Origin of the sequence: Nocardia wallacei, assembly GCF_014466955.1 — a bacterium.
GTDB lineage: Bacteria > Actinomycetota > Actinomycetes > Mycobacteriales > Mycobacteriaceae > Nocardia > Nocardia wallacei.
The window spans coordinates 342,146-397,595 of sequence record NZ_AP023396.1; the positions used below are offsets into that span (position 1 = coordinate 342,146).

Sequence of the window (55,450 nt, forward strand, 5' to 3'; positions counted from 1 at the left end):
CGGCGGTTTCCGGGATGTTCAATGTTGGTGAAAGGTATGTAACTTCGGTTCCGACCTGGCGTTATTCTGGTTCGGCGGGACTGAACGGCGTTGGCGCGCAGGGGGTTCGGTGGTCATGATCGACCGATGGATGTGGAACTGCGGGGTCGGCTGGAGTGGGTTCGGGGGCGGCTGGAATGGTTGCGGGAGCGGGACGCGTTGCTGCCCAGGGCTTTCGACAGCGAGGTGGTGACGGGAGGGAATCTGCACTCCTATCTCACCTGGCCGGTACGGGCGGAGAAGTTGTGCGGACTCGAGGGTGTGATGGGGGCGGCGCTGGACCCGGTGTTCCGAGCGTTCCTGGTGCGGATCGGGGTCGGTGCGGGACCGTATTGCGGGATCAGCTGGGAGCGGATGATGCGGTCCGCCCGAACCGCCTGTGTGCGTGAGTTTCCGAGTGGTGAGCAGGGTACCGGGCTGCCGACCGCGGGTTTCCTGGTGATCAGCGACGTGGGCTACGGCGACTTCATCGGCGTGGTGGCGGCGGGGGCGGCGCGGGGGCGGGTGGTCTATCTGGGTTATCGTCGCGATGAATGGTCCTTGGGTCCAACGTTTCTCGACTACTACCAGAGCTGGCTCAATCACGCGGCCGCCCGGCTCAACGCCGAACTGCGGGCGTACGCACCGGCGGGGCCGGTCGGCTGCGCGTGATCACCGGGCGCGCAGGCCGTCGAACACCACGGCGAAGGCGCGCGAGCGCTGCTGCTCGTCGGCGCCCGTGGTGTGCGCGGCGAGGAAGGCGCCCTTGAGGATTCGCATCAGATCGTCGGTGCCGATATCGGCGCGGACCGCCCCGGACTGCTGCGCGCGGCGCAGCAGGACGTCTATCTCGGTGACCAATTCCTTTGTGGGCACACTGGTTCCGGCGGCCTCGTGCCCGCCCAGCGCCTCGGCCAGGTCGCGTTTCACGCCGCCCTCGGTGACCATCCGGTCGAGCAGTTCGAAGAAGGCCGCGCCCGGGTCGGCGGCGGTGGTCAGGCCACGGGCGTAGTCGATCATCCGCTCGACATTGTCGGTGATCGCGGCGTGGAACAGCGCCTCCTTGGTGGGGAAGTGCCGGTACACCGTGCCCGGGCCGACACCCGCGCGGCGCGCGATCTCGTCCAGCGGGACCGAGATGCCCTCGGCCGCGAAGGCCGCCTGCGCGGCGGCCAGCACCCGCTCGCGATTGCGGCGCGCATCGGCCCGCGGCGCCCGCTTGGCCCCGCTCGCCGCGGCCGATTTCTCCTGCACGGCGCGATTCTACCGGCTGCCCATTGACAAGCGGGGCGACCGTTCCGGATTATAAGCGGGGCATACGTTCCGCTTATCAGAGAGGTTGTCATGACAGAGATTTCGGTGCGGAGTCCCCGGGCGCTGGTCGAGGGGCTGTTCCAGCAACTCCCGGCCAGAGACGCCGACGCCTTCGTGGCGCTGCTCGCCCCCGACGCGGTCTTCGAGATCCCGTTCACCATCCCCGGCCTGCCGGACCGGCTGGAAGGCCGGGAGGCGATCCGCGAGCATCTGGCCCAGCGCTGGTCGGGGCTGTCCGGCATCGAGGTGCACGCGGTTCGTCCCGAGGTGTACGAGACCACCGATCCGGAGCTGCTACTGGTGGAGAACGAGGTGGACATGACCGTGCCCGGCGCCGGACGGGCCCGGGTGCGCACGTCGGTCAACGTGGTCCGGGTCCGGGACGGCGAAGTCGTGCTGTTCCGCGACTACATGGACACCGCGCGGCTCACGCGACTCACGCAGTGAATCGGAGCACGCCGTCGCCGGTCGGCCTCACCGGATGCCCGGGGTGCGCGGATCCGGGCCGAGGCACACCACCAGCAGGCAGCCCGGCGGGGCATCGGCGAACGGCGCGGCCAGCGGAGTATTCAAGCAGGACAGCACATTACAGTCGGGATAGGCGTGCGGCCCGAGTCCGAAGACCGCCAGTGTGATGTTCGGATCGAAGTAGTCGCGCGGGTCCAGGCGCGGCGGCGGCTCCACGTAGGGCCCCGGGTCCGGCGTCGGCGGTTGTTCGAACGCGGCGAACAACCGGCGAAAGAACTCATGGGACAGTTCGGTCGAATTCTGTAGCGCGCCGGTCGGTCCCAGGTTGCTGTGGTTGCCGAATACGCCCGTCCACACCACGGTCAGGTCCAGGCTGGGGATGACGAAGACATTCTGCAGGGCCAGCCCGGACATCTCGTAGGTGTCGGCGGGCAGGAAGCCGGGCATCTCCACGCACCCCGCGCCCACCCAGAACAGATAGCCGTAGCAGGGGTTCGCCGCCGACGGCTGCCGGGCACGGTGCAGATAGTCGGCGGACACGACTCGCGTATCGCCCCAACGCCCGTCGTTGCTCGCCAGCAGCCCCAGCTTGGCCAGGTCGTCGGGCGGGATCATCAGGTGGGCGTAGCCGTAGGTGTGCCCGGAACGATCGCGGGCCCAGTAGTAGTCACCGCGCTGGATGCCCAGCGGATCGAAGAGCTCGCGCTGGGCGAACTGCTGCAGCGGCTCGCCCACCGCCGATTCGACGACATAGCCGAGCAGATCGACATTGCGCTGGCTGTAGGCGAATTCGGTGCCCGGCGGATGATCCAGCGGTACACCCAGCGCCTGCACCGCGCTGTTCGGATCGACCGGCACGACACCGGTGACGCCCTCGTTGATCAGGCCGATGTGCAGGCCGGAGGTCTCGGTGAGCAGATTCTCGACGGTGATCGATCGATGCGCGGCATCGCCGAGGCCGGGCGGGAGGTAGCGGTCGATCGGCGCCGAGATATCGAGTTGGCCTCGGTCCCAGGCGATTCCGGCGATCAGGGAGACGACGCTCTTGGTGACGCTCCACACGTTCCAGGCGACGGTGTCGGTCCGATCGTTGCCCGGGCCTTCGCCGATCAGGCAGTTGTGCCGGAAGACCTTGACATTGAGCCGATTTCGCTGAGCCGCGAAGTCCAGCGCGGCGCGCAGCCGGGCGGTGTCGAGCCCGGCTCGCTCCGGCTCGGCGCGTTCGAAGTCGCGCCCGGCGGTCACCGCGCAGCGCACGTCGTCGACCGGCGCCGCCCCGACCGACGGCGCGGATGTGCCACCGGCCGTCAGTGCGAGCACCGCCACACCCGTCACCCACCCGAGGATGCGCCCCATGCTCACAGGCTATAGCGGCAACCTCCGTCACACGGTGAAATCTCGGTGTCGCCACGCGAACGCCGCGGTGTAGGCGACCCAGCCCCGGATCCTTTTCTTGACTTATTCCAGAAAAGGTGGAAACTGAAGTCATGCACACCGGTGAATTCGATCCGCGCGAACGATTGCGCGCGGTCGGCCTGCGGGTCACCGCCCCGCGGGTCGCGGTGCTGGACGCGGTTGCGGCGCAACCGCATTCGGACGCCGATCGAATCGCCGCCACGGTTCGCGAACGAATCGGGTCGGTGTCCACCCAGGCCGTCTACGACGTGTTGCGCGCCTGCGTGAACTCGGGCCTGCTGCGGCGCATCGAGCCGGCGGGGTCGGCGGCGCTGTACGAGGCCCGCATCGGCGACAACCACCATCACCTGGTGTGCAGGCAGTGCGGCACGGTCGTGGACGTGGACTGTGCCGTGGGCAGTGCCCCCTGCCTCGACCCCTCCGACGCGCACGGCTTCAGCGTCGACGAGGCCGAGGTCGTGTACTGGGGCCGGTGCCCGGACTGCCGGGCCGATTCCGTACCCACCCGATGAACACGCCACCCATCCAGTTACTCCGGGCCGCCGTCCCGGCGTCTGTTGCTCGTCAGCCAAGGAGGCGTCGAATGACCGAACCGACCACCACCAACACCGGCACCCCGGTACCCAGCGACGACGAGTCGCTGACCGCGGGCGCGCAAGGCCCGATCCTGCTGCACGATCACTACCTGATCGAGAAGCTCGCCCAGTTCAACCGCGAGCGGGTGCCGGAGCGGATCGTGCACGCCAAGGGCGCGGGCGCCTACGGTGAACTGGTCGTGACCAACGACGTCAGCCGGTTCACCAAGGCCAAGCTGTTCCAGCCCGGCGCGCGGACCGAGTCGCTGGCGCGGTTCTCCACGGTGGCCGGCGAGCAGGGCAGCCCCGACACCTGGCGCGACCCGCGCGGTTTCGCGGTGAAGTTCTACACCGAGGACGGCAACTACGACCTCGTCGGCAACAACACGCCGGTCTTCTTCATCAAGGATCCGATCAAGTTCCCCGACTTCATCCGCTCGCAGAAGCGGTTGCCGGGCAACGGTCTTCGCGACCATCACATGCAGTGGGACTTCTGGACGCTGCGGCCGGAGAGCGCCCACCAGGTCACCTGGCTGATGGGCGACCGCGGTATCCCGAAGACCTACCGCCACATGAACGGGTACGGCTCGCACACCTACCAGTGGATCAACGCCGCGGGGGAGCGCTTCTGGGTCAAGTACCACTTCCGCACCGACCAGGGTCAGCAGTTCCTGACCCAGGCCGAGGCCGACCGGCTCGCGGGCACCGATCCCGACTACCACCGTCAGGATCTGTGGGAGGCGATCGAGCGCGGCGAGTACCCGAGCTGGACGGTGTACGTGCAGGTCATGCCGGTCGACGAGGCGGAAGGTTACCGCTTCAACCCGTTCGATCTGACCAAGGTGTGGTCGAAGAAGGACTACCCGCTGATCGAGGTCGGTCGCTGGACGCTGAACCGCAACCCGCGCAACTACTTCGTGGAGATCGAGCAGGCGGCGTTCGAGCCGTCGGCGATCGTGCCGGGCATCGGCTACTCGCCGGACAAGATGCTGCTGGGCCGGGTGTTCGCCTACGCCGACGCGCACCGGTATCGCATCGGCACCAACTACGCGCAGCTGCCGCCCAACCGGGCTCGCGCCGCCGAGGTGAACTCCTACTCCAAGGAGGGCGCGATGCGGTACGACTTCAACGCGCCCGAGGTGCCGGTGTACGCGCCGAACTCCTACGGCGGCCCGCACGCCGACGCGTCCCGCGCACCGGAGGAGGCCGCCTGGGCCTTCGAACCGGAGCAGGTGCGCGCCGGTTACATCCAGCACGCGCAGGACGGTGACTTCACCCAGCCGGGCACCCTGGTCCGCGAGGTGTTCGACGACGCCCAGCGCGACCGCCTGGTGAGCAATGTCGTCGGCCACGTGCTGGGCGGCGTACAGGAGCCGGTTCTGAGCCGCGTCTTCGAGTACTGGAAGAACGTCGACACCGAGATCGGCAAGCGCATCGAGAAGGGCGTGCGCGCGGGGCTCGACGGCAGGAGCTGATCGGGCCGCGCGCTATATCGACCGCAGCAGTGAGTCCGTGACCTGCTCGGCGGCCGCCCGGTCCAGGGGCGCGTGGCCGAGCAGGAAGCGGTACCAGAACAGGCCGTAGAACTGGTCTACGAGCAGGTCCGGGTCGGTGCGGCCGGGTAGCTGTCCGCGTTCGATGCCACGAAACAGAATGTCCCGCACCGCTTTTCGCCGGGCCGCGGTGAAGTCTCGCACCAGTTCCGCCAGGTGCGGGTCGAGCGCCGCCTCCCGGACCAGGGTGCGCAGCGTGGCGGCGACCGGCGGATCCTGCGCTCCGGCGAAGGTGGACGCGACGATCGCCAGCAGGTCGTCGCGCACCGAGCCGGTGTCGGGCTGCGGCACGGTCCGGTCGGCGGTCGCGAGCAGGGCGTCCAGCAGCACCGCGCCCTTCGACGGCCACCACCGATAGATGGTCTGCTTGCCGACCCCGGCCGCGCGGGCGATGGCGTCGATGGTGATCGGCGAGCCGTCCGACTCGGCGAGCAACCGCACCGCCGCCGCGAGAATCGCCCGGTGCACCGCCTCGTTGCGGCGGCGGCCCGTGTGCGGACGAGGCGTTTCCGGCTGCTGCCGCGGCGAATCGGCCCGGCCCGCGCCACCGCCCGCGGCGTTCGACCGCGCTTCCATCACCCCACCTCCTCGGGCTTCGACCGGCGTGGGAACAGGGTACGCGCTACTCTCGTTGTCGAGACTGTAAGTCTCGTCAACGGTATGGCGAGACCCTCGTGGAAAGAAGCACACCCATGACCGCACCGAACCCCTCCGCCGCCTCGCACGTCGTCGTCATGGGCGGTAGCTCCGGGATCGGCGAGGCCACCGCGGCGCTGTTCGCCGCGAGTGGCGCCCGGGTCGTCGTGACCGGCCGCGGCCAGGACAAACTGGACGCGGCCGTGGCCCGAATCGGCGGTGACACCACCGGATTCCGGGTGGACGCCACCGATCAGGCCGAGATCGACGCGTTCTTCGCGCAGTCGGGAACGATCGATCACCTGGTGATCGCGGTGAGCGGCGCGGCGGGCAGCGGCCCGTTCGCCGACCTGCGCCTCGACGAGCTGGCCGCGGCGTTCGACGGCAAGTTCTGGGCGCAGGTCCGCATTCTCAAAGCGGCACTGCCGCACCTGAATTCGTCCGGATCGGTCACGCTGGTGACAGCGGGTTCGTCCCGCGCCGCCTTCCCGGGCACCTCCGGTCTGGCCGCGGTCAACGGCGCGCTGGATGCCATGGTGCCGCCGCTGGCGGTGGAGCTGGCGCCGCTGCGGGTGAACGCGGTGTCGCCCGGCGTCATCGATACGCCGTGGTGGGATCGGGTCCCGGCGGATCAGCGGCGCGACCTGTTCGACGGCATCTCCGCCGCCACACCGGTCGGCCGCGTCGGGCACCCCGAGGACATCGCCCGAGCCATCCACGCGCTGGCCACCAACGGGTTCATCACCGGTGTGGTGCTGGATGCCAACGGCGGCGCGAATCTGGCCACCGGGCGCTGAGGTTCCGGCGAAATCCGCAGGGCGCGTTCGTGATAAGGCGAACGCGCCCGACTCGCATCAAGCTATCGTGCCTGTCGTCGGCGCAGCTCGGCCCCGTCCAGGATGAGGTTCAGCTCGCCGTCGAACGTGGCATCGCGGTAACTCGCCGCGTTCACGCCGCGGTGCGCGACATAGCGCTTGTGTGTGCGCGGAAACGGTTGGGACGCTGCCTCGTACGCCGCCATGATGCGCTCGGACCACTGCTGTTCGTCGAGGCCGCTGCGCGCGATCGTGGCCAGCGCCGCCGCCTCGGTCGAGGTGGCGCCGATGATGTAGGTGAAAACCGTGTTGGTGACGAGGTCGGTGGTGCCCTCGTCGAAGCCCGCCGATTCCAGCAGCGTCAGCGCCTGCTCGGTCAGGCGCATCAGATGGGGTCCGAGGAATGCCAGGCCCGTGCTGCTCAACACCACGCCGACCCAGGGGTGGCGCAGCATGACCGCGCGCACCTCCCGGCCGAAATCCAGTACCGCCGTGCGCCATTGGGCCGGGTCGGCGGCCTCGAGCGAGTGCACCTCGCCGAAGACCTCGTCGACCACCAGCTCCAGCAGCTCCTCCTTGTTCGACACGTGGGTGTACAGCGAGGTCGCGCCCGCGTTCAGCCGTGCGCCGAGCTTGCGCATGCTCAGTGCCTCGTGACCCTCGGCATCCAGTAGGGCGATCGCCTCCGCGACGATCTGGTCCCGGCTGAGCGCCGGTGTCTCCCGCCGCGCGCGCTGCGGGCGGGTCCACACCGACGGGATCCCCTCCGGCGCCGCGCCGTGCCGTGTCTCGGTGGCCATCTCCGCTCCTTCGCAGTCGTCGCACCCAGCATAACGCGTGGTTCGAACAGTGTTCGGAGTAGCGAACGACGTACCCGTTGCGAACACTGTGCGGCGCGCCGTACAGTGTTCGGCAGAACGCACGCCGTGCGGAATCTCGAAAGGGTTGACGATGGAAACGCTCGAAACGACCGCCCGGGAGTCGGTCGCCAGAAACCCCCGCCGCTGGCTGATCCTGGTGGTGCTCTGCCTGAGTTCGCTGGTCCTGGTGATCGACAACATGGTGCTGACCGTGGCGATCCCCGACATCGCGACCGATCTGCACGCCAGCGCCCAGCAGATCCAGTGGATCATCGACGCTTACCTGCTGGTGTTCGCCGGGTTGTTGCTCACCTCCGGCAGCCTGTCCGACCGATTCGGCCGGCGCCTGGTGATGGTGCTCGGCCTGGTGCTGTTCGGCGGCGCGTCAGTGCTGGCGGCCTACGCGAACACCCCCGAGTTGCTGATCGCCGGACGGGTCGTGATGGGTGTCGGCGGCGTGCTCATCATGCCGAGCACACTGTCGATCCTGATCACCGTCTTCGACGATCAGGAGCGGCCCAAGGCGATCGCCGCGTGGAGTTCGGTCGCCACGCTGGGCATGGTCGGCGGCCCGGTGGTCGGTGGCGCCCTGCTCGACCACTTCTGGTGGGGTGCGGTGTTCGTGATGAACGTGCCGATCGCGGTCGTCGCGATCATCGCCGCGCTGGCGTTGATGCCGGAGTCCAAGGGCCCGTGGCGCAAACCGGACGTCCCGGGCATGGCCCTGTCGATCGTCGGAATGGCCGCGCTGGTGTGGGCGATCATCGCCGTGCCGCAGGACGGCTGGACCGACACCGGCGTGCTGACCGCCTTCGGTGTCGCCGCGGTCGCCCTGGCCGGGTTCGTGATTCGCGAGGTCACCACCGATTCGCCGATGGTGCCGCTGGATCTGTTCCGCAATCGGACCTTCACCGGGTCGAGCTTCTCGCTGGTGCTGGTGACCTTCGCCAACGGCGGCCTGGTGCTGGTGCTCACCCAGTTCCTGCAGTTCGTGCTCGGCTACACGCCGATGCGCACGGCGCTCGCGTTCACCCCGATGGCGGTCGCGATCCTGGCCTGCAACGGCCTCGGCGCGACGCTGGTCGGCAGGTTCGGCGCCAAGGTGGTCACCGTCATCGGCCTGCTGGTGGTCGGGGCCGGTTTCGGCGGGCTGGCGCTGCTCGACACCGACAGCGGTTTCTGGCCGGTGGCACTGGCCACGGCGCTGCTCGGCGCGGGCGCCGGACTGGCGATGCCCGCGGCCATCGGCGCGCTGATGAGCGTGGTCCCGGCCGAGCACGCCGGTGTCGGTTCCGCGTTGAACGACACCATTCAGCAGGCCGGCGCGTCGATGGGGGTGGCGGTGCTGGGCGCGATCCTCGCGGGCACCTACACCGACGAGATGCCGACGTGGGCGCCGGAGGGCATTCGCGAGTCCATCGCCGGCGCGCTCGGCACCGGTGACGAGGGCTTGATCGGCCTGGCCCGGCACGCCTTCAGCACGGCCATGTCGGCCACCTTCACAGCGGGCGCGCTCAGTGCGCTGGCGGCCGCGGTAGTGGCGGTGTTCCTCATGCGGAACGTGAAAAACGTTGCGGGCGAAGGAGAAATGCTCGACAGCGAGCAATCGGTCGACACGCACTGAAGGACGGACGAACTCCGCCCCGACCGGGATCGGCGGGGCGGAGTTCGTCGTGCACGGCGGCCACCCTGCCTACAGCAGTCCCCACCAGTAGAACAGGCAGGCCAGTACGAAGACGACTGCGGTTTCCATCGTCGCTCCCAACCTTTCGCGTACCACCCATCATTCCTCGAGTTCGCGCGCCGCGCCGCAGACCAAGATCACAACGGCGCAACGGACGACCGGGTCAGCTGAGGATGTCGACCAGCGAGCCGTACGCCATGAGCGCCAGGCCGACCAGCACGACCGACAGATCCCGGCCCGTCGAGGCGGCGGCCGGGGGTTCGCGGTCCGCGAGCGCTCCCGCCAGCGCCGAGTCCAGATCGGCCGGGGTGAGCCGGGGCGCCGTCGAGTTCTCCTCCGGTGTCTCCGCCATTCCGCCCAGTCGCGTACGCAGGTCCTCGACGAAGCCGACGAGCGCCGCCCGCGTCGCCGCCTCGCGCCGCACCGCCCTGTTCCATGCGATGACCGAGCCGACGGCCGTGACGAGGGTGCCGACGAGCACGAGCAGGTCGTCGTTGAATTCCACGCCGAAACCGTACAGCGGTCGCCACGGTCCCGGAAGGCGACCGGATACCCAGTGCCGGAAAGGCTTTCGCACCCCTGCCCACGCGATCCTGCCGCCCCCTCCCTGAAGTCGGCAGGAGCGCGTGGGTGTGGCTCGGACGTGACCCGCCACCCCTCGTAGACGGGCCGCGTCCGGTGCTCCACCCCCTCGGCGGGGGTGCACCGGATGTGATCCGGTGGTGACACAGACGATGCCGCGCCGGGCTTGGCGGGGTCTTAACGAGTGCTTGCGGTGCTACTCGACGATGAAGACGATCAATTGCCGCGGATCGGAGGCGTCCTGGTCGGTCGCCGCGGCCGAGGGGCCGCCGAAGAAGGTGACGGGACGGCGGGGATCCAGTTTGTCGAGCACTTCCGGCAGCGACGATACGATCTGGTCGGCCCGCACCACGCACACATGACAACCGGGTACCCGGCTGGGTGTGCGCCGGAGCTGGCCGGGCCCGCCGTCGAGCACGAGGGTGCCGGAATCGGCGACCGCGCCGGTGCAGGTGGTGACGACCGCGTCCACCGGATCGGCGGTGGCCGCGTGTGGCCGATCGGGTAGCACCTGGTGGCCCTCGGTCTCGGACCAGTATTCGAGCCATTCGGCGGGCAGGCCGTCGGGCGCCGTCACCGCGGTGGCGCCGTGCACGCGCAGCACCAGGTTCACGCGGTCGGCGATCTCGGGCTCGGTGATCCGGTCGACCTCGGCGCCGAGGGTTTTCAACCGCGCGACGAAAGATTCCACGAGGGCGGCGCGATCGGCGGTCGACACCTCCGCGGGTTGTCGCGGGTACCGGTGCGAGACCGGCACGGTGCGTTCGTCGTCGGGTAGCGCCAGCAGGCCGTCGCGCACGCGGCGCAGGAACTCTTCTTGCGACGTCACCGTGTCCTCCCGGGTCGAGCAAGGCCGGCACGACCTTCTCGATGCCCACCACCGCGAACCAGGTTACCCCCGCGTAGGAAACCGGCTAATACCGCGCAACGTCGTGTCGCCGACAGGTGCCAATGTCAGTTTCCGGCCGCGCGCACACCGGCGAGGAACTCGGCGTTGGTGTCGGTCTGACGCAGGCCGGTGAGCAACAGTTCCACGGCCTGCTGCGGTTCGCGCCCGGCCAGCGTGTGGCGCAGCGCGTGCACGGCGGCCAGTTCGTCCGGGGCCAGCAGCAGCTCGTCCTTGCGGGTGCTGGACTGCGCGATGTCGACCGCGGGGTGCAGGCGGCGCTCCGCGGTGCGCCGGTCGAGCTTGAGTTCGGCGTTGCCGGTGCCCTTGTACTCCTCGAAGATCACCGTGTCGGCCACCGAACCGGTCTCCACCAGCGCGGTGGCGACGATGGTGAGCGAGCCGCCGTGCTCGATGTTGCGCGCCGCGCCGAGGAACTTCTTCGGCGGCGCGAGCGCGGCCGCGTCCACACCGCCGGACAGCACCCGGCCGGAGGCGGGCGAGGCCAGGTTGTAGGCGCGGGCCAGCCGGGTCAGCGAATCCAGCAGCACCACCACGTCCCGGCCCATCTCGACCAGGCGCTTGGCGTGCTCGATCGCGAGTTCGGCCACCGCGACGTGCTCGCGCGGCGGTTGGTCGAAGGTGGCGGCGGCGATGTCGGCGGGCACCGCGCGGGCGAGATCGGTGACCTCCTCCGGGCGTTCGCCGACGAGCACCAGCAGTAGCTGACACTCGGGGTGGTTCTTCGCGATGCCGTGCGCGATCGATTGCAGCACAGAGGTTTTGCCCGCCTTGGGTGGCGCGACGACCAGGGCGCGTTGACCTTTGCCGAGCGGCATGGCCAGATCGGTGACGCGCGTGGTCATTTCGTGCGGTTCGGTCTCCAGCCGCAACCGGTCCTGTGGATGGATGGGGACCAATTCCGAGAAGTGCGGCCGGGACTTCGCCTGGGCGGGCGGCAGGCCGTTCACGGTATCGATGCGGATCAGCGGCGGGAATTTGGCGCCTTCGCGCTTGGCGCCGATCGCACCGGTGACGGTGTCGCCGCGGCGCAATCCGTAGTCGCGGATCAGGCGCGGCGGCACGTGGGCGTCGTTCGGACCGGCCAGGTAGCCGTCGACGCGCAGGGTCGCGTGGTTGTCGGTGATGTCGAGGATGCCGCTCACCGGCGTCTCGGTGGTCACCGTGCCGGCATCGCCTGTCGAGTGAATCGTGTTGTGTTTCATGGTTTTCTCCTGAATCGGATATGTGGTCGTGATCGCGGCGAGTGCCGTGGAGCGGCGTGCGAGCCGCGGGTGGAGAATCCCGGTCGGGTCCGGTCGAGGTGGCGTTGTACGCCCGGTATCGGATCGGAGCGGGTGAGGAAATCTTGTGGGAGGGACTGCTGCGTCTACCTACATCCACAGGATTACGACAGTGCCTACGTTAACGGCACGAGGTGGAACGCGCAATAGCGCCCGTTCATTCCCGGCCCGCCGCACCGCGTGCTCTCGGCCGCCGGAGAACGGTGCCCACCAGCGCGGCGGCGGTCGCCACCCAGGTGATCAGCGCGACCCAGGCCTCGGCGTGGCCGAAGGTGACCATCCAGTGCTCGCCGAGCACGCGCCCCAGCTCGGCCGTGCCGACGCCGTACATGCCGATCGGGAAGACGATGCTCCACAGGCCCGGTTCGTACGCGAGGGCGAGGTGCCGCACCAGATGCCGCCACACCCCGGCGGCCAGCAGCAGCGGGATCAGCCAGCTCCCGAAGGCCCACAGTCCGATCGCCGCACCCGCCAGGAACGGCCGCGCCGCCGCGACGAGCTGGTTCGAGCCGTGCTCGAGCACCTGCGCCCCGGCCAGCACGCTGATCGCGGTCGCGCCCATGAAAACCCAATACGCCGGAACGAGTTTCGCGGCCGTGAGCGATCCGCCGAACAGCGTGCCGAGCACCAGCGCGGCCACCGCCAGATACAGCACGACGCCCACCGACCAGCACAGCAGTGCGGGAACCGCGAGGCGCTGCCCCCACGGCCGCGGCAGCACGGTCGCGGCCACGGCCAGCGACTGGGTGCCGACCACCCAGAGGAACCAGGTGCCGTCGGCGCCGGTGACCGCATCCTGCGGCGCGTGGTGCACCATCAACGCCGCCGGTATCGCGTAACACAGCAGCAGCCAGGCCGCGGCCGCGATCGCGAGCAGCACCAGCGCCGGTCCGGTCCGATCGTGCGCGGCGAGCCCCGCGGCCAGTACCGCGGCGCCCGCGACGAAGGTCAGATAGGTGAACCCGACGGCCGGGTCGCGGGCATCGGCGAGGACCGCCTCCCGAAACAGGGCCAGCCGCAACAGTGTCGCGACGGTCAGCGCGGCGAAGGCCACCAGCCCGATGATCAACAGCGCGGTGCCGCACCAGGCCCACCCGGCGCCGGTCACGGCCCGCGACACGATCCCCGTCGCCATGACCGCCGCGAACCAGCCGGGCTTCAGGTTCCGCACGCTCGCCACGCGCGTGCTCAGGCCCTCGTTCACGCCACCACCTCGCTGCCGGGCGCCACCGGGCGCGCTGGAGGTTCGCCGACGACGCCGTGCCGAACCGGGCGATGCCGGGCGAACGCGCTCACGACGGCAAGTTTCGCACCGATGCGCGCGGTACTCGGGTAAGCGCCTGTCGCCGAGTGTGTCCGGCGGGTGGGGGACGGGCGTGGGCCCGGCCCCCGCTTCAGCGAATTACGCTCCCGCGGTGATGAATTCGGCGCACTTCTCGCCGATCATGTACGACGGGGCGTTGGTGTTACCGCCGGTGATGCTCGGCATGATCGAGGCGTCGGCGACCCGCAGGCCCTCGATGCCGCGCACCCGCAGCTGCGGATCGACCACCGCCCGCTCGTCGACGCCCATGCGACAGGTGCCGACCGGGTGGTAGACGGAATGGATGCGGTTGGGCAGTTCGCGCCGCAGGGCCGTCTCGTCGGCGAACTCGGGACCCGGCGCGTGCTCCTCGGTGACATCACCCGCGATGGTCTTGGACGACATGATCTCCCGGATCATGCCGATGGCCTCGATCAGGAACTCGGTGTCGGCCGGGTCGGACAGGTAGCCCGGGTCGATCAGCGGCTGCTGCAGCGGATCGGTCGAGGCCAGCCGCAGTTCGCCCCGGCTCTTCGGATAGATCAGGGTCGGGAAGATTGTGATCGCCGAGCGGCGGTCCACCATGTGCAGCTTGTCCTCGTCCTGGTTGGGCACCGGATAGCTCCACGGCAGGGTGTGGATCTGCATGTCCGGAATGTCCTTGGCGAACGAGGTTTTCACGAACCCCACGCATTCGAACACCGTCCGCCCGAACCACGAACTACCCGGACGCAGCGCCTCGCGCAGCATGCCGGCCGCGAAGTGCGACGGAATACCGCGGTGCAGCGCCTTCTTGGAGATGTAGGTCATCGGGACGAACAGGTGGTCGTGCAGGTTCTGCCCCACCGGCAGGTCGGCGTGCACGTCGATGCCGAGGTCGCGCAGGTGCCCGGCCGGGCCGATGCCCGACAGCAGCAGGGTGTGTGCCGAACCCATCACGCCGCCGGAGACCACGACCTCCTTCGCGGCGCGGATGATGCGGCGGCGGCCACGCTTCTCGATCACCTCGACACCGGTGGCGCGGCCCTTCTCGATCACCACGCGCGCTACGTGCGCGCCGGTGACCACGCGCAGGTTCTTGTTCGGGCGCTCGGTGATGAAGCCGCGCGAGGAGCTGTAGCGAATACCGTTGCGCACGCTCTGCTGGAAGATGCTGATGCCCTCCTGCGATTCGCCGTTGTAGTCGGCGATCTGCGGGACACCCAGCGTCTCGGTCGCCGCGGAGATGAAGCCCTGCGCGATCGGGGTGAGTTCCTTCTGCCGGGTGACCTGGATCGGGCCGCCGGAGCCGCGCAGCTCGCTCGCGCCTTCCTCCCAGTTCTCCAGGCGCTTGTAGGCGGGTAGCACGTCGGCGTAGCTCCAGCCCTCGCAACCCTCGGCCGCCCAGGAGTCGAAGTTGGCCTTGTTGCCGCGCACGAACAGCATGCCGTTGACGGAGCTGGACCCGCCCAGCACCTTGCCGCGGGTCATCGGGATCTCGCGCTCGTTGGCGTGCTTCTGCGGCACCGAGTACTGGCTCCAGGTGACCTGGTGCTTGAGCTGCGGCACGGTGTGCACCGTGGTGATCATGCCCGGCACGCGGACCAGCCGGGTGTTGTCCTTGCGCCCGGCCTCCAGCAGGATCACGCTGGCGCCGTGCTCGGCCAGCCGGCCCGCGACGATGGCACCGGCGCTACCGGCGCCCACGACGACGTAATCGGCTTCGCTGGTATCCCCGGTGCGCGGAGAGTCGGTCATAGTGCTTACCTCATCCTCGAAGTAGTCGGCAGGTCGCGGCCGCGCTCGGTGCCGGAGAGCGTGCCCGAGATCACTGTAGAACAAGTTCTAATAATGGTGAAGCGCCGGATCCGGATGCGGTTCTCGGCGCACGGCCTCCGATCCGGGTGAGTCGGGTGGTGTGATAGATCATCCGGGCCGCTCGCGGGCGGGTGTGGAGACCGCCGCCCGGCCGGTTCGGACGCTGTAGAACTCGTTTCATTTCCCGGGGCCGGTGATCGACTTCGACCTATCATCGCCCTTGTGACTATTCGTGACATTGCCGTACGCACCCTTTCCGACGAATCCACCACTCTCGGCGAACTGGCCGGCGACAAGGCACTGCTGGTCGTGAACGTCGCGTCCAAATGTGGTCTGACACCGCAGTACACCGGTCTGGTGGAGCTGCAGAAGACTTACGGCCCACGCGGTTTCAGTGTCGTCGGGGTGCCGTGCAACCAGTTCATGGGCCAGGAGCCCGGCACCGCCGCGGAGATCGAGGAGTTCTGCTCGACCACCTACGGCGTGGACTTTCCGCTGCTGGAGAAGACCGAGGTGAACGGCGACGGGCGGCATCCGCTCTATCAGGAGCTGGTGCGGACCGCCGATGCCGAGGGTGAGGCCGGTGATATCCAGTGGAACTTCGAGAAGTTCCTCGTCGATCGGGACGGCAAGGTGGTGGCCCGATTCCGGCCGCGGACCGAGCCGCAGGACCCGGCGGTGGTCGCCGCGGTCGAGTCGGTGCTGTAGCGGCTCGGTCGCGAATTCCTCAGTCGCGCAGCACTCGCACCGCGGCCTGCTCGAGCCGGTCGGCGATCTCCGCGTACGAGGCGTAGCCCATTCCGGCGCGCACCAGGGCCCCGGCGTAGAGCAGTTCCAGCGACTCGACGAGGTCCGGGTCGGCGCCCTCGCCGAGGGCGGTGACCAGGCGTCGGCGGATCTCGCTGCCGATGCGCACGCGCAGGTGCGCGACATCGGGGTCGGTGCCCAACAGCGCGCTGGTCACCGCGCCGGCGAGGGCCGGCTCGTCGGCGACCAGCATGGCGATCTGGCGCAGCACGGCGACCGTCCGGGTGGTGCTGTCGGCGGAGTCGTCGTCGGCGGGCGGCGGGGTCGCGGCCAGGCGACGCCAGAAGACCTCGGCGACGAGGTGCTCCTTGGAGGAGAAATAGGTATAGGCGGTGGCCGTGCCGACTCCGGCGGCGGCGGCGACCATGCGTACCGTCAGGCCCGCGAAACCCTCGCGGGACAACACCTCCAGGGCGGCCCGGGTCAGCCGGTCGACGGTGTCGGCCTGCTTCTCGGTGAGGCGGCGGCGAGTCGCCTCCAGGCTCACGGGCATAGAATCAGACACGTGTCTGGATGCTACACTGGACACCCCTTGCGGGCAACAGAAAGGTCCGTCTCCCATGACCCGTGCCGAATCGGCGGTTTCCGGCGCCACCGGTGAATTATTCGAACTCGCCGAGAAAACTACCGGGTTCATGCCGAGCGAAGAGGGCCGGGCGCTCTACGAGGCGGTCCTGCGCTACGCCGGTGACGGCCTCGTGCTGGAGATCGGCACCTACTGCGGCAAGTCGTCGATATACCTCGGCGCGGCCGCCCGCGAGACCGGCGCGACCGTGTACACGATCGACCATCACCAGGGCTCGGAGGAACATCAGCCCGGCTGGGAGTATCACGACAGCTCGCTGGTGGACCCGCAAACCGGCCGGTTCGACACGGTCACGGCATTCCGGCGTGCCATCGTGCGGGCCGGGCTGACCGACACCGTCGTCGGCATCGTCGGACCGTCGGCCACGGTGGCGCGCATGTGGCGCAGCCCGATTCGGCTGCTGTTCATCGACGGCGGACACACCGAAGAGGCCGCCCAGCGCGACTACGACAACTGGGCGCACTGGGTCGCCGCGGGTGGCGCACTCGCCATCCACGACGTCTTCCCCGACCCCCGCGACGGCGGCCAGGCACCGTACAACATCTATCGGAAAGCGTTGGACAGCGGGAAGTTCCGCGAGGTCTCGGTCACGGGCTCGCTACGCGTCCTCGAGCGCTCCGCGGGCTGCGGCGGGCAGGGGTGATCCTCCCGGCTCCCCGGAAGTCCTGCGCCGCAGCCGCTTACGGGCGGGAGGCGACGCAGTCGCAGGCGCAGGCGGTGGTGAGATCGATCGTGGCGGTGGGTTCGCGGAAGATGCCGTTGGCCGGCGTGGTGCGGGAGAGGGCGTCGGCGGCGAGGATCATGGCGGCGCCGGTCCACGTGGTGCGCTCCTCCGGCCAGCGCTTGCCGTCGGCGAATACCAGTCCGGTCCAATAGGAGCCGTCGGCCTCGCGCAGGTGCTGCATGGCGGCCAGCAGGCGGCGGGCGCGGGTGTGATCGCCGAGGGTGTCCAGCGCCAGCGCCAGCTCGCAGGTCTCCGCTCCGGTCACCCAGGGCCGGTCCGCGACGCACCGGATGCCCAGCTCGCCCACGACGAAATCGTCCCAGCGCGAAGCGATCCGCTCGGCGGCGGGCGCGCCGTCGAAGGCGCCGCACAGCACCGGGTAGTACCAGTCCATCGAGTAGCGGTCCTTCTCGGTGAACGACTCGGGATGGTGGCGGATGGCGTGGCCCAGGCGCAGGGCCGCGATCTCCCAGTCCGGTTGCGGGTCGCCGAGCGACTCGGCCAGCGCCAGGGCGCAGCGGATGCTGTGGAACATACTCGCGCAGCCTGTCAGCAGGGCCTCTTCGGCGACCCCGGAAACGCCGCGCAGCCAATAGATCTCGCCGTTGCGGCCCTGCTGCAGGGTGACCACGTAGTCGATGGCGGCGCGCACGCCCGGCCACAGCGCCGCGGCGAACTCGCGATCCCCGGTGCAGCGGAAGTAGTGCCACACCCCGGTCGCCAGATAGGCGCAGAAGTTGGTGTCGGCGTCCGCGTTCTCGATCGCGCCCGCGCGGAACTGCGACGGCCACGAGCCGTCCGGGCGCTGCGTGCGCGCCGACCATTCGTAGGCCGCGCGCGCCTCGGTCAGCAGTCCGGCCGCGGTGAGCGCCATCGCGCTCTCGACGTGGTCCCACGGGTCGGTGTGACCGCCGGTGAACCAGGGTAGCGCGCCGTCGGATTCCTGTGCGGCGGCGATGGATTCGGCGGTCTGCTGGCACTGCGCGGCGGTGAGGACGCCGGGCACGGCCGGTACCTCAGGCACTGCGCACCGCCGGTTTGGTGAAGTACAGCGCGACGCTCTTGCCGATGATCGGATCCAGGGCGCTCTCGGCCAGGCGGGTGAGCCGGGGGCGTTTCATCATGTCCCACACCAGCAGCCGGTGGTATGCCCCGACCACCCGGCTGTCCGTCTTCGACACGCCCACCAGGCATTTCAGCCACCAGTAGGGCGAGTGCAGGGCATGGGCGTGCGCGCTGTGGATGAATCGCACACCCTGTCCCGCGATCTTGCCGCGCAATTCGTCCGCGCGGTAGATGCGTACGTGGCCGCCCTCGTTGGCGTGGTACTCGTCCGACAGCAGCCAGCAGATGCGTTCCGGTAGCCAACGCGGCACCGTGACCGCCAGTGCACCACCGGGTTTGAGCACCCGCACCAGCTCGGCGATGGCACGGTCGTCCTCGGGCACGTGCTCGAGGATCTCCGAGGCGATGACGATGTCGAATTCCTCGTTGTCGTAGGGCAGGGCGAGCGCGTCGCCCTGCACCGCTTCGGCTTTCGCGTAGGGGGGCACCTCCCGCGCCTCGGCCATCGCGCCGAACATGACCTTCACGTCGGCCAGGTCGCTCGCGCTCTGATCGAAGGCGACGACATCCGCGCCGCGCCGGTATGCCTCGAACGAGTGCCTGCCCTGCCCGCACCCGACATCGATGACGCGGGTGCCCGGCCCGATCCCGAGGCGGTCGAAGTCGACGGTCAGCATGTGCCCTCCTCGGGTGCGTGGATCCGACGGGCGATGGCTCGCTCGTAGACGGAAACGGTCTGTGCGGCAACAGCTTCCCAGCTGTACACGGCAACCGCACGCCGGCGCCCCGCGGCGCCGAGTTCGGTCAGCCGGCGGCGGGAGTCCAGCAGGCGGCCGACGGTGTGGGTCAGCTCGTCGACATTGCCCGGCTCGACCAGTTCGGCGCAGTCGCCCACGACCTCCGGCAGCGCCCCCGCGCGGCTGGCGACCAGCGGGGTGCCGCTGGCCATCGCCTCCACCGCGGGTAGCGAGAAGCCCTCGTACATGGACGGGATACAGGCGATCTCCGCGGATGCCAGCAGCTCGGCGAGTTCTGTGTCGGACAGGCCCGCGGTGGCCGTGACGATATCGGACAGACCGAGTTCGGCGATCAGCTTCTCGGTCGGCCCGTTCGGCTCCAGCTTGGCGACCAGGCGCAGCTCGATGTCGTGCGAGAGCCGCAGCCGCGCAACGGCTTGCAGCAGATGACCGATGCCCTTGAGCGGCTTGTCCGCGCTGGCGACCGCGACGATGCGCCCGGGCGCCCGGCCGGCGCGCGGCCGGAACAGATCGGTGTCCACCCCCAGGGGCACCACGTTCAACTGGTCCACCGCCACCCCGAAGTCGTCGACGATGTCGGCGGCCGAGGACGAGGACACCGTGATGAGGTCCGGAATCTGCTGGGCCACCCGCTGCTGCATGGCGAGGAATCCGTACCAGCGCCGCACGAAGAGCTTGCGGCGCCAGGGCGCGGCCGCCAGATCGAGCGCCCGGTCCCGGGTGATCGGATGATGCACCGTCGCCACCAGCGGCAGCCGTGTCGCGATGTCGAGCAGGCCGGTGCCGAGGCACTGATTGTCGTGCACCACATCGAAATCCGCGGCGCGCGAGCGCAGCAGCCGGGCGGCGCGCAGGCTGAACGTGCGCGGCTCCGGGAACCCGGCGGTCCACATGGTGCCCAGCTCCAGCAGGTCGATCCGGTCGCGGAGTTCACCGGGCCGCGGGGTGCGGAACGGGTCCGGCTCCCGGTACAGGTCGAGGCCGGGCACTTCGGTCAGGCTCACCCGCGGATCGAGGTGCTCCGGGTACGGCTGCCCGGAGAACACCTCGACCCGGTGCCCGAGCTCGGCCAGGCCGCGGCTGAGGTGCCGGACATAGACCCCCTGCCCGCCACAGTGGGTCTTGCTGCGGTAGGACAGCAGGGCAATGCGCACTTGTCGGCTCACTCTCCGTGGTCGAGACAGGGTGGGGTAGAGGGTGATTCAGGCGGTGAGGCCCAGCGGAGCCAGCTTGGCGGCCAAGCGGTCCAGGTAGGCGAGCACCTCGGCATCGGATTTGTCGGGGAGCCCGTACAGCACGTCGGTGACGCCTGCCGCCTCCCATTCGGCCAAGCGTTCGGCGTCCGGCTTGAAATCCAGGGCGACGACGCGCGGCTGCCCGTCGCGCCCGGCCTCCTGCCACACCTTGGACAGCAGCTTCAGCCGATCCAGCAGCAGATCGTTCTCGTAGGGCGTGGTGATCCAGCCGTCCGCCGACTTGGCGATCCAGCGGAAGCCCTGCTCGGTGCCCGCGGTGCCGATGAGCACCGGTACGTGCGGCTGCACCGGCTTCGGCCACGCCCAGCTCGGCCCGAACTTCACGAACTCACCGTCGTAGGCGGCCTCCTCCTGGGTCCACAGAGCGTTCATGGCCTCGAGATATTCGCGCAGTACCGTGCGCCGCTTCTTCGGCGGCACCCCGTGATCGGTGAGTTCGTCGGTGTTCCAGCCGAATCCGGCGCCCAGGCTCACTCGGCCGCCGGACAGGTGGTCTAGCGTGGCGATGGTCTTGGCGAGGGTGATCACATCGTGTTCCACGGGCAGCGCGACCGCGGTGGACAGCTCGATGCGTTCGGTGACCGCGGCCGCGGTGCCGAGCGCCACCCACGGGTCGAGGGTGCGGGTGTAGCGGTCGTCGGGCAGGCTGGCATCGCCGGTCACCGGATGTGCCGCTTCGCGTTTCACCGGAATATGGGTGTGCTCGGGCACGAAGAAGGAGTCGAACCCGCGCTCCTCGGCGGCTTTCGCGGCCGCGGCGGGGGTGATGCCGCGGTCGCTGGTGAACAAGACGATGCCGAAACGCATGGCCCGTGGTCCTTTCAGTTCGCCGCAGCGGTGGAGTGCGGGGTTTCGCCGGTGGCGGCGGCCTGTCCGGCGCGGCGGCCGTAGAAGCTGCCGTCGCCGAGGGACGCGCCGCTGGCATAGCCGCCGGCGCAGATGCCGGAGGTGCAGCGGCCCGCGGCGTACAGCCCGGCGATCGGTTCGCCGGAGACGTGCAGCACGCGCGAGTCGAGGTCGGTGCGCAGGCCGCCCAGGGTGAATCCGGCGGTCATGCCGCGCAGGTCGTATCCGGCGAGCGGGGTACCGATCGGCTTCACCCACTCGGGCTTCTTGCCCAGCAGTGGGTCGACGCCGTCCTTGGCGTGCCGGTTGTACACCTCGACCGTGGTCTGCAGCGCACCGGCGGGCAGGCCCATCTCGGTCTCGAGTTCCTCGATCGTCTCCGCCACCCAGGTCGGCGGCTGGCGGAAGAACGGTGTGGAGGTCTCGGTCGCGTCGGCGGCCTCGAGCGACTCCTCGTCCAGGACCAGGAACGCCTGATTGTCCTGCTGCAGCAGGGTCGCCTGGCCGATGCGGCCGGGGTAGGTGTCCTCGGCGATGTAGCGCTGCCCGCGCCCGTTGACCAGGATGCCGCGTGCCATCCGCTGCGGGTCGCCGAAGAAGGCGACCTCGGTGGCGTCCATGTGGGCCAGGTCCGCGCCGAGCGCCTGGGCGATGCGGATACCGATACCGTCGTGCTCCTCGATGGCCGCGCCCGGACGGCCGATCAGCCGCGGCGCGTAGCTCTCGATCATCTGCTGCTGGTAGGCGAAGCTGCCGGTGGCCAGCACGACGCCGCGCCGGGCCCGCACGGTCAGCGGCTTGCCGTAGCGTTTGGCGACGATGCCGACGACGCGATCCGCGTCGTCGATCACGAGCCGCTGGATGCGCACGTCGTATTCGGCTCGCACACCGAGGGATTCGGCGGTGTCGGTGAGCGGCTTCATCAGCATGTAGCCGCCGCCCTTGGCGCCCGTGCGCTTGTTCTCCATCCGCGGCACGTGGCCGCGCGGCGCGGGCGGGACGAGTTCGTTGAACGGCGCGGCGTTCTCGCCGCCGGAGTACATCAGGCCCTCGTCGTGCGGAGGCTCCCAGCCGGGCTCGCCCCAGAACTCCTCCTTGAACGGCACGCCCTGGGCGACCAGCCACTCGTAATGTGCCACGCTGCCCTGGCAGTAGTCGTGGATCTTGGCGCGGTCCACACCCGGGCCCAGTGCGGCGAGCAGGAACTTCTCCATGTTCTCCGGAGTGTCGTCGAAGCCGAGCGCCCGCTGCAGCGGCGTCCCGCCGCCGAGGTAGATGAACCCGCCCGCCTGCGAGGCGGCCCCACCCCAGCCGCCGGTGCGCTCCAGCACGAGCACATCGGCGCCCGCGCGCGCGGCCTCGATGGCGGCGGCCGCTCCGGCGACACCGTATCCGGCGATCACGACGTCGGCCTCGAGATCCCAGGCCGTGATCGCGGCGGCGCGCGCGGGGCGCACGGTTGCAGTGTCGGTCATCGTGTGCTCTTCCTCTGCTCGGACTTCTGGTGTTGTGCCACTACCTTCCCGACTACGCCGTCCAGCGCGGTGCCGGCGGGCCAGCCGGCATAGTGGCACAGGAACAGCGCGATCTCCCGCAACTGCGCGGCGGTGAGTTCCTCGTTGCGCAGCGCCGCGCCGATCTGGATCTCGGCGACGTCGAACATGCCCTGGGCGGTGAGCGCGCCGAGCAGCAGCAGGCGGCGGTCGCGCACGGACAGCTCCGGCCGCGACCAGATGTCGGCGAACAGATGGTCGGCGGTGACGGCGAAATGCTCGCCCGGTCCGTCGGCGAACTCCCAGCCGTAGACCTCGGACATCTTCTTCAGCCCGCGCTGACGGCGCGCCGCGGCCGATTCGCCGGTCTCGTCGGTGTTCATTGCTGCTCCTTCGCGGTGTCGCGGGTCGCTATGCCGGAAACCTCTCGGCACCACGCGGATTCCGTTTGCCCCCGACCGGCAGCGGCGAGCCGCCGGTGGTGGCGAGCGTGCTCCTCCGGTTGCCCCGAAACTGTCTGGACACGTGTACGGACTATAGGTTCGAGCCCGTGCCTGTCGCAAGAACTTGTTTCAATTTTGGCGGCGGCGGGTTGGTCCCCGCGTGCGGCGGGACGGCTGTCCCATTGTCGGCATGCGCGCACAATGGTACCGTCCAGACACATGTCCAGCTATGTGTCTTCGGCGGCTGCCGGGAACCGCCGTGAACGGCTGAACTCGTTCTCGCTCACCTTCGATCCCTACGACTACGGATTTCACGACGATCCGTACCCGATCTACCGGCGTCTGCGCACCGAGGCGCCGCTGTACCACAACCCGGAGCTGGGATTCTGGGCGTTGTCGCGGCACGCCGACGTCGCGGCGGGCTTCCGGGACAGTACGCGGCTGTCGAGCGCCAACGGGGTGTCGCTGGATCCGGCGGCGTGGGGTCCGCACGCGCACAAGACGATGTCGTTCCTGGCGATGGATGACCCGCGGCACCTGCGCATGCGGCAACTGGTGTTCAAGGGCTTCACGCCGCGGCGGGTCACCGGGATGGGCGAGCGGATCCGGGCACTGACACTGCAGCATCTGGAACCGGCGCTGGAACGCGAAAGTTTCGACTGGATCGAGGATTTCGCGGGCAAGCTGCCGATGGACGTGATCTCCGACATGATGGGCGTCCCCGCCCCGGACCGGGCCGAGATCAGGCGACTCGCCGATCTGGTGATGCACCGCGAGGACGGCGTGCTCGACGTGCCGGTGCCCGCCATCGAGGCATCGCTGGAGCTGGTCGGGTACTACGCCGACATGATCGAGCAGCGCCGCCGGGCTCGCACCGAGGACCTGACCTCGGCGCTGCTGGACGCCGAACTGGACGGGGACAAGCTCAGCGACGAGGAGATCATCGGGTTCATGTTCCTGATGGTGGTGGCGGGCAACGAGACCACCACCAAGCTGCTCGGCAACGCTTTGTACTGGGCCGCAACAGATCCCGCGCAGTACGCGAAGGTCGCGGGCAATACCGGACTGGTCTCGGACTGGGTCGAGGAGACGCTGCGCTACGACAACTCCAGTCAGATCCTCGCCCGCACCGCCGCGACGGACATCGAACTGCACGGTGGTGTCATTCCGGCGGGGAACAAGGTGCTACTGCTGGTCGGCTCGGCGAATCGCGACGACGAGGTGTTCGCGCACCCCGACACCTACGACATCGAACGCGCCGACAAGGGCGGTCTGCTCAGCTTCGGACGCGGCGTGCACTTCTGCCTCGGCGCGCACCTGGCCCGCCTCGAAGCGGGAATCGCCTTGCGCGAGTTCGCGACTCGGGTCGGCGCGTACGGCATCGACGAGTCGGGCATCGTGCGGGTGCATTCCACCAACGTGCGTGGGTTCGCGAGGCTTCCGGTGGCAGTGGACCGCGTGCGGTGAGGTGAGCGGAGACGACTCCCGCTGACCGGGATCGGTCGCCGGAATCCGGCCGAAAGGCGCCCCATCGCGTCGCTAGAACGTGTTCTAATCAATGGATGGTGGTGCACTCGATACTCGGCGAACAGATCCGCGTGCCGGTCGAGGTCCGGCAGGCCGAGGCGTGCTCGAGCCTGTTCCCGGTCGACATGGTGACCGCGCGCACCCTGCTGGCCGGGACGGGGCTGGAGCCGGTCGGTCTCGCGGGCCGTGCGGTGTGTGCGCTGGCTTTCGTCCGGCACCTCGACACCGATCTCGGTCCGTACCACGAATTCGCGTTCGCCCTGCTCGCCCGGCTGCCCGGCTGCCGGGGCAGCACCGGCGCGTTCATCCGCTGGCTGCCGGTGAATCAGACCTTCACCTGCGCCGTCGGCCGGGAACTGTGGGGCTTTCCCAAGGAGATCGCCGATATCCGGATCGAACCGTCGGGTCGCGGCAAGCGGTGCGAGGTGCGGCTGGACGGCCGTCTGGTGGTAGCGCTGGAGACCGCCGGTGGCATGCCCGCGCCCGCGAATCTCGGCGGCGCCTCGATGCGGACCTACACCCATCGCGACGGCGTGCTGCGGGCCACGCCGTGGCTGATGCGTCCGGCTCGCGTGCGGATGCGGCCGGGCGGCGCCCGCGTCGAACTCGGCGACCATCCGACCGCGGCGGAACTGCGCGCTCTCGGTCTGCCCCGGCGCGCGCTGTTCACCAGTCATATCGGTTTGTTGCGCATGGCATTTCAGGACGCGACGGAGATCCGGTGAACCCGGGCAGTCCCGCGACACAGGAGGCACGATGAGCAAGACGGCACTGGTGACCGGAGCGGCCAGTGGCATGGGCCGCATGGTCGCCCAGCGGCTCGCGGCGGCCGGGCACCGGGTGGCCGCGGTGGACATCGATGAGTCCGGGCTGGCCGAAACCGCCCGGCGCTCACCGAATACCACCACCTACACCTGCGATGTCTCCGACACCGAGGCCGTCACGAAGCTGATCGAGGCCGTGCGCGCCGACCTCGGGCCGATCGAGCACCTGGTGCACGCCGCCGCCCTGTGTCGTGTGGGATCGACGCTGGCGCAGGATGTTTCGGAAATCCGCCGGGTGATGGACATCAACTACATCGGTACGGTCAACCTCTGCCAGGCCGTGGTGCCCGGCATGCGCGACGCGGGTGCGGGCACCGTGGTGTTGTTCGCCTCGGTGGCGGGCTGGCTGCCCTCACCCGGCCTGGCGGCGTACTCGGCGTCGAAGTTCGCGGTGGTCTGCTACGCCGAGGCGCTGTCGCTGGAGCTCGCGGGTACCGGGGTGCGGCTGATCGCGATCTGCCCGCCACACGTGGAAACCCCGTTCCTGGAAGGGATTCGGGCCGTCGACCCGGCCATCCTGGGCGGCAGCCGCGGCGTGGCGCCGGAGAAGATCGTGGACGCGGTGGAGCGGGCCGTCGCCGACCCCAAATCCCCGCTGTTCGTCTTCCCCGGCCCCGCCCGAGCCCTGATCCTGGCCCGCCGCTTCGCCCCCAACCTCCTCCGCAAGCAGATCGCCCGCATGGTGAAACCCTCCTTGTAACCCGGATACGGGCCGACGCTCGGCGAGGCCCCGGGTGTGGCGGATTTCTTGCCCGTCAACGTCCTTTGAAGACGGGTTTGCGCTTTTCGGCGAAGGCTCGGGGCCCCTCCTTGGCGTCCTCGCTACGGAAGACCGCCAGGCCGATCTCGGCGTCGATCTTGAACGCCTCTTCCTCGTGCAGTCCCTCGGTGTCGCGAATGGTCTTCAGGATCGCCTGCACGGCCACCGGACCGTTGGCGTTGATCAACTCGGCGATTTCCAGGGCCTTGTCCAGGGCGGTCCCGTCGGGCACCACGTGACCGATCAGCCCGATCTCCTTGGCCTCCGCGGCGGTGATGTGGCGGCCGGTCAGCAGGATCTCGGCGGCGATCGTGTACGGGAGCTGGCGAGGCAACCGCACCGCGGACCCGCCCATGGGGAACAGGCTCCACCGCGCCTCGGACACGCCGAACTTGGCGCTCGCCCCGGCCACCCGGATGTCGGTGCCCTGCAGGATCTCGGTGCCCCCGGCGATGGCCGCGCCTTCGACGGCGGCGATCAGCGGCTTGGTGAGGCGGCGGCCCTTGAGCAGACCGGGGAGATAGCTCGGGTCGAACTTGCCGCCCTCGCTCATGTTGTCGCCCGGGTTCTGCTTGGTCATCGCCTTGAGGTCGGCGCCGGCGCAGAAGGCGCCGCCCGCGCCGGTCAGAACGCAGGAGCGGATCTCCGGGTCGTTGTCGACGGTGTCCCAGGCCCGCACCATCAAATCCAGCATCTCGCCGGACAGGGCGTTGCGGACCCGCGGGCGGTTCATGGTGACGACGAGCGTGTGGCCGCGCCGCTCGATCAGCGCATGCGGTTCCGTGTTGCTACCTGTTTCAGTGGCTGCCGTAGTCATCGCCGACCCTCTCTCCTCCGGGCATTACCTGCGTGTTGCGGACGAAGTTACCCCGCGACGTTGTCCACAACAATAACGTGTTCTAGTTTGGAGCTTGGTGACCGCCGTCACGGGCGGCAAGTTAGGGAGATCCTTGATGGAGACAACCACGCACAGCGGCGCGACCACGCTGCCGCCGCGGATCACACAGACGCTCATCGACCGGCTGACCGCGATGGTGATTGCGGGCACCGCCGGCGAACAGCGCGAGGCGTACGAGATGATCGAGGTCTACACCGGCGCCGTCGTGGGCGAATTGCCGCAATCCTCGCCCGAGGACGTCGCCGCCGCGGCCGCGACGGCCCGCGCCGCCCAGCGGGAATGGGCGGTCCGGCCGGTCTCCGAGCGACTGGCGGTCTTCGAGCGGGCGCACGAACTGATCCTGGCCGAACTGGAGACCATCGCCGACCTGATCCAGATCGGCTGCGGTAAGACCCGGCGCATGGCGATCGAGGAGTCGTGCGATCCGCCGATGGTGATCAGCCACTACCTCAAGACCGCCGAGCGCACGCTGAAGCCGATCCGGCGCGGCGGCGCGATGCCGATCATCACCACCTCGACCGAACAGCATCGGCCCAAGGGTGTCGTCGCGGTCATCGCCCCGTGGAACTTCCCGTTCGCCATCGCCATGTCCGACTCGATACCGGCGCTCATCGCGGGCAACGGCGTAGTGCTCAAGCCGGACAACAAGACCGCGCTGTGCACGCTGTTCGGTGTCGAACTGCTGCAGCGGGCCGGACTGCCGCAGGGGCTGGTACAGGTGGTCTGCGGCAGCGGCCCGGACGTCGGCCCGACGCTCATCGAGAACTCCGACTACGTCATGTTCACCGGCTCCACCGCCACCGGCCGCACCATCGGCGAACTCGCCGGCCGGAACCTGATCGGCTGCAGCCTGGAACTGGGCGGCAAGAACCCGATGATCGTGCTCGACGACGCCGACCTGGACGAGGTGATCCCCAGCACCGTCTTCGCGGTGTACGGCAATTCCGGCCAGGCGTGCATGCACATCGAGCGCATCTATGTCCACGAACGCCTGCACGACGAGTTCCTCCGCCGATTCGTCGCCGCCGCGGAAGCCTTGGGCGCCAAGGCGGGTGCGGCCTACGACTACGAGCCGGAATTCGGCTCGCTGGTGTCGGTGGACCACATGGAGCGGGTGGCGGCGCATGTGGAGGACGCCCGCGGCAAGGGGGCGACCGTGCTGACCGGGGGCAAGGCGCGCCCCGATCTCGGCCCGGCGTTCTACGAGCCCACCGTGCTGACCGGGGTCACCTCGGACATGGCGCACGCCACCATGGAGACCTTCGGCCCGGTGGTCACGGTGTACCGGTACACCGACGAGGAGGAGGCGATCCGGCAGGCCAACGCCACCACCTACGGCCTGAACGCCAGTGTGTGGAGCCGAAACCTGGCGCGCGCCAATCGGATCGCGGATCGGCTGGAGGCCGGGAACATCAATATCAACGACGGGTTCGTCGCCAGCTACTCGGCGAAGGCCACGCCCTCGGGCGGGGTGAAGCAATCCGGCGTCGGCACCCGGCACGGAGCGGCGGGACTGCTCAAGTACACCGATACCGTCAATATCGGGGTGCAGAAGAAGCAGGTGCTCGCCGCCCGGGCCGCCATGCCCTATGCGAAACAACTGAAGTCGACGCGGGTTACGCTGCGGTGGATGCGGCGGTTGCGAATTCGCTGAGGTGCGGGGGTGGGTGGCTCACGCTTGTGGGAGTGAAGGCGTGTTTTGCGGTGTGAGGGTTTGCCATCGGTGGCTCGGGGGTGGCTGGGGGGCGCGCTAACTTGGTGGGGTGACGAGCGTGGGACGGCGGTATGGTGGGCGGGCGGTGGCCGATCGCAAAGCCGAACGGCGGGAACGCTTTCTCCGTGCCGCCACCCGTCTGTTCGCGGAGCGGGGGTACGCGGGGTGTTCGCTGGCGGAGGTCTGCGCGGGTGCGGGTTTGTCCAAGCGGCAGTTCTACGAAGAGTTCGACACCCGTGAGGACGTGCTGGTCGCGGCCTACGACCGGATTCAGGACGAGGCCGCCGCAGCGGTGACCGATGCCTTGGCCGCGGCTGCGGCGCAACGCGATCGGCGGGCCGCGCTCACGATGGTGCTGACCGCCTACCTCGAGTCCATCGATTCCGATCCGTATCGGGCGAAGGTGGCGTTCATCGAAGTGGTGGGGGTGAGCGAGCGGATGGAGCGGCACCGTCGCGCGCGCCGTCAGGACTGGGCGCGGCTGGTGGAGACGGCGGTGGCGCCCATCGCGGGTCCGGACGCTCGCATTCGTGGTCGGGGCGAGCTGGCCGCCAGTACTCTGGTCGGGGCCGTCAACGGGCTGGCGCACGAGTGGCTGCTGATGGATCCGCGCCCGCCCGTGGCCGAACTCGCCGATCTGCTGGTGCCGGTGGCCGTTTCGCTGATCGAGTCCACCGACCTGCCGAACGAGCCCACCGACCTGCCGAACGAGCCCACCGACTGACGGCCGCCCCCTAAGATCCACTCGATGACAACGATGTCCAACCGGCGATCGGGCGGTGCTGCGCACGGGTCGCCGATCGATACCGACGGCCCGCGAATTCCGTTGTACGCCCCCGAGTTCGCGAGAGACCCGCACAGCGCCTACCGCGCCATGCGTGAGCGGTACGGATCCCTGGTTCCGGTGGAACTGGCGCCGGGCGTGCCCGCCACGCTGGTGATCGGCTACTACACCGCGGTGCGAATCTTCAACGATCCGGACCACTTTCCGGCCGATCCGCGCACCTGGCAGCGGGACATCCCGGCGGAGTGCCCGGTGCTTCCGCTCATGCAGTGGCGGCCCAACGCGCGACGCAACGACGGCGCCACGCACGCCCGGTATCGGCAGGCCATCGTCGCGGGTCTCGCCGAGGTCAATCCGTACACCGTGCACGACACGGTGGCGCGGGTCGCCGTCGAGCTGATCAACTCGTTCTGCGGGGACGGTTCGGCGGATCTGGTGCGGCAGTACGCCTTTCCGCTCACCTTCGCCGTGCTGAACACCCTGCTGGGCTGTCCGACCGAGATCGCGCAGCGCGCCGCGGCCGGAATGGCCGCGATGTTCGAGGGTGTGGAGGCGGAGCGCGGCGCCGCGGCCCTGATGGCCTCGCTGCTGGAACTGATCGAGCTGAAACGGGCCGAGCCCGGCGACGACGTCACGACCCGGATCATGCGGCATTCGCCCGATCTGAGCGCGTCCGAACTCGTGAACCAGGTGGCCACGCTCTACGGCGCGGGCATCGAACCGCTGCAGAATCTGATCGTCAACGCCCTGCGCCTCATCCTCACCGACGAGCAGTTCGGCGGCAGCGTCGTGGGCGGGAGCCTGTCCACGCGGGACGCCCTGGACGAGGTCCTGTTCAACGACCCGCCCATGGCCAACTTCTGTTTCACCTTCCCGAGACAGCCGATCCTCATCGACAACGTCTGGCTGCCCGCCAACCAGCCCGTCGTCATCAGCATGGCGGGCTGCAACACCGACCCGGTGGTCGGCACCGACCAGCACACCGGCAACCGCGCCCATCTCGCCTTCGGCGGCGGCCCCCACGTCTGTCCCGCCAACTCCCTGGCCTACCTGATCGCCCAGGACGCCATCGACCAACTGCTCGACGGCCTCCCCGAACTCCGCCTCGGCACCCCCGCCACCGCCCTCACCTGGCGAACCGGCGCCTTCCACCGAGCCCTCACCGCCCTGCCCGTGGTCTTCCCGCCCTCACCCCCACTCCTGCACGAGCGCTAGCAGCCAGTTAGCAACCGTCTGGTTGTTTTACTTATTCTGCGTGCGTTCGGTTTCGGAACCGGTTTCATTCGGTGCCGCCCGGCGTGTCCGCTATTTCGGCCGACCGGACCCACCGTTATTACCCGCCGGTCAGCAGACGAATTACCCCGAGTGGGTGCGGTTAATGTGCGGGAACCTGACCCTCCGGCGAGTGAGAGCGACAAATGCAATTGCATCGGCAGGAGGTTTCGCGGCCATTCTTCCCGGCCCGGACCGACGGTCGCGCCTGGGCACTTTTATTCTCGGGAAGCCCGCGCCCCGAGGGCGGTCGTACCGTCCGGAAACGTTGACCCGCTGTGCATTTGCTGCAATCGGCGTGCCTGTGACGTGAAGCTGGTCGTTCGTCGGAATGCGGCGCGGCTCGCTTAAACTGGTGCTCCGGTGGGCAGGGTGCCGTCGCCGGCGGTTCGGGCGCGGTCCGCCGACGGCTCGTACGCCGAGCCGACCCGGGCTACCGATTCGCTCGCGCGAATCGGAGTCGATTGTTTCCTCGAGAGTGGAAGGAGGGAGCCTTGAAATGGCTCCGCAAGATGCTGGCAAGTGATAATTCGGGAAATACCTTCGGGACGCCCGAAACAAAAGAAGAGACCTCGGCCGCCGCACTGGGAAAAGCCACAGCCGAGGTCTCCTTTCACTGCCGGCTTTCGGTACCCGCGCACGTAATCACTAGCGTGGGCAGCTCCGGAGCAACACTCGCGATCCTGGAGATCGCACAGCGCTTCTGAGCCGGACCGAACCGATTGGCGACCGCTGGGATGGCCCCCGGCGGTCGCCTTTTCGGTTCAGCCACCACAGCCGGACAACCAACCCTACCGCACATACGCTGACCTGCGTGGATCTCTAATGTCACGAGAGTGACTCACTGCACAGAGCACGGTATGTCATGTGTCGATAAAGCGGTTCGAGAACATAATTCCGGTCCGGCTGCGCTGATGGTTCAGGAGATTCGTCGCAATGCACCAGCCGGACCGGTGCCGGTTTCGGGAACTACTTCTCGGCAGCCCTCCACGACTTGTCACGTCGTGTGAACCCGACGAAACCTGACAGTCGTGACTGATGGAATGGGAGTTTGAAAAACCACACCGAAGCAGCGCATGGTTCTGTGCGCCGCGAGGGCCGGTTCAGTCGCGTAGATCGTGACGTAGGCGTTCGTGGCGGTGCCGATGCTCATCGGGCCCAGGCAGGAGGCTGTGCCCTGTCCGGACGGGCCGAAGAAGCGCCCCCTGGTACGGGGCGATGGCCATGAGCGGGAAGGCGTTGGGCACGCCGAGCGGGGGCCGTCGGATCGTTACCGCACCTTACAAGTGGCGATTCTGTGCGGTGCTGGTGCACGAGTAAGGCCCTCGACCAGCAATGCTGATCGAGGGCCCTGTCGTGTCTCCACACACGAGTCGGGGTGACAGGATTTGAACCTGCGACCTCCTCGTCCCGAACGAGGCGCGCTACCAAGCTGCGCCACACCCCGTGAGCGAACCTGTCGTAGCTTACAGCAGGGGTCGGGTGGACGTTAAATCGGCTGGTCAGCGGTTCGGCAGCGGGCGGATGCTGGTGAGGACGCGCTTCGCGGTGGTCTTGTCCACGGCCTTGTCCACGCCGGTGTCGGCGGCGATGGTCATCACGAAGTTGCCGTTCTCGCTCGGGAACGCGAACGTGTAGACGGCGAAGGTGGTGGCGCAGCCGGGTGCGGGCGGCGGTGCGCTGCCGGTGGTTTCCACGAAGGCGCCGTGCAACTGGCCGTCCAGCGAATCCAGCGGCTCGGCCGCACCGGCGGTGGCGGCGGCCGACCAGCCCGCCTTGGCCATCCGGGCACCGACGTCCGCGGCCGCGGCGGCGGGATCGCCACGCGGCGACAGGGTGAGGAAGGCATTGGTGCGGGTGTAGCTGGGGCAGTAGTTCTCACCGTCCTGGGCCAGGCCCGCCAGTTCCACAGTGTCGGGTGGCTCGCCCCAGACCGCCGTGCCGACCGGGTCGATCTTCCAGTCCCGGGGCACGTCGTAGGCCGCGCCGCGCTCCGGGATCGACACCACTTGAAAACCGGGAACCACCGGCGCCACCGGGCCCGCGCTCGGTCGCGGCGGGGCCGGGGCGGCACCGGTCGGCGAGGACGTGCTCTTTCCGCTGGTGAGCGCACTCACCATGGACGGGCTACCGGCCTGGGCCTCGGGGTCGCGCGAGTTGCGGCCGGAGACGATCATCGCGACCGTCACCGCCAGAGCCACCACGACGACCGCGCCGACACCGGCGAACACCCATGCCGTGCGGTTGCGCCGGACGCCCGGCGGCGGACCGTAGGGCGGGACTTCGAACGTGGAGGTCGGCGGATGCTGTGGCCCGTACCCCTGCCATGCGGGATTCGGCACCGCGGCAGCGCTGTCCGGCGCTGCCGACTGCCACGCGGGATTGGCTACCGCGGCAGTACTTTCCGGCGCTGCCGACTGCCATGCGGGATTCGGCACCGCGGCAGTACTTTCCGCCGACTGCCACGACTGCTCCGGCACCGGCCGCACCGGATCGGTCGGCTGGGCCGACTGCCGCAGGAAGGGAGTCGTGGCCGCCGACTGCCAGGTCGGCACCGGGGGCGAAGCATTTTGCGGCACGGCAGGATTCGGTGGGGCGTCCGAGCGTGCGGCCGCCGCGAACTCCTGCGTCGCAGCCGATTCCAGATCGGAGACCGGGCTGCCGATGGGATGTGCGGAGGGCGGTAGCGGCCGCGCGCCCGCCGCGAAGTTCAGCTGCGCCGGGCGCTCGGTGCGGCGAATCTCCTCGGTCTGTGCGGCCGGGTCCGGTGTGGACCGCGGGGCCGGGGGACTCGGAGCGGATCCGCTCGCCGCGGTCGGGTCATTCGGCCGTCGATCGAACCCGCTGCTCAAACCTCGTCCCCTGCCTTGCGTTCCGCCTCGGCGCCACCCTAGCGCGCGATCGCCTCCGATTCCGACAGGCCGTGGCCGGTGTCGGCGACCGGGCGTTCCGGCGGGGCCGCGACGAGCGTGAGCAGTGTCGCCTCGGGACGGCAGCAGAACCGGTACGGGGCCCACGGCGAGGTGCCCAGGCCCGCCGACACGTGTAAGCGGGTGTGCGCGCCCCAGCGGGAGGCGCCCTTGACCCGCGAACGGTCGATACCGCAGTTGGTGACCAGCGCGCCGAACCCGGGCAGGCACAACTGACCGCCGTGGGTGTGACCGGCCAGCACCAGGTCGTAGCCGTCGGTGGCGAACCGGTCCAGCACTCGCGGCTCGGGGGAGTGGGTGAGCCCGATGCTCAACTCCGCCAGCGGGTTCGGGCTACCGGCGATCGTTTCGTAGCGGTCCCGCTTCAGGTGCGGGTCGTCCACGCCGGCGGTGGAGATCTTGATTCCGGCCACCTCGAGATCGCGGCGCACGTGCGTCAGATCCAGCCAGCCGCGTTCGGTGAACGCCGCGCGCAGGTCCTGCCACGGCAGCGGCGCGCCGTGCGCGCGCTTGTGGTTCTTGTCGAAGTACTTCAGCGGGTTCTTCGGGACCGGGGCGAAGTAGTCGTTGCTGCCGAAGACGAAGATGCCGGGACGGGCCAGCAACTCCGACAGCGCCTGGACGACGGCCGGCACCGCGCGCTGATGCGCGAGGTTGTCGCCGGTGTTGACCACGAGGTCCGGCTCCAGCTTGGCCAGCTCCCGCACCCAGGCCTGCTTGAGCCGCTGGCCGGGTGTCATGTGCAGGTCACTGATGTGCAACACGCGCAGGCTCGCGGAGCCCGGTTGCAGGACGGGAAGTGTCGCCTCCCGCAACACGAAGGCGTTGCGTTCGATCAGCGAGGCGTATCCGATTCCGGCGGCACCTGCTGCGACGGTGCCCAGCGCGGCTCGTCGGAGTACAGGGGACGAGAAGACGGGCATTCGCTCAGAATAGGCGACCGGTGTGACGAACACCGAGTGTGATTCCGCACAGGGACACGGCCGGGCGTGGCGCAAATGGAGTGGGACCGCGCTCGAGCGCGGGCTACCGTGAGCGCATGTCGGAACTCAAATCGAAGCTGCGGGCCGATCTGACCGCCGCGATGAAGGCCCAGGACAAGCTGCGCACCGGCACCCTGCGCATGCTCCTGGCCGCGATCCAGAACGCCGAGGTCGCCGGAACCCAGGCGCGCGAACTCGGTGACGCCGACGTGCTCGCCGTGCTCGCCAAGGAATCGAAGAAGCGCAACGAATCCGCCCTCGTCTACGAGCAGGCCGGGCGCGGCGAACTCGCGGCCAACGAGCGGGCCGAGGAAGCGATCATCGACGAGTACCTGCCGACTCCGCTGACCGACGCCGAGGTCGCCGATCTCGCCGACACCGCGATCGCCCAGGTCGCCGAGCAACTCGGGGAACGGCCCGGCATGAAGCAGATGGGCCAGGTCATGAAGATCGCCACCGGTCTCGCGGCCGGGCGCGCCGACGGCTCCCGCGTCTCGGCGGCGGTGAAGGCGCGGCTCTAGGACTCGCGGCCGCCGGATACGCCCGAGGGCCCGCTACCCGGAAGCGGGTGGCGCGCCCTCGGTGGCATCACCGCGGAATCGGGATCGGAATCGGGATCGGCGGCAACCGCGGCGGTGGCGGTAGCCCCGGCAGATTCGGGATCGCGGGCGGTCCGGGCGGTGGCGGTTCGCGCAGCGTCCCGTCACTGATGTTGACCGTGATCACCGAGCCCGGAATGGCCGAGCCGTTCGGCGTGGTGCCGATGACCGTGCCCTTCGCCGGTGCCGCGGGCACCGTCACCATGGTGACCTGGAAACCCGCGCCGATCAGCGTCGAACGCGCCTCGGCCTCCGTCATGCCGACCACGTCGGGAATCTGCGAATTGTTCGAGCCCCGAACGTACTTGTCGTCCTCGCCCGGCAGGCTCGGCGGCGGGAAGCGATCCAGCACCGGTTTGATCCCGTCGAACCAGCTGCGGGCCGGTTCGTTACCGCCGTACAGATTGCCGTCGCCGCAGCTGCGCAGCGGGAACGAGCAGATCTCGCCCGGCGTCGGCGAATCGCCGTAGATGTAGGCCGCCCCCGCCAGCGAATTGGTGAAGCCCAGGAACGCCGAGGACCGGTGGCTCTCGGTGGTACCCGTCTTCGCCGACATCGGCGCGGTCCAGCCCGCCGCGTGCGCCGAACCGGCCGCGGTACCGCTGATGCTGTCCTTGCTCATCGCATTGGCCAGCGTGTTCGCCAGACCGGGCTCGACCACCTGCTCGCAGGACGGCTGCGTGAGCGGCACCTGCTTACCGTTGCGGTCGATCACCTCCCGGATCGGCGACGGCGGGCACCACTTGCCGCCCGAGGCCAGCGTCGCGGCCACATTCGACAGCTCCAGCGGATTGATCGCGAACGGGCCCAGCGTGAACGAACCCAGATTCTGCTGCTTCACCATGTCCGCCAGGCTCTGATTGCCGTGGCCGGACGTGCCCGGCGCCGCGTAGGAACGCATACCCAGCCGCACCGCCATATCGACCGTCGGCGTCACCCCGACATCCTGAATGAGCTTGACGAAGGCCGTATTCGGCGACTGCGCCAGCGCCTCGGTCACCGACATCGGCGAGCGGTAGTTGCCGACGTTCTTCACGCAGTAGGTCTCGGGCGGACAGCCGGGCGTGCCGCTGTTACCCATGCCCTTGGCCGAGAAGAACGACGGCACATCCAGCTGCGCGTTGATGCCCAGCCCCTTCTCCATCGCCGCGGCCGTGGTGAACAACTTGAAAATCGAGCCCGCGCCGTCACCGACCAGCGAATACGGTTGCGGCTGCACGGTTTCGTGGCCCTCGCCGCTCAGCCCGTAGGTGCGGCTCGAGGCCATCGCCAGCACCGGATGCGCGTCCTGTCCGGTGCCGATGATGCTGGTGACCTCGGCGATATCCTCCAGATCCGGCTTCGTCACCCCCGATATCGCGGCCTTCACCGAATTCTGCACCGCCGGATCCAGCGTGGTGCGGATCGTGTAGCCGCCCTTGTCGATCTGCTCCTTGCTGATGCCCGAATTCGCCAGATACTGCAGCGCGTAATCGCAGAAGAAGCCCCGATCACCGGCCGCGATGCAGCCGCGCGGCAGCCCCTTCGGGTCCGGCAGCACGCCCAGCGGTTCGGTCTTGGCGGCGCGGAACTCCTCGGCGCGGCTGGGGATGTTCTGGATCATGGTGTCCAGCACGATGTTGCGGCGATCCAGCACGCCCTGCGGATTGGTGTAGGGGTTGAGCTTCGACGAACTCTGCACCATGCCCGCCAGCATCGCCGCCTGCGACACCTTCAGGTCCTTGGCGTCCACGCCGAAGTAGGTCTGCGCGGCGTCCTGAATCCCGTAGGAGCCGTTGCCGAACGGGACGATGTTCAGGTAGCGGGTGAGGATCTCGTCCTTGGTCAGCTGCTTCTCGAGGGTCAGCGCCATGCGGATCTCACGCAGCTTGCGCGCCGGCGTCGTCTCGATCGCGGCGCGGCGCTCGGCGTCGGTCTTCGCGACCACCAGCAGCTGAAAGTTCTTGATGTACTGCTGATCCAATGTGGAGGCGCCCTGCTGCACCTCGCCGCTCGAGGTGTTGGTGAGGAACGCGCGCAGCGTGCCCTGCCAGTCCACGCCGCCGTGCTCGGCGAACCGCCGGTCCTCGATGGACACGATCGCCAACTTCATGTCGTTGGAGATCCGGTCGCTGGGCACTTCGAAACGGCGCTGCTCGTACAGCCAGGCGAAGGGGTTACCGGCGGCGTCCACCATCGTCGACACCGCGGGTGCGTTGCCCTCGACCAGTTCCGCGGACACGTTGTCGACGGCGTCGGCGGCCCGGTTGGACACGTATCCGAAGCCACCGGCGAGCGGGAACAACAACCCGGCGATGAGCACGGCCGCCAGGACGCACGCACCGGCGAGCCTCGCGAGCGTTTGTGAGATCGGCACCTTGCAAGGGTAAAGGCTCTGTTATTGGCGACGCCTTCGGCGTCGCGGGTTTTCGGCGCCTGTGTGGCTCGGTTTTCGGGGGTCGCTGCTTGCTCCTTCGTCGCTTGCGCAGCGACCCCCGAAAACCGAGCCGCGCCGAAAACCGTGGGGGTTGCGTGGTGGGGGCCTGGTTTTGGGGTGGGTAGGGGTTTGGTGTTGGGGGAGGGGGTGGGTGGGCGTGGATCATGTCAGGGGCATAGACGCTAGGGGTGGCGGCGCGTCTTCTCGGGTGGGGCGGGCGTGTCGGGGTGAATGAGCAGACTGCCCGGTTCTTTGTTCCATTTGCAGGGACGGGCGTACCAAAAAATCTGGGGACGGTCTTGCGCAGGCCCCATACCTTTACCTAGATTGAGAACCCAGTGTGATAGAGCTAACACTCAAAGTGGAATGTGGTGCGGGACGCAGTGGGGTTGGGTTGCTGCGCTCCGCACGCGATTCTGGAGCGCCGTTGACCCGGTGTTCGGACTGCAAAGGGGCACACCAAATGCACATGACTACCCCCATCGCTCGATTGGACGTGGAGCAGGCCGAAGCGAGAATCGCCTGGGTTTCCCAGGCCCGATGCAAGGAAGTAGATCCCGACCAGTTGTTCGTGCGCGGCGCGGCGCAGCGCAAGGCGGCGACGATCTGCCGGCACTGTCCGGTGCTGATGGAGTGCGGGGCCGACGCCCTGGACAATCGAGTGGAGTTCGGTGTGTGGGGTGGGATGACCGAGCGGCAGCGGCGTGCGCTGCTCAAGCAGCATCCGGAGGTGACGTCCTGGGCGGAGTTCTTCCGCGCCCAGCGACAGCAGAAAGTGGCAATGTAGTCCCCACGGTGATTCGGTTCGAGCCCGCGATCGCGGGCTCGAACCGTTTCCGTCCCAGGAACGTCGGTCGCGGTCGGCCGAGGGTCAGGCCGCCGCACCAGGATCGGTCAGCTGATCGCCCACGGCGCGCAGCGCATCCAGGTCCGACACCTCGAACGGCAGCGCGGTGACCGCGACGATCGGCACCCGCGGATGCGCGCCGGTGAACCGGTGCAGCAGATGTTGCTCGCGCTTGGCGGTGGTCGCCCGGTGCGCGTGGATGCGCAGCACGTCCGCGGCCAGCGCGGCCGGGTCACTGTCGGCGCGATCGGTCTCGGCCGAATCGGCGGCCAGGCGGTCGGCGGCGGCCAGGGCCGTCTCCGCCGACAGCGAGCTGTGCACCGGGTGGGTGCGGTTGAGCACCAGCCCGGCCAGTGGCATGTGATCGGTGGACAGGCGATCGACGAAGAACGACGCCTCCCGCAGCGCGTCCGGCTCCGCGGCGGCGACCACCAGGAAGTGCGTGCCCGGACGGGACAGCATCTCGTAGGTGCGGTTGGCCCGGTCCTGGAAGCCGCCGAACATCGACTCCAGCGACTGCAGGAACAGCGACGCGTCCTTGAGCATCTGGCCGCCGACCACGGTCGACACACCCCGCACCGCCAGGCTCATCGCGCCGGTGACGAACCGGCCCACGCCGCGCCCGGGCGCCATGATGACGCGAATCATCCTGCCGTTGAGGAAGTTTCCGAGCCGCTTCGGCGCGTCCAGGAAGTCCAGCGCGTTGCGCGAGGGCGGGGTGTCGACGACGATCAGATCCCACTTCTTCTTGCCGGCGAGCTGGCCCAGCTTCTCCATCGCCATGTACTCCTGCGTCCCGCCGAAGGACGAGGCCACGGTCTGATAGAAGGGGTTGGCGAAGATCTGCTCGGCCTTCTCGGGGCTGGTGTGCTCGAGCACCATCTCGTCGAAGGTGCGGCGCATGTTCAGCATCATCGCGTACAGCTCGCCCGTCGCGTCGGGGCCCAATTCGACCCGCTGCGGGACATTGCCCAGATCGCTCACCCCGAGCGACTGCGCCAGCCGCCGGGCCGGATCGATGGTCAGCACCACCACCTTGCGGCCACGTTCGGCCGCCCGCAGCGCGATCGCCGCGGCCGTGGTGGTCTTGCCGACGCCGCCGGAGCCGCAGCACACCACCACGCGGGTGGAGCGATCGTCGATGATGCTCGCGATGTCCAGCGGCGTGACGGTACCGGGCAGGCTCATCACCGGACCCCCTGCGCGCTCAGATGTTCGGCGAGTTCGTACAGCCCGCCCAGGTCCATGCCGTCCGGCAGGGCCGGCAGGTACAACCGGCTGTAATCGACCTTCGCCAGTTCGGAGGAGCTGTCGTCCTGCGCCCGCAGGGTGGCCGAATGTTCGACGGCTTCCCGGAGCAGGCCCTGGAAGTCGTTGTCGGACAGCGTGATTCCGGCCTCGGTCAGCCCGGCGCGCAGGGCGTCGGTATCGATGTCGCCGGTGGCGGCCCGCGCGCGCACCGACGCCGGCAGGTAGCCCTCGGTCGCGCGATTGACGATCACGGTGCCGACCCGGAATTGCGACTCGGTCAGTTCGGCGACGGCGTCGGCGGTCTCCTGCACCGGCAGCGCCTCGAGCAGGGTGACCAGGTGCACGACGGTCTGGTCGGAGTGCAGCAGCTTGGACACGCCCTCGGCCTGCGCGGCGATCGGCCCGCCCTTGGCCACCTCCGCCATCGCCTTGGTGACGTCCAGGAAACTGGCGATGCGGCCGGTCGGGGGCGCGTCGATGACGATCTCGTCGTAGACGGGACGACCCGGCGACTTGCCCGACTTGTCGGTGCGTACCGCGCACTCCTTGATCTTGCCGGTCAGTATCACGTCGCGCAGCCCCGGCGCGATCGTGGTGACGAACTCGATCGCACCCATCCGCCGCATCGCCCGGCCCGCGAAGCCGAGGTTGTAGAACATGTCGAGGTACTCGAGGAAGGCGTGCTCGATGTCGAGCGCCAGCGCCATCACCTCGCCGCCGCCGTCCGCGGTCGCGATCTTCGTCTCGGTGGGCGGCAGCGGCGGCAGGTCGAACAGCTGCGCGATCGATTGCCGCCCCTCCACCTCCACCAGCAGCACCCGTCGCCCACCGGCCGCCAGCGCCAGCGCCAGCGCCGCGGACACCGTGGATTTCCCAGTACCACCCTTGCCGGAGACATAGTGCAGACGAGCCTTGTCCGCATGCTCCGGCCACCCTAATTTCAGCCCCGGTTCGGTCGAAACGGGCACTGCTGTCGGTACTCCCACGTCCGCGAGCCTATAGCCCGCCCCGAAACCCCTGCTACAGGATCCACCCGCTGTCTGGTACACCACACTCCCCATAAACTCCACCCATGAGTGATGTGACCGTGTGGGAATACGCGACCGTGCCGCTGCTGACGCATGCGACCAAGCAGATTCTGGATCAGTGGGGGGCCGACGGCTGGGAGCTGGTCACCGTGCTGCCCGGGCCGACCGGCGAGCAGCACGTGGCCTACCTGAAGCGGGCGAAGAACTGATGGCCTCGTGGCGGGAGAACCTCGACCGGCTCGGCCTGGAACTGCCCGGTGTGGCCGCACCGGCGGGCGCCTACATTCCGGCGTTGCGCACCGGCTCGTACGTCTACACCTCGGGTCAGCTGCCGTTCATCGGCGGTGAACTGTCGGTCTCGGGCAAGGTCGGCGCCGAGGTGAGCCTGGAGCAGGGCAAGGAGGCGGCGAAGTGGTGCGCGTTGAACGCGCTGGCCGCCGTGCACGATCTGGTCGGCCTGGACGAGGTGGTGCGGATCGTGAAGGTGGTCGGCTTCGTGGCCTCGGCGCCCGGGTTCAACGATCAGCCGCTGGTGATCAACGGCGCGTCGGAACTGCTGGGCGAGGTGTTCGGCGAGGCGGGCGTGCACGCCCGGTCCGCGGTCGGTGTGTTCGAGCTGCCGCGGAACACCCCCGTGGAGGTGGAGCTGATCGCCGAGGTGCGTTAGGTCGTAAGCTGCGGTAAGCAGTCGGAAGTTCGTTGCAGCACAGGGCGTTAGGACGACACATGACCCTCACCCATCCCGCGTACGAACAGGTGCGGCCGGTGACGCCGACCGCCTCGGTGCTGCTGGCGAACAACCCGAACAAGATGACCCTGCAGGGCACCAACACCTGGATCCTGCGCGCCCCGGGCCGGTCCGACTGTGTCGTGATCGATCCGGGGCCCAAGAACCGGGCGCACTGTGACGCCATCGCGCGGGCGACCGACGGGAAGATCGCGCTGACGCTGATCACCCACCACCATCACGATCACACCGGCGGCATCGACCGCCTGGTGAAATCGACCGGCACCGTGGTGCGGGCGCACGATCGGCGCTTTCTGCGGGAGTCCGACACACCGCTGACCGACGGCGAGGAGATCGAGGCGGCGGGCCTGCGGATCACGGTGCTCGCCACTGCGGGCCACACCCAGGATTCGGTCTCGTTCCTGCTCGACGACGCCGTGCTGACCGGCGACACCGTATTGGGCAGCGGCACCACTGTGCTGGAATCGCGGGACGGCGCGCTCGGCGACTACCTGGCCTCGCTGGACCGGCTCGCCGAGGTGGCGTCCGGCCGGGCGCTGCTACCGGCGCACGGCCCGGACCACGCCGAGGCGAAGCCGGTCATCGACTACTACATCCGGCATCGCCGGGAACGCCTGGACCAGGTGCGGCAGGCGCTCGCCGAACTCGGGCCCGAGGCCAAGCCCTTGCAGATCGTCGCCAAGGTCTATGCCGACGTCGACAAGCGCCTGTGGCCGGCCGCGCGTAGTTCGGTCAAGGCGCAGCTCGCCTACCTGCGCGGCCGGAACGACGACTAGCGGGCCCGGCGGGCCAGCCGCTCCGAATCCGAGATCAGCACGCTCTTACCCTCGAGCCGCAGCCAGCCGCGGTGCGCGAAGTCGGCGAGGGCCTTGTTCACGGTCTCGCGGGAGGCGCCCACCAGCTGGGCGATCTCCTCCTGGGTGAGGTCGTGGGTCACGCGCAGGGCGCCGGCCTCCTGCGTGCCGAACCGCTGTGCCAGCTGCAGCAGCGCCTTCGCCACGCGACCGGGGACGTCGGTGAAGATCAGGTCGGCCAGGTTGTTGTTGGTGCGGCGCAGACGGCGCGCGAGCACCCGCAGCAACTGCTCGGCGATCTCCGGACGCTGATCGATCCACGACTTCAGCGCGTCGCGGTCCATCGTGACGGCGCGGACCTCGGTGACCGTGGTGGCGGTCGAGGTGCGCGGGCCCGGGTCGAAGATCGACAGCTCACCGAACATGTCCGACGGGCCCATGATGGTCAGCAGGTTCTCCCGGCCGTCGGGGGAGCGACGGCCGATCTTCACCTTGCCCGACGTGATGATATACAGCCGATCGCCCGGCTCGCCCTCGTTGAAGATGACGTGGCCGCGCGGGAAGTCCACGGGCTGAAGCTGTTTGGCGAGGGCCGCCACCGCGGTGGGCTCGACGCCTTGGAAGATGCCTGCTCTGGCGAGGGCCTCGTCCACGAATGTGCTCCTTATGGGATTGGCTCTGTCCTGGACCGAAGCGCTTCGGCCGACAGTGCAGTCTACTTTGCGTTCGCGCAGCGTAGTGACAGACACCACGTAACGAACGGTCTGTGAAACGCACGCGGCGCGGGATTGGTTCCCGGATCCACCGCGTGAACGGTGCGCGGAAAGCGGTGGCGCGGCCTCAGCTGGCCTGCGCGACATCCAGTTCGTCGCCGCGGGCGCGTCGGCGGCCGGAGTGGGCCGCGGCGGCGGGCACACCGAGCTTGGCGAGCTCGTTGACCTCGGCGTTGCTGGCTCGATCCAGGTACTGCTGGACCTCTTCTTCCGGTTCGAGCAGTTTGCGGAGCCGGTTTTCGACGCGTTCCATGAACAGCGCGAACAGCATCAGCAGTACCGGGAAGAGCACTACAGCAAGTCCTTGCATAACCGTGAGTAAACACGGAATAGGTCTCAGATGGAACACGGCGGGTCTTCACGGCCGCACTCGCGTCGGTGGGCTTCCGTATGGTGGACGCGTGCGTGAACCCCGATCCACCGCGCCCGCGCCCGCCCTCGACCCGGATGCCGCGGCCGCCGACGGCAAGCCGGTCCGCGGTAAGAAGCCTGGTGGCTCGCAGGCGCGCAGGTTCGCGAAGGAGACCAGGGTCGGTCTGGTGCGCCGGGCCCGCCGGATGAATCGGACGCTCGCGGTGGCCTTTCCGAACGCGCACTGTGAGTTGGATTTCACCACCCCGCTCGAGTTGGCCGTCGCCACCATCCTCTCCGCGCAGTGCACCGACGTCCGGGTGAACCAGACGACGCCCGCCCTGTTCGCCCGATACCCCGACGCGCGCGCCTACGCCGAGGCCGACCGCGTGGAGTTGGAGGAGTACATCCGCCCGACGGGCTTCTACCGCAACAAGACCACCTCGCTGATCGGCCTGGGCCAGGCCCTGACCGAACGGTACGACGGCGTCCTGCCGCACACGCTCGAGGAGCTGGTGGGGCTGCCCGGCATCGGCCGCAAGACCGCGAATGTCATCCTGGGCAACGCCTTCGGCGTCCCCGGGATCACGGTGGACACCCACTTCGGGCGGCTGGTGCGGCGCTGGGGCTGGACCACCGAGGAAGACCCGGTGAAAGTCGAGCACGCCGTCGGCGAGCTGATCGAGCGCAAGGAATGGACGATGCTCTCGCACCGGGTGATCTTCCACGGTCGCCGCGTCTGCCACGCGCGCAAACCGGCCTGCGGGGCCTGCGTGCTGGCCAACGACTGCCCGGCGTTCGGCGCCGGCCCGACCGATCCCGCGACCGCGGCCGCCCTGATCAAGGGCCCCGAGGCAGAACACTTGCTGGAACTGGTGGGCCGGTGAGATCGATTCCGGCGGCGTGGCGCTGGACGCTGGTGCTGCTGATCGCGGTCGTCGCGCTGGCCGTGGCACTGTGGCCCCGCGAGCCTCGCGAACTCCGCACGGATACCGCTACGGCGACGCGCGGTGCGCCCGCCGCGGCGTCCGACGGTCAGCGGGCCGCCGCCGCCCTCGCCGCGTGCCCGTCGCCATCCCCGCAGCAGTCGGCCGCGGCGGGCCCGCTGGCGGGGATCACGGTCGGGTGCCTGCGTGACGGCCGGCCGCTGGATCTGGGCGCCGCGCTGGCCGGTCGGCCCGCCCTGGTGAATCTGTGGGCGTACTGGTGCGAGCCGTGCGCCCGGGAGCTGCCGGCCTTGCGCGAGTACGCGGCCCGCCCCGGCGCGATCACCGTCGTGACGGCGCACAGCGATCCCGCCGAGGCCAAGGCGCTGGCTCGGCTGGGCGACCTCGATGTGCATCTGCCCGGTGTGCAGGACGGCGACGGCCGGGTCCGCACGGCGGTCGGCGCCCCCGCGGTACTGCCGGTGTCGGTCCTGGTCCGCGCCGACGGCTCGATCGCGAAAGTGGTTGTCCGCCCGTTCGACAGCGCCGACGACATCGCGGCCACCGTCGCCGGTGAACTCGGAGTCGGCGCGTGATCGAGCCGCCGGGTGCGCGGGTGGCAGGGAGGTCCGGACCGGGCAAGGGCGCGGCGGCGGTGGCGATCCACTCCGCGCGGACCGACGGCGTCGGTGGCGCGCGGAACCGCATGGGGCGCTACTCGGCTCGCACGGGTGCGGCCGGTCGTGATCGAATCGGTGCGGCGGACGCTCGCCCGCCGCGCCCTCGCGTCGACGTCCGCGACGACCGGGGTGGGCGAGGCCCGGCCCCTCGGATTACTGTCCGAGCGGCGCGACGTATCGGTGTGACGTGCGGCTCGGACGAGTTCGGTCTGGGCGGGGACAGGATGAGGATCGGGGCGGGAGGAGGCAGCGTGCACGACCGCGAAGGCGAAATGCCCGGCGCGCCACCGGAATTGGTGACCGACGCGATTCCGGCCTGGTTGCGCGGTGTGGTCGAGCGCAAGCCCGCCGACCCGACCGGGGTCAACCAGGTGCTCGGCCGGACGGCCCGGCGACTGGTGTCGGCGGCCGCGCGGCCGCGGTCGGCGGCGGTGCTCGTGCTGTTCGGCGGCGACCCCGAACCCGACGCGCAGGCGCCGGGCGGGTTGCCCGCCGACGCCGACGTGCTGCTCACCCAGCGCGCGGCGACGCTGCGCCAGCACAGCGGCCAGGTCGCCTTCCCCGGCGGCGGCGTCGAGCCCGGGGACGACGGCCCGGTCGACACCGCGCTGCGCGAGGCCCGCGAGGAGACCGGTGTGGACCCGGCCGGTGTGGACCCGATCGCGGTGCTGCCGCCGATTTTCGTGCCGCCGTCGCGTTTCGACGTGACTCCGGTGGTCGCCTACTGGCGCACGCCCGGTGAGGTCGGCGTGGTCAGCGCGGCGGAGGCGACTCGGGTGACGCGGGTGCCGATCTCGGAGCTGATCGACCCCGCGAACCGGTTCGTCGTGCGGCATCCGCTGGGGTACATGGGTCCGGCGTTCGCCGTGGACGGCATGCTGGTCTGGGGTTTCACCGCCGGTGTGCTCGCCGGTCTACTGGCTGTTTCGGGATGGGAGCGGGAATGGGATTACCACGACGTGCGTGATCTGCAGGCCTCGCTCGCGGCAGTGGGGATGACGTTATGAGTTCGTCGGCCTGGCTCGACATCGCGGTCGTGATCATCGCGCTGCTCGCCGCCTCCTCCGGGTGGCGGCAGGGCGCGGTCGCGTCCGCCCTGGCCTTCCTGGGCGTGGTGCTGGGCGCGGTGGCCGGCATCCTGATCGCGCCGCACATCCTGGTCCACATCAGCGAGGGCCGCAAACGCGTGCTGGTCGGTGTGGTGCTGATCGTGGCGCTGGTGATCATCGGCGAGGTGGCCGGGATGGTGCTCGGCCGCGCGGCGCGCAGCGGGATGCGCCATCCCTTCACCCGCAGCGTCGACAGCGTGGTGGGCGCCGCGCTGCAGACGGTGGCCGTGCTGGTGACCGCCTGGCTGCTGGCGCTGCCGCTGGCCTCGTCCTCGCAGCCCGCCATCGCGGCCGCGGTGAACGGCTCGCGGGTGCTGTCGGATGTCAACGAGGTGGCGCCGAACTGGTTGCGGCGCTTGCCCAACGAGTTCTCCAAGCTGCTCAACACCTCGGGCCTGCCGGATGTGATCGGACCGTTCGGCCGCGCGCCGATCGCGGCGGTGGAGCCGCCGGACCCGAGCGTGCTCGACAGCCCGGTCGCGCTGAACCTGCAGCACAGCGTGCTGCGCGTCAACGGTGTGGCGCCGAGTTGCCAGCGCGCGCTGGAGGGTTCGGGTTTCGTGGTCGCTCCCGAGCGGGTCATGACGAACGCGCACGTGGTCGCCGGTACCAACACCGTGCAGGTCGACACCGCGCGCGGCAGGCTGGACGCGACCGTGGTGCTGTTCGACCCGTCCAAGGACGTGGCCGTGCTGGCCGTGCCCGGCCTGAACGCGCCGGTCATCCCGCTGGCGCCGGAACCGGCGAAATCGGGGCAGAGCTCGATCGTGCTCGGCTACCCCGGCGGTGGCCCCTATACCGCGAGCGCCGCCCGCGTGCGCGAGACCCTGGAACTCACCGGTCCGGACATCTACAAGACCGGCACCGTGGAGCGCGAGGTCTACACCGTGCGCGGCCGGGTGCGCGCCGGCAATTCCGGTGGGCCCCTGGTGGATGCGGACGGTCAGGTGCTGGGCCTGGTGTTCGGCGCGGCCGTGGTCGACGAGGACACGGGATATGCCCTGACGCTCAACGAGGTTCGTAATGCCCTGAACTCGGCCGAATCGTCGAGCGCGCAGGTCCCGACGGGCGAGTGCGTGCTGAGCTAGGTGTACTGACCACGGACGTTGGTGACGGCGTGGCGAGCTGACATGGCGAAGACCTCCGAGTGAAGTGAGAGCTGTCTAGGAACTCATTCACTGCCGGAGGTCTTCGTGTCCCACCGTAATGCCCCGCTCTCGGAGTTGGGCCGGTTACGTCTTGCTCGTTGTGTCGTCGAGGACGGCTGGCCGTTGCGGCGGGCCGCGGAAAGATTCCAGGTCTGCCACACCACCGCCAAACGGTGGGCAGACCGCTACCGGGTCGACGGCGCGACCGCGATGGCCGATCGATCCAGCTGCCCGCATCGCAGCCCGGCGCGGACCCCGACCCGCACCGAACGCCGCATCATCAAGGTCCGGGTCCTGCGCCGGTGGGGGCCGGCCCGCATCGCCTACCTGCTCGGATTGAATCCCTCGACAGTGCACCGGGTTCTGCGACGCTACCGGCTGAGCAGGTTGAGTTGGCTCGACCGCGCTACCAGCACACCGGTGCGCCGCTACGAACACGACCGCCCTGGTGATCTGATCCATGTCGATGTCAAGAAACTCGGCAAGATCCCCGACGGCGGCGGCCATCGCAAACTCGGTCGCAGCGTGGGGCGGCGAAACTGGCAGGCCCACAAACCCACCGCCGAACGCAACGGCTACGGCAACCCCCGCCACGGCTACCACTATCTGCATACCGCGCTCGATGATCATTCCCGGCTGGCCTACAGCGAGATCCTGGCCGATGAACGCAAAGACACCGCTGCCGCATTCTGGACCCGCGCTGCCGCATGGTTCGCCGTCAACGGCATCAGGATCCGAAAAGTGTTGACTGACAACGGATCCTGCTATCGATCCCGCACCTTCGCCGAGGCCCTCGGGCCGGTCGTTCATAAACGCACTCGTCCCTACTGCCCTCAAACCAATGGCAAGGTTGAGCGGTTCCATCGCACCCTGGCTGACGAATGGGCCTACGCCCGGCTCTACCGCAGCGACTCCGAACGATGCACAGCCTTCACGACCTGGCTACACACCTACAATCACCACCGCGGCCACACCGCACTCGCAGGCCACCCGCCAGCCAGCCGCGTTGCGAACCTCTCAGGTCAGTACAGCTAGGCGTCGGCCTCCGGGCCGGAGACCGGCAGCAGCCCGCGCTCGCCGAACACCTTCTTGGCGACGAAGGTGGCGTTGAGCGCGCGCGGGAAGCCGCAGTAGCCGGCGGCGTGCAGGAACGCCTCGGTGATCTGCTCGGGTGTCAGGCCGACATTGAGTGCGGCGTTGATGTGCACCTCGAGCTGCGGTTCCGCGCCGCCGAGCGCGGTGAGGATGCCGAGCGTGACGAGCTGGCGGTCCCGCGGCGGCAGCGCCGGGCGCTGGTAGATCTCGCCGAATCCCCACGCCACGATCTGGTGCCCGAGTTCGGGGGATATGTCGGACAGCGCGTCGATCACGCGCTGCCCGGCCTCGCCGTCGATGCGGGTCAGGATCTCCAGCCCGCGATCGAAGCGCTGCTCCCGGGTTTCGGCGGTGTTGTCGGCCATGAGCTGTCCTCTCCTGGCGCCGCGCGTGGCGGCGGTGCGATGGTGTGGCGAACACCTGCACCGTAGGACCTGGAGTCTGCTCCGAGTCAACTGTCCGCGTCGACCGTCAGCCCAGGAGTTTCGCCAGCTCCGCCGTGACCGCGTCGGGGTTCTCCTGGTGCGCGTAGTGCCCCGCGCCGGGAATCTCGACCACCCGGCGATCGGGGGCGAGCCGGTGTTCGCGGCGCAGCGTGGAATCGAGGATGTACCGGTCGGACCCGCCGTGCAGCGACAGCACCGGCACCCGGACCGGTTCCCGCATGGCCGCCATGAAACGCGCGCCGTCCGGGCGCCATTGGCTGCGGAAGGCCCAGCGCTGATACTCCAGCGCACAGTGCGCGGCGCCGGAGATGCGGATCGCCTGCCGCATCCGGCGGGCGGTGTCGACGAATTCCGCGGTGCCCGCCCAGCGCGCGCCCGCCCGCTGCCGCAGCAGCCGTTCCACCTCGTAGCCGTCGTTCATCGTCAGCAGCCGCTCGCCGTAGCGCGGCGGCTGATAGCGCAGGAAGTTCGGCAGCCACGCCGAGCGCTGCCGCCGGTCGCGCAGCACGGCCTGCTTCAACGCGACCGGATGCGGCGAACCGACCAGTGCGATGGAACGCACCAGCCGGGGATGCAACACCGCCGTCGCCCAGCACACCAGACCACCCTCGGCGTGCCCGGCCAGCGTCGCCTCGCTGTGCCCGAGCGCCCGGATCAGCCCGGCCACGTCACCGGCCAGCGTCCAGCCGTCATAACCGCGCGGCGGTTTGTCGGAATCGCCGTAACCGCGCAGATCGACCGCGACCACCCGGTAGCCGCACTCGGCCAGCGCGGTCAGCTGATGCCGCCACGACCACCAGAAGTCGCCGAAGCCGTGCAACAGCACCACGAGTCGCGGATCCGCCGCGGCGACCTGCCGCGGCGACTCCGCCTCGACGACGTGGAACCGAATGCCGTTGGCATGCACGTCCTTGTGGGCCCACGGTCCGTCGTAGCGGACGCTGGACGGATCCGGGCTCGGGTTAGACGACACGCCGATAGAGCGTAGTCGCCGGGACTACCTGGCCGACCGATCGGTCGAGGCGGCGCCCTCGAGCGCCGGGCGCTCGGCGTGCGAGCCCAGGCCCTGCGGCAGCACCGTGCGGGTCTCCTTGAGCGACTCGATGGTCTTCTCCGGCGCTCGCAATTTGCGCACCTTCCGATAACCGAGGAAACCGAACAGCGCGACCGCGACGACCATCAGCGCGAACACGATCAGGAACGACGCCCACCGATACAGCCAGACATCGAGCAGTTCGGCCAGGAAGAAGAAAAAGAAGAACGAGGAGAACAGCAGGATGGTCAGCGCCACAATGAAATACACGCTGCCCTGCAGGCCCTTGCGAATCTCGCCGGTCACCTCGGCCTTGGCCAGCGCCACCTCGGCGCGGACCAGCGTCGACATCTGTTCCGCGGCATCGCGTACCAGATCGCCGATGCTGGCATTCTTCGTCGTATCGACCTCGGACAGCGGAATAGCGGTGATGCTCCGGTTGCGGCCCCCGTCGTTACCGTTACCGCCGTTTGTGAAGCTCAATGCTCGACCCTTCTCCATGTCCCCGGTGCTGTCCGGCTCTACTCGTGTGCTGCGGCCGCGTGGGCGTGCCGTCGCGCCTGATGAGCGCGGCCTCGTCGCAACAGTAGCGCCGAACCGATCAGGGAAGCCGCCATTGACGTCAGCAACACGGCTGCTTTCGCCAGTTCGGCGGCGGCGACATCATTCGCCAACGCAAGTTCTGCCACCAAGAGGCTAACGGTGAAGCCGATCGCGCCCAGTACCGAGAGGGCGAACATGTCTCGGTTGCCGAGATCGGCGGGGCGTTCGGCGATGCCGAGACGGATCGCGATCCAGCTGGTGCCGAACAGTCCGAGGGTCTTGCCGATCAGCAGTCCGGCCACGATCGCCAGCGCCAGCCGCTCGGTGAACAGCTCGCCGAACACCTCGGTGGACAACGGAACGCCCGAGGCGAACAGCGCGAACAGCGGCACGCACAGACCCGCGGAGATCGGCTGGAACAGATGCTCGAGCCGGGTCGCGGGCGCCTCGTCCTCGTCGGCGTCGGGCCGCACCCGGGTCAGCAGCCCGCACACGACACCGGCGAGGGTCGGGTGAATTCCCGCCTCGTGCAACGCGTACCAGGCCACCAGCGCCAGCGGCACGTAGATCAGTGGCGACCGCAGCCGCCGCTGCTGCGCCAGCGCCCAGGCGAGGAAGCAGGCCGCCGCGGCCAGCAGCCAGCCGATCGCGATCGATGTGGTGAACAGGACCGCGATCAAGACGATGGCGATGAGATCGTCGACGACCGCCAGGCTCAGCAGGAACACCCGCGCGGTGGTGGGAATCCGGGAACCGGTCAGGGCGAGCACCGCCAGCGCGAAGGCGATGTCGGTGGCGACCGGGATCGCCCATCCGCGTTCCATGCCGTCGACGCCGAACCCGATCACCGCGGCGATCACCGCGGGCAGCACCACACCGCCGACGGCGGCGATGACCGGCAGCGCGGCGCGTTTGCGATCGGCGAGTTCGCCGACCACCAATTCCCGCTTCAGTTCCAGGCCCGCGACGAAGAAGAACACCGCGAGCAGCCCGTCCTGCACCCATTCCGCGACGGTCAGATCCAGATGCAGTGGCGCGATCGGGAGTTCGGTATCGGAGAAGGCGAAATAACTGCCGCTCCACGGCGAATTCGCCCACAGCAGGGCGATCGCCGCGGCCACCAGCAGCAGCGCGCCACCGACGGTCTCGGTACGAAGGAAACGGGCCAGTTCAGAGCGCAGCGCAACAATCACGAAGTGCCTTTCGGTCGGCGAGACAGCACGCCGACCAGACTTCCCGGCACTCCTTTACGCCATTCTAACGGGCCCGCCCAGCTTCGTTTACACCGTATCGGGGAAGCGTCGCCTATCGGTTCGTCTGTTGGGCTCGGATGGCCTCGAAGACGTGGGGGTCGACGAGGGTGGAGGTGTCGCCGAGTTCGCGGCCTTCGGCGACGTCGCGCAGGAGGCGGCGCATGATTTTGCCAGAGCGGGTTTTGGGGAGTTCGGGGACGATGTGGATTTCGCGGGGGCGGGCGATGGGGCTGATTTCGCGCGAGACTTCGGCTTTGAGTTCGTCGACCAGGTCGTGGTCGGCGGTGTCGGTCTCGCCGGTGAGGATGACGAACGCGACGATGCCTTGGCCGGTGGTGGTGTCGGTGGCGCCGACGACGGCGGCTTCGGCGACGCCATGGTGTCCGACCAGCGCGGATTCGACTTCGGCGGTGGAGATGCGGTGGCCGGAGACGTTCATGACGTCATCGACGCGGCCGAGGACCCACAGGTCGCCGTCGGTGTCGAGTTTGGCGCCGTCACCGGCGAAGTACCAGCCTTGGTCGGCGTAGCGGGACCAGTAGGTGTCCTGGTAGCGGTCACGGTCTCCCCAGATGCCGCGGAGCATCGACGGCCAGGGTTGGTCGAGCACCAGATAGCCGTTGGCCTCGGTCTCGCCGAGTTCGACGGTGTTGCCTTCCTCGTCGACGACCTTGGCGGAGATGCCGGGCAGCGGGGTCATGGCCGCGCCGGGTTTGGCGGCGGTGACGCCGGGCAGCGGGGAGATCATGATCGCGCCCGTTTCGGTCTGCCACCAGGTGTCGACGATGGGTGCGGTGTTCGCGCCGATGACTTCGCGGTACCAGCGCCACGCCTCCGGATTGATCGGCTCGCCCACCGAACCCAGCACCCGGATGCTGGACAGGTCGTGCGCGGCGGGGATCTCGCGGCCCCACTTCATGAACGTGCGTACCAGTGTCGGCGCGGTGTAATAGATGGTGACACCGTACTTTTCGATGATCTGCCAGTGCCGGTGCTCATCGGGAAAGTTCGGGGTGCCTTCGTAGACGACTTGGGTGACCCGGTTCGACAGTGGCCCGTACACGATGTAGGAGTGGCCGGTGACCCAGCCGATGTCGGCGGTGCACCAGTAGACGTCGTGTCCGGGTTTGTGGTCGAACACGGTGTGGTGGGTGTAGCTGGTCTGAGTGAGGTAGCCGCCGGAGGTGTGCAGGATGCCTTTGGGTTTTCCGGTGGTGCCGGAGGTGTAGAGGATGAACAGCGGGTGCTCGGCATCGAAGGCCTGCGCCTCGTGCTCCGGAGCGGCGTGGGCGACTGTCTCGTGCCACCACAGGTCTCGGCCCGTGGTCCAGGGCACCTCGGTCCCGGTGCGGCGAACCACGAGTACGTGCTCGACGCTCGACGGCGTGTCGCCGGGCGCGGCCAGTGCCTCGTCCACGGCGTGCTTCAGCGGTGCGGCCTTGCCGCGCCGCCACTGGCCGTCGGTGGTGATCACCAGGCGGGCTTGTGCGTCGTCGACGCGCTGGCGCAGCGCGGTGGGGGAGAACCCGGCGAAGACCACGGAATGGGTCAGACCCAGCCGGGCGCAGGCGAGCATCGCGACGATCGCCTCGGGCACCATCGGCATGTAGATCGCCACGCGATCCCCGGCGGTCAGGCCGAGTTCGGTGAGGTAGTTCGCCGCGCGCGACACCTCGGCGAGCAGATCGGCGTAGGTGATCGCCCGCGAATCGCCCGGCTCGCCTTCCCAATGAATCGCGACCTGCTCGCCGTGCCCGGCCAGCACGTGCCGGTCCACGCAGTTGTAGGCCACGTTCAGCGTGCCGCCGACGAACCAGCGCGCGAACGGCGCATCGTCCCAATCCAGCACCCGCGTCCACCGCTGGTGCCAAGACAACCGGTCGGCCTGCTCGGCCCAGAACCCCTCCCGATCGGCAGCAGCCCGGTCGTAGAGAGACGCGTCGGCATTGGCGGCGGCAGCGAACTCCGCGGTCGGCGGATACACGTCCCGGTGATCGGTGGTATCGGTCATCTCGTCTCTTCTCTCGCCTGCACCTACGGCCGGGGGTGACCGCGGCCACGATTCCGACCCTAGTGGACGGCGTGGCGGCCCGTGGTCGGGTGCCGGACGGCAGCGGAACCGAGTCGGGTGTGTTGCCGGATTGCCGACAAGGCGAACAATCCGGAGGGTAACCGCTGACAACCGCCGACCGGATGGCTACTGTCCGACTCACCCAGCCGTTCGTGGAATCGGGAGAATGCGTTGAGACTGAAGACGATCACCGCGCTGGCCGCGGTGGCACTGGTGGCCGCCGGCCTCGCACTGACCGGATGTTCCTCCGACAGCGGCACCGATCTCGTCACGGTCAACGCCGGCGAGCCGCAGAATCCGTTGGTGCCCACCAACACCAACGAGAACATGGGCGGCCGTGTGGTCGACCGGCTGTTCGCCGGGCTGAAGTACTACGACGCTGAAGGCAAGGCGCACAACGAGATGGCGCAGTCGATCGAGACCACCGATCGGCAGCACTACACGATCACCATCAAGCCGGACTGGAAGTTCACCGACGGCACCGTGGTCACCGCGAAGTCCTTCGTCGACGCCTGGAACTACGGCGCCCTCGGCACCAACGGCCAGCTGCAGAACTGGGCCTTCGCGGGCATCGCGGGCTACGACGACGTCTCGGCGAATCCGCCCAGGGCGCAGACGATGTCGGGCCTGAAGGTGGTCGACGACCGCACCTTCACCGTCGACCTGAAGCAACCCTCCATCGACTTCGAACTGGAGCTGGGGTTCGCCCCGTTCTATCCGCTGCCCGAGGCCGCGTACCGGGACATGAAGGCGTTCGGCGAGCAGCCGATCGGCAACGGCCCCTACAAGTTCGACACCTGGGAGCACAACGTCAAGATCGACGTCACGCCCAACCCGGACTATCCCGGCGGCCGACCGGCCAAGAACAAGGGCCTGCGCTTCGTGATGTACCAGTCCTTCGACACCGCCTACGCCGATCTCCAGGCCGGCAATCTCGACGCGCTGGACGTCATCCCGGATACCGCGCTGTCCACCTACCAGCAGGATCTCGGCGACCGCGCGATCAGCAAGCCGATCGCCTACAGCCAGCACATCGGCATCCAGTCCAACGTGCCGCACTTCGCCGGGCCGGAGGGCGTGCTGCGGCGCAAGGCGATCTCGATGGCGATCAATCGCCCGCAGATCGCCGAGAACATCTTCCACGGCACCCGCGTCCCGGCCCGCGACTTCACCGCCTTCACCCTCGACGGGTTCCGCGACAATCTGCCGGGTTCCGAAGTGCTGCAATACAATCCCGACGAGGCCAAGAAGGTGTGGGCGCAGGCCGACGCCATCTCGCCGTGGTCGGGCACCTACCGGATCGCCTACAACTCCGACGGCGGTCACCAGGCGTGGATCGAGGCCGTCGCCAACAGCGTCAAGAACGTTCTCGGCATCGACGCGGTCGGCGTGCCGTACCCGACGTTCAAGAACATCCGCGACGAGATCACCGCCAAGACCATCGGCAAGGCGTTCCGG

Annotated in this window: 56 protein-coding genes and 1 tRNA gene (1 of these 57 only partly in view); 27 read left to right on the forward strand and 30 right to left on the reverse strand. The window is 69.0% G+C overall.

What is annotated here, in order from left to right; genetic code table 11:
* Positions 1-126: 126 nt before the first annotated feature.
* Positions 127-690, forward strand: a complete 564-nt coding sequence (locus NWFMUON74_RS01545; RefSeq protein WP_187686240.1) for an SMI1/KNR4 family protein — start codon at positions 127-129, stop codon at positions 688-690.
* Here the strand turns inward: NWFMUON74_RS01545 and NWFMUON74_RS01550 are convergent, their stop codons facing one another.
* Positions 691-1,272, reverse strand: a complete 582-nt coding sequence (locus NWFMUON74_RS01550) for a TetR/AcrR family transcriptional regulator (protein WP_187686241.1) — start codon at positions 1,270-1,272, stop codon at positions 691-693.
* 90 nt (positions 1,273-1,362) lie between these two features.
* On the opposite strand from NWFMUON74_RS01550, the gene NWFMUON74_RS01555 reads away from it, so the two are divergent.
* Positions 1,363-1,779 (forward strand): nuclear transport factor 2 family protein, encoded by a 417-nt coding sequence (locus NWFMUON74_RS01555; protein WP_187686242.1) that lies wholly within the window; start codon positions 1,363-1,365, stop codon positions 1,777-1,779.
* 27 nt (positions 1,780-1,806) lie between these two features.
* On the opposite strand, the gene NWFMUON74_RS01560 is transcribed toward NWFMUON74_RS01555, so the two are convergent.
* Complete coding sequence (locus tag NWFMUON74_RS01560; RefSeq protein ID WP_187686243.1) at positions 1,807-3,156, reverse strand: serine hydrolase domain-containing protein; 1,350 nt, start codon at positions 3,154-3,156, stop codon at positions 1,807-1,809.
* Between the two features lie 131 nt (positions 3,157-3,287).
* Here NWFMUON74_RS01560 and NWFMUON74_RS01565 point away from each other — a divergent pair, with 131 nt between their 5' ends.
* Together NWFMUON74_RS01565 and NWFMUON74_RS01570 are read left to right on the forward strand one after the other, a co-directional pair.
* Complete coding sequence (locus tag NWFMUON74_RS01565) at positions 3,288-3,728, forward strand: Fur family transcriptional regulator (protein ID WP_187688849.1); 441 nt, start codon at positions 3,288-3,290, stop codon at positions 3,726-3,728.
* Positions 3,729-3,799: 71 nt separating this feature from the next.
* Positions 3,800-5,266, forward strand: a complete 1,467-nt coding sequence (locus NWFMUON74_RS01570) for a catalase (protein WP_187686244.1) — start codon at positions 3,800-3,802, stop codon at positions 5,264-5,266.
* A 12-nt stretch (positions 5,267-5,278) separates the two neighbouring features.
* On the opposite strand, the gene NWFMUON74_RS01575 is transcribed toward NWFMUON74_RS01570, so the two are convergent.
* Entirely contained in the window at positions 5,279-5,920 is a 642-nt protein-coding gene (locus NWFMUON74_RS01575) for a TetR/AcrR family transcriptional regulator (protein WP_187686245.1), read from the reverse strand.
* 116 nt (positions 5,921-6,036) lie between these two features.
* Here NWFMUON74_RS01575 and NWFMUON74_RS01580 point away from each other — a divergent pair, with 116 nt between their 5' ends.
* The gene (locus tag NWFMUON74_RS01580; protein ID WP_197986954.1) at positions 6,037-6,777 is read left to right on the forward strand and encodes an SDR family oxidoreductase; all 741 of its coding nucleotides are present in this window, start codon (positions 6,037-6,039) and stop codon (positions 6,775-6,777) included.
* A gap of 62 nt (positions 6,778-6,839) precedes the next feature.
* On the opposite strand, the gene NWFMUON74_RS01585 is transcribed toward NWFMUON74_RS01580, so the two are convergent.
* Positions 6,840-7,595, reverse strand: coding sequence for a TetR/AcrR family transcriptional regulator (locus NWFMUON74_RS01585; protein ID WP_187686246.1), 756 nt, complete (start codon positions 7,593-7,595; stop codon positions 6,840-6,842).
* A 151-nt stretch (positions 7,596-7,746) separates the two neighbouring features.
* On the opposite strand from NWFMUON74_RS01585, the gene NWFMUON74_RS01590 reads away from it, so the two are divergent.
* A complete protein-coding gene (locus NWFMUON74_RS01590) occupies positions 7,747-9,279 on the forward strand; it encodes an MFS transporter (protein ID WP_187686247.1) in 1,533 nt (510 codons plus the stop codon).
* 223 nt (positions 9,280-9,502) lie between these two features.
* Here the strand turns inward: NWFMUON74_RS01590 and NWFMUON74_RS01595 are convergent, their stop codons facing one another.
* The 5 genes from NWFMUON74_RS01595 to NWFMUON74_RS01615 all read right to left on the reverse strand — a co-directional run bounded on the left by NWFMUON74_RS01595 (position 9,503) and on the right by NWFMUON74_RS01615 (position 15,151).
* Positions 9,503-9,844, reverse strand: coding sequence for a hypothetical protein (locus tag NWFMUON74_RS01595; protein WP_187686248.1), 342 nt, complete (start codon positions 9,842-9,844; stop codon positions 9,503-9,505).
* Between the two features lie 273 nt (positions 9,845-10,117).
* The gene (locus NWFMUON74_RS01600) at positions 10,118-10,750 is read right to left on the reverse strand and encodes a LutC/YkgG family protein (protein WP_187686249.1); all 633 of its coding nucleotides are present in this window, start codon (positions 10,748-10,750) and stop codon (positions 10,118-10,120) included.
* Positions 10,751-10,875: 125 nt separating this feature from the next.
* On the reverse strand, positions 10,876-12,033 hold the full coding sequence (locus NWFMUON74_RS01605) for a transcription termination factor Rho, short form (RefSeq protein ID WP_187686250.1): 1,158 nt from the start codon (positions 12,031-12,033) through the stop codon (positions 10,876-10,878).
* 235 nt (positions 12,034-12,268) lie between these two features.
* Complete coding sequence (locus NWFMUON74_RS01610) at positions 12,269-13,315, reverse strand: tellurite resistance/C4-dicarboxylate transporter family protein (RefSeq protein WP_187686251.1); 1,047 nt, start codon at positions 13,313-13,315, stop codon at positions 12,269-12,271.
* 198 nt (positions 13,316-13,513) lie between these two features.
* Complete coding sequence (locus NWFMUON74_RS01615; protein WP_187686252.1) at positions 13,514-15,151, reverse strand: GMC family oxidoreductase; 1,638 nt, start codon at positions 15,149-15,151, stop codon at positions 13,514-13,516.
* 282 nt (positions 15,152-15,433) lie between these two features.
* Between NWFMUON74_RS01615 and NWFMUON74_RS01620 the strand changes: the two genes are divergently transcribed.
* On the forward strand, positions 15,434-15,919 hold the full coding sequence (locus tag NWFMUON74_RS01620) for a glutathione peroxidase (protein ID WP_187686253.1): 486 nt from the start codon (positions 15,434-15,436) through the stop codon (positions 15,917-15,919).
* Positions 15,920-15,938: 19 nt separating this feature from the next.
* On the opposite strand, the gene NWFMUON74_RS01625 is transcribed toward NWFMUON74_RS01620, so the two are convergent.
* A complete protein-coding gene (locus tag NWFMUON74_RS01625) occupies positions 15,939-16,505 on the reverse strand; it encodes a TetR/AcrR family transcriptional regulator (protein WP_187688851.1) in 567 nt (188 codons plus the stop codon).
* Positions 16,506-16,578: 73 nt separating this feature from the next.
* Here NWFMUON74_RS01625 and NWFMUON74_RS01630 point away from each other — a divergent pair, with 73 nt between their 5' ends.
* Positions 16,579-17,247: a class I SAM-dependent methyltransferase gene (locus NWFMUON74_RS01630; protein ID WP_187686254.1), complete on the forward strand. Its 669-nt coding sequence runs from the start codon at positions 16,579-16,581 to the stop codon at positions 17,245-17,247.
* Between the two features lie 37 nt (positions 17,248-17,284).
* On the opposite strand, the gene NWFMUON74_RS01635 is transcribed toward NWFMUON74_RS01630, so the two are convergent.
* From NWFMUON74_RS01635 to NWFMUON74_RS01660, 6 genes are read right to left on the reverse strand one after another with little or no spacing between them, the layout of a single operon-like run.
* Entirely contained in the window at positions 17,285-18,352 is a 1,068-nt protein-coding gene (locus NWFMUON74_RS01635; RefSeq protein WP_187686255.1) for a glucosidase family protein, read from the reverse strand.
* Positions 18,345-19,070 carry a class I SAM-dependent methyltransferase gene (locus tag NWFMUON74_RS01640; protein WP_187686256.1) on the reverse strand — a complete coding sequence of 242 codons (726 nt, stop codon included), beginning with the start codon at positions 19,068-19,070 and terminating at the stop codon, positions 18,345-18,347. The genes NWFMUON74_RS01635 and NWFMUON74_RS01640 overlap by 8 nt, the downstream gene beginning before the upstream one ends.
* Positions 19,064-20,305 (reverse strand): glycosyltransferase family 4 protein, encoded by a 1,242-nt coding sequence (locus NWFMUON74_RS01645; RefSeq protein ID WP_187686257.1) that lies wholly within the window; start codon positions 20,303-20,305, stop codon positions 19,064-19,066. The genes NWFMUON74_RS01640 and NWFMUON74_RS01645 overlap by 7 nt, the downstream gene beginning before the upstream one ends.
* Before the next feature lie 48 nt (positions 20,306-20,353).
* Positions 20,354-21,214 carry an LLM class F420-dependent oxidoreductase gene (locus NWFMUON74_RS01650; RefSeq protein ID WP_187686258.1) on the reverse strand — a complete coding sequence of 287 codons (861 nt, stop codon included), beginning with the start codon at positions 21,212-21,214 and terminating at the stop codon, positions 20,354-20,356.
* Positions 21,215-21,228: 14 nt separating this feature from the next.
* A complete protein-coding gene (locus NWFMUON74_RS01655; RefSeq protein WP_187686259.1) occupies positions 21,229-22,728 on the reverse strand; it encodes an FAD-dependent oxidoreductase in 1,500 nt (499 codons plus the stop codon).
* A complete protein-coding gene (locus NWFMUON74_RS01660) occupies positions 22,725-23,129 on the reverse strand; it encodes a carboxymuconolactone decarboxylase family protein (protein ID WP_187686260.1) in 405 nt (134 codons plus the stop codon). The genes NWFMUON74_RS01655 and NWFMUON74_RS01660 overlap by 4 nt, the downstream gene beginning before the upstream one ends.
* Positions 23,130-23,408: 279 nt before the next feature.
* Here NWFMUON74_RS01660 and NWFMUON74_RS01665 point away from each other — a divergent pair, with 279 nt between their 5' ends.
* The 3 genes from NWFMUON74_RS01665 to NWFMUON74_RS01675 all read left to right on the forward strand — a co-directional run bounded on the left by NWFMUON74_RS01665 (position 23,409) and on the right by NWFMUON74_RS01675 (position 26,240).
* Positions 23,409-24,656, forward strand: coding sequence for a cytochrome P450 (locus NWFMUON74_RS01665; RefSeq protein ID WP_187686261.1), 1,248 nt, complete (start codon positions 23,409-23,411; stop codon positions 24,654-24,656).
* 95 nt (positions 24,657-24,751) lie between these two features.
* On the forward strand, positions 24,752-25,441 hold the full coding sequence (locus NWFMUON74_RS01670) for an acetoacetate decarboxylase family protein (RefSeq protein ID WP_187686262.1): 690 nt from the start codon (positions 24,752-24,754) through the stop codon (positions 25,439-25,441).
* A gap of 31 nt (positions 25,442-25,472) precedes the next feature.
* Entirely contained in the window at positions 25,473-26,240 is a 768-nt protein-coding gene (locus NWFMUON74_RS01675) for an SDR family NAD(P)-dependent oxidoreductase (protein WP_187686263.1), read from the forward strand.
* Positions 26,241-26,295: 55 nt separating this feature from the next.
* On the opposite strand, the gene NWFMUON74_RS01680 is transcribed toward NWFMUON74_RS01675, so the two are convergent.
* On the reverse strand, positions 26,296-27,117 hold the full coding sequence (locus NWFMUON74_RS01680; RefSeq protein ID WP_187686264.1) for a crotonase/enoyl-CoA hydratase family protein: 822 nt from the start codon (positions 27,115-27,117) through the stop codon (positions 26,296-26,298).
* 136 nt (positions 27,118-27,253) lie between these two features.
* Between NWFMUON74_RS01680 and NWFMUON74_RS01685 the strand changes: the two genes are divergently transcribed.
* The 4 genes from NWFMUON74_RS01685 (at position 27,254) to NWFMUON74_RS01700 (ending at position 31,675) form a co-directional block, all read left to right on the forward strand.
* Positions 27,254-28,852, forward strand: a complete 1,599-nt coding sequence (locus NWFMUON74_RS01685) for a succinic semialdehyde dehydrogenase (RefSeq protein WP_187686265.1) — start codon at positions 27,254-27,256, stop codon at positions 28,850-28,852.
* Between the two features lie 145 nt (positions 28,853-28,997).
* On the forward strand, positions 28,998-29,636 hold the full coding sequence (locus NWFMUON74_RS01690) for a TetR/AcrR family transcriptional regulator (protein WP_232110788.1): 639 nt from the start codon (positions 28,998-29,000) through the stop codon (positions 29,634-29,636).
* Between the two features lie 24 nt (positions 29,637-29,660).
* Complete coding sequence (locus NWFMUON74_RS01695) at positions 29,661-30,911, forward strand: cytochrome P450 (RefSeq protein ID WP_187686267.1); 1,251 nt, start codon at positions 29,661-29,663, stop codon at positions 30,909-30,911.
* Positions 30,912-31,462: 551 nt separating this feature from the next.
* The gene (locus tag NWFMUON74_RS01700; RefSeq protein WP_187686268.1) at positions 31,463-31,675 is read left to right on the forward strand and encodes a hypothetical protein; all 213 of its coding nucleotides are present in this window, start codon (positions 31,463-31,465) and stop codon (positions 31,673-31,675) included.
* 666 nt (positions 31,676-32,341) lie between these two features.
* On the opposite strand, the gene NWFMUON74_RS01705 is transcribed toward NWFMUON74_RS01700, so the two are convergent.
* From NWFMUON74_RS01705 to NWFMUON74_RS01715, 3 genes are all read right to left on the reverse strand, one after another.
* Positions 32,342-32,415: transfer RNA gene (locus NWFMUON74_RS01705), tRNA-Pro, on the reverse strand.
* Positions 32,416-32,470: 55 nt separating this feature from the next.
* Positions 32,471-33,820 carry a DUF8017 domain-containing protein gene (locus tag NWFMUON74_RS01710; RefSeq protein WP_187686269.1) on the reverse strand — a complete coding sequence of 450 codons (1,350 nt, stop codon included), beginning with the start codon at positions 33,818-33,820 and terminating at the stop codon, positions 32,471-32,473.
* 38 nt (positions 33,821-33,858) lie between these two features.
* Positions 33,859-34,821, reverse strand: a complete 963-nt coding sequence (locus tag NWFMUON74_RS01715; RefSeq protein ID WP_187686270.1) for a metallophosphoesterase — start codon at positions 34,819-34,821, stop codon at positions 33,859-33,861.
* A 116-nt stretch (positions 34,822-34,937) separates the two neighbouring features.
* On the opposite strand from NWFMUON74_RS01715, the gene NWFMUON74_RS01720 reads away from it, so the two are divergent.
* On the forward strand, positions 34,938-35,402 hold the full coding sequence (locus NWFMUON74_RS01720; RefSeq protein ID WP_187686271.1) for a GatB/YqeY domain-containing protein: 465 nt from the start codon (positions 34,938-34,940) through the stop codon (positions 35,400-35,402).
* A gap of 67 nt (positions 35,403-35,469) precedes the next feature.
* Here NWFMUON74_RS01720 and NWFMUON74_RS01725 read toward each other — a convergent pair whose 3' ends face one another.
* Positions 35,470-37,836 carry a penicillin-binding protein gene (locus NWFMUON74_RS01725; RefSeq protein ID WP_187686272.1) on the reverse strand — a complete coding sequence of 789 codons (2,367 nt, stop codon included), beginning with the start codon at positions 37,834-37,836 and terminating at the stop codon, positions 35,470-35,472.
* Positions 37,837-38,359: 523 nt separating this feature from the next.
* Here NWFMUON74_RS01725 and NWFMUON74_RS01730 point away from each other — a divergent pair.
* The gene (locus NWFMUON74_RS01730) at positions 38,360-38,683 is read left to right on the forward strand and encodes a WhiB family transcriptional regulator (protein WP_024800988.1); all 324 of its coding nucleotides are present in this window, start codon (positions 38,360-38,362) and stop codon (positions 38,681-38,683) included.
* Positions 38,684-38,767: 84 nt separating this feature from the next.
* Here NWFMUON74_RS01730 and bagB read toward each other — a convergent pair whose 3' ends face one another.
* On the reverse strand, positions 38,768-39,931 hold the full coding sequence (bagB, locus tag NWFMUON74_RS01735) for an ATPase BagB (protein WP_187686273.1): 1,164 nt from the start codon (positions 39,929-39,931) through the stop codon (positions 38,768-38,770).
* A complete protein-coding gene (bagA, locus tag NWFMUON74_RS01740; RefSeq protein ID WP_232111087.1) occupies positions 39,931-40,962 on the reverse strand; it encodes an ATPase BagA in 1,032 nt (343 codons plus the stop codon). Before bagA ends, bagB begins: the two co-directional genes overlap by 1 nt.
* 104 nt (positions 40,963-41,066) lie before the next feature.
* Between bagA and sp36 the strand changes: the two genes are divergently transcribed.
* The 3 genes from sp36 to NWFMUON74_RS01755 are packed head-to-tail and all read left to right on the forward strand — an operon-like array spanning position 41,067 to position 42,546.
* On the forward strand, positions 41,067-41,231 hold the full coding sequence (gene sp36 / locus NWFMUON74_RS01745) for a Sp36 family protein (protein WP_187686275.1): 165 nt from the start codon (positions 41,067-41,069) through the stop codon (positions 41,229-41,231).
* On the forward strand, positions 41,231-41,689 hold the full coding sequence (locus NWFMUON74_RS01750; protein ID WP_187686276.1) for a RidA family protein: 459 nt from the start codon (positions 41,231-41,233) through the stop codon (positions 41,687-41,689). The genes sp36 and NWFMUON74_RS01750 overlap by 1 nt, the downstream gene beginning before the upstream one ends.
* Positions 41,690-41,748: 59 nt before the next feature.
* Complete coding sequence (locus NWFMUON74_RS01755) at positions 41,749-42,546, forward strand: MBL fold metallo-hydrolase (protein ID WP_187686277.1); 798 nt, start codon at positions 41,749-41,751, stop codon at positions 42,544-42,546.
* On the opposite strand, the gene NWFMUON74_RS01760 is transcribed toward NWFMUON74_RS01755, so the two are convergent.
* On the reverse strand, positions 42,543-43,217 hold the full coding sequence (locus tag NWFMUON74_RS01760) for a Crp/Fnr family transcriptional regulator (protein WP_011206875.1): 675 nt from the start codon (positions 43,215-43,217) through the stop codon (positions 42,543-42,545). The genes NWFMUON74_RS01755 and NWFMUON74_RS01760 overlap by 4 nt on opposite strands.
* Positions 43,218-43,404: 187 nt before the next feature.
* The gene (locus tag NWFMUON74_RS01765) at positions 43,405-43,647 is read right to left on the reverse strand and encodes a hypothetical protein (protein WP_187686278.1); all 243 of its coding nucleotides are present in this window, start codon (positions 43,645-43,647) and stop codon (positions 43,405-43,407) included.
* A 247-nt stretch (positions 43,648-43,894) separates the two neighbouring features.
* On the opposite strand from NWFMUON74_RS01765, the gene nth reads away from it, so the two are divergent.
* The 6 genes from nth to NWFMUON74_RS01790 all read left to right on the forward strand — a co-directional run bounded on the left by nth (position 43,895) and on the right by NWFMUON74_RS01790 (position 48,586).
* Positions 43,895-44,575: an endonuclease III gene (gene nth / locus NWFMUON74_RS01770; RefSeq protein WP_187688852.1), complete on the forward strand. Its 681-nt coding sequence runs from the start codon at positions 43,895-43,897 to the stop codon at positions 44,573-44,575.
* Positions 44,572-45,210, forward strand: coding sequence for a TlpA family protein disulfide reductase (locus tag NWFMUON74_RS01775; protein WP_425300903.1), 639 nt, complete (start codon positions 44,572-44,574; stop codon positions 45,208-45,210). Before nth ends, NWFMUON74_RS01775 begins: the two co-directional genes overlap by 4 nt.
* A 147-nt stretch (positions 45,211-45,357) precedes the next feature.
* Positions 45,358-45,480 carry a hypothetical protein gene (locus NWFMUON74_RS36490; protein WP_269475312.1) on the forward strand — a complete coding sequence of 41 codons (123 nt, stop codon included), beginning with the start codon at positions 45,358-45,360 and terminating at the stop codon, positions 45,478-45,480.
* 86 nt (positions 45,481-45,566) lie between these two features.
* On the forward strand, positions 45,567-46,301 hold the full coding sequence (locus tag NWFMUON74_RS01780) for an NUDIX hydrolase (protein WP_187688854.1): 735 nt from the start codon (positions 45,567-45,569) through the stop codon (positions 46,299-46,301).
* On the forward strand, positions 46,298-47,491 hold the full coding sequence (locus tag NWFMUON74_RS01785) for a MarP family serine protease (RefSeq protein WP_187686279.1): 1,194 nt from the start codon (positions 46,298-46,300) through the stop codon (positions 47,489-47,491). The genes NWFMUON74_RS01780 and NWFMUON74_RS01785 overlap by 4 nt, the downstream gene beginning before the upstream one ends.
* Positions 47,492-47,596: 105 nt before the next feature.
* Positions 47,597-48,586: an IS481 family transposase gene (locus tag NWFMUON74_RS01790; RefSeq protein WP_187683559.1), complete on the forward strand. Its 990-nt coding sequence runs from the start codon at positions 47,597-47,599 to the stop codon at positions 48,584-48,586.
* Here NWFMUON74_RS01790 and NWFMUON74_RS01795 read toward each other — a convergent pair.
* The 5 genes from NWFMUON74_RS01795 to acs all read right to left on the reverse strand — a co-directional run bounded on the left by NWFMUON74_RS01795 (position 48,583) and on the right by acs (position 53,932).
* A complete protein-coding gene (locus tag NWFMUON74_RS01795; protein WP_187686280.1) occupies positions 48,583-49,011 on the reverse strand; it encodes a carboxymuconolactone decarboxylase family protein in 429 nt (142 codons plus the stop codon). The two genes, NWFMUON74_RS01790 and NWFMUON74_RS01795, sit on opposite strands and share 4 nt — an antisense overlap.
* Positions 49,012-49,117: 106 nt before the next feature.
* Positions 49,118-50,065, reverse strand: a complete 948-nt coding sequence (locus NWFMUON74_RS01800; RefSeq protein ID WP_187686281.1) for an alpha/beta fold hydrolase — start codon at positions 50,063-50,065, stop codon at positions 49,118-49,120.
* A gap of 24 nt (positions 50,066-50,089) precedes the next feature.
* Entirely contained in the window at positions 50,090-50,608 is a 519-nt protein-coding gene (locus NWFMUON74_RS01805; RefSeq protein WP_232110789.1) for a phage holin family protein, read from the reverse strand.
* A 38-nt stretch (positions 50,609-50,646) separates the two neighbouring features.
* Positions 50,647-51,861: a Na+/H+ antiporter NhaA gene (nhaA, locus tag NWFMUON74_RS01810; RefSeq protein WP_187686283.1), complete on the reverse strand. Its 1,215-nt coding sequence runs from the start codon at positions 51,859-51,861 to the stop codon at positions 50,647-50,649.
* 112 nt (positions 51,862-51,973) lie between these two features.
* Positions 51,974-53,932, reverse strand: a complete 1,959-nt coding sequence (gene acs, locus NWFMUON74_RS01815) for an acetate--CoA ligase (RefSeq protein ID WP_187686284.1) — start codon at positions 53,930-53,932, stop codon at positions 51,974-51,976.
* Between the two features lie 231 nt (positions 53,933-54,163).
* Between acs and NWFMUON74_RS01820 the strand changes: the two genes are divergently transcribed.
* Positions 54,164-55,450, forward strand: the 5' portion of a protein-coding gene (locus NWFMUON74_RS01820; RefSeq protein WP_232110790.1) for a peptide ABC transporter substrate-binding protein. It continues 306 nt past the right edge of the window; 1,287 of the gene's 1,593 nt are visible here — the first part of the coding sequence; it begins with the start codon at positions 54,164-54,166; the stop codon falls past the right edge of the window.

Excerpts from the sequence above, each read along its gene's own strand:
- NWFMUON74_RS01545 (WP_187686240.1), top strand. The coding sequence starts at position 127 with ATGGATGTGGAACTGCGGGGTCGGCTGGAGTGGGTTCGGGGGCGGCTG.
- NWFMUON74_RS01555 (WP_187686242.1), top strand. The coding sequence starts at position 1,363 with ATGACAGAGATTTCGGTGCGGAGTCCCCGGGCGCTGGTCGAGGGGCTG.
- NWFMUON74_RS01560 (WP_187686243.1), bottom strand. The coding sequence starts at position 3,156 with ATGGGGCGCATCCTCGGGTGGGTGACGGGTGTGGCGGTGCTCGCACTG.
- NWFMUON74_RS01565 (WP_187688849.1), top strand. The coding sequence starts at position 3,288 with ATGCACACCGGTGAATTCGATCCGCGCGAACGATTGCGCGCGGTCGGC.
- NWFMUON74_RS01570 (WP_187686244.1), top strand. The coding sequence starts at position 3,800 with ATGACCGAACCGACCACCACCAACACCGGCACCCCGGTACCCAGCGAC.
- NWFMUON74_RS01575 (WP_187686245.1), bottom strand. The coding sequence starts at position 5,920 with ATGGAAGCGCGGTCGAACGCCGCGGGCGGTGGCGCGGGCCGGGCCGAT.
- NWFMUON74_RS01580 (WP_197986954.1), top strand. The coding sequence starts at position 6,037 with ATGACCGCACCGAACCCCTCCGCCGCCTCGCACGTCGTCGTCATGGGC.
- NWFMUON74_RS01585 (WP_187686246.1), bottom strand. The coding sequence starts at position 7,595 with ATGGCCACCGAGACACGGCACGGCGCGGCGCCGGAGGGGATCCCGTCG.
- NWFMUON74_RS01590 (WP_187686247.1), top strand. The coding sequence starts at position 7,747 with ATGGAAACGCTCGAAACGACCGCCCGGGAGTCGGTCGCCAGAAACCCC.
- NWFMUON74_RS01605 (WP_187686250.1), bottom strand. The coding sequence starts at position 12,033 with ATGAAACACAACACGATTCACTCGACAGGCGATGCCGGCACGGTGACC.
- NWFMUON74_RS01615 (WP_187686252.1), bottom strand. The coding sequence starts at position 15,151 with ATGACCGACTCTCCGCGCACCGGGGATACCAGCGAAGCCGATTACGTC.
- NWFMUON74_RS01630 (WP_187686254.1), top strand. The coding sequence starts at position 16,579 with ATGACCCGTGCCGAATCGGCGGTTTCCGGCGCCACCGGTGAATTATTC.
- NWFMUON74_RS01640 (WP_187686256.1), bottom strand. The coding sequence starts at position 19,070 with ATGCTGACCGTCGACTTCGACCGCCTCGGGATCGGGCCGGGCACCCGC.
- NWFMUON74_RS01650 (WP_187686258.1), bottom strand. The coding sequence starts at position 21,214 with ATGCGTTTCGGCATCGTCTTGTTCACCAGCGACCGCGGCATCACCCCC.
- NWFMUON74_RS01655 (WP_187686259.1), bottom strand. The coding sequence starts at position 22,728 with ATGACCGACACTGCAACCGTGCGCCCCGCGCGCGCCGCCGCGATCACG.
- NWFMUON74_RS01660 (WP_187686260.1), bottom strand. The coding sequence starts at position 23,129 with ATGAACACCGACGAGACCGGCGAATCGGCCGCGGCGCGCCGTCAGCGC.
- NWFMUON74_RS01665 (WP_187686261.1), top strand. The coding sequence starts at position 23,409 with ATGTCCAGCTATGTGTCTTCGGCGGCTGCCGGGAACCGCCGTGAACGG.
- NWFMUON74_RS01670 (WP_187686262.1), top strand. The coding sequence starts at position 24,752 with ATGGTGGTGCACTCGATACTCGGCGAACAGATCCGCGTGCCGGTCGAG.
- NWFMUON74_RS01675 (WP_187686263.1), top strand. The coding sequence starts at position 25,473 with ATGAGCAAGACGGCACTGGTGACCGGAGCGGCCAGTGGCATGGGCCGC.
- NWFMUON74_RS01680 (WP_187686264.1), bottom strand. The coding sequence starts at position 27,117 with ATGACTACGGCAGCCACTGAAACAGGTAGCAACACGGAACCGCATGCG.
- NWFMUON74_RS01685 (WP_187686265.1), top strand. The coding sequence starts at position 27,254 with ATGGAGACAACCACGCACAGCGGCGCGACCACGCTGCCGCCGCGGATC.
- NWFMUON74_RS01695 (WP_187686267.1), top strand. The coding sequence starts at position 29,661 with ATGACAACGATGTCCAACCGGCGATCGGGCGGTGCTGCGCACGGGTCG.
- NWFMUON74_RS01715 (WP_187686270.1), bottom strand. The coding sequence starts at position 34,821 with ATGCCCGTCTTCTCGTCCCCTGTACTCCGACGAGCCGCGCTGGGCACC.
- NWFMUON74_RS01720 (WP_187686271.1), top strand. The coding sequence starts at position 34,938 with ATGTCGGAACTCAAATCGAAGCTGCGGGCCGATCTGACCGCCGCGATG.
- NWFMUON74_RS01730 (WP_024800988.1), top strand. The coding sequence starts at position 38,360 with ATGCACATGACTACCCCCATCGCTCGATTGGACGTGGAGCAGGCCGAA.
- bagB (WP_187686273.1), bottom strand. The coding sequence starts at position 39,931 with ATGAGCCTGCCCGGTACCGTCACGCCGCTGGACATCGCGAGCATCATC.
- sp36 (WP_187686275.1), top strand. The coding sequence starts at position 41,067 with ATGAGTGATGTGACCGTGTGGGAATACGCGACCGTGCCGCTGCTGACG.
- NWFMUON74_RS01750 (WP_187686276.1), top strand. The coding sequence starts at position 41,231 with ATGGCCTCGTGGCGGGAGAACCTCGACCGGCTCGGCCTGGAACTGCCC.
- NWFMUON74_RS01755 (WP_187686277.1), top strand. The coding sequence starts at position 41,749 with ATGACCCTCACCCATCCCGCGTACGAACAGGTGCGGCCGGTGACGCCG.
- NWFMUON74_RS01765 (WP_187686278.1), bottom strand. The coding sequence starts at position 43,647 with ATGCAAGGACTTGCTGTAGTGCTCTTCCCGGTACTGCTGATGCTGTTC.
- nth (WP_187688852.1), top strand. The coding sequence starts at position 43,895 with ATGAATCGGACGCTCGCGGTGGCCTTTCCGAACGCGCACTGTGAGTTG.
- NWFMUON74_RS01780 (WP_187688854.1), top strand. The coding sequence starts at position 45,567 with ATGCCCGGCGCGCCACCGGAATTGGTGACCGACGCGATTCCGGCCTGG.
- NWFMUON74_RS01785 (WP_187686279.1), top strand. The coding sequence starts at position 46,298 with ATGAGTTCGTCGGCCTGGCTCGACATCGCGGTCGTGATCATCGCGCTG.
- NWFMUON74_RS01795 (WP_187686280.1), bottom strand. The coding sequence starts at position 49,011 with ATGGCCGACAACACCGCCGAAACCCGGGAGCAGCGCTTCGATCGCGGG.
- acs (WP_187686284.1), bottom strand. The coding sequence starts at position 53,932 with ATGACCGATACCACCGATCACCGGGACGTGTATCCGCCGACCGCGGAG.